This is a genomic window from Amycolatopsis sp. NPDC114484, assembly GCF_055633755.1.
Map to the genome: position 1 here is coordinate 1 of NZ_JBVKDQ010000035.1, position 54920 is coordinate 54920.

Below are 54920 nucleotides of genomic sequence, written 5' to 3' on the forward strand. Positions count from 1 at the left end.
GAGGTGCTTGTCAAGGCATCTTTCCCGCCTTGACAAGCACCTCCGCGCCGTAGTCACACTCAGCTTCGGGGTGCCCCCACGCAACACCGCAGCAATGTCGCCGCCAGGCGACGAGCCCGAGCCAAGAGACTCACCCAAGAACCCCCCGCAACCGAACAGCGAACGCCCCAGGCTGCCCCGGATACCCGCTCCCCTCCCCCAAGAACCCCCCATGATGACTCGGAAACACAGTCACCCCAGTCCCCATCCGCCCAGCAAGAGCCCGAACAGTCCGCCCAGTAAACGTATCCCCGGTCTCCTCCCCCACAGCCAAAACAACCCGAGCCCCCGAAGCCCTCAGCCCCTCCACATCCACCACATAGTCAATAACCGGCCGAGACCGAGAAGACAACAACGGATCATCCCGCCTGCCGTCATCCTCAACAGGCAACCCGAACCGAACGGGATCAGCCCCCGGCTGCGCGAAAAACTCCTCAGTAAACTCCCCAACCCAACTGGTCATAGCGATAAACGCAGCCATCCCATACCCCCACCCCCGCTCCAGATACCGCTCAGTCACCCCATCACAAGCCCGCGCGGCCCCCTCGACATCCGGCAACGCCCAAATCACCGGCGGCTCATGCGCCACCAACGTCACCACATCCCCCGGATACCCCGCCACCAACGCCAGCGCGGTGACCGCCCCACCACTGCTGCCGAACAAATCAACCGGCCCCACCCCGAGCGCCTCAATCACCGCATGCACATCCCCAGCCTGCACCTCAGGCCGATTCTCCGTACGCCCGTCAGACCGAGTACTGCGCCCAAGCCCCCGCGGGTCATAAGTAACCACCGCCCGCTCCGGAAACAGCGCCGCGAGCTCGCTGAACCCACCTGCCTCCATCGGCTGCCCGATCATCACCAACGGCCGGCTCCCCTCCGAAACCGGCTGATTGTGCACGTCGTAAACAATGTCCGCACCGTCAGTAACAAGGTGATGAGTAGACACAGCGACACTCCCCTGTCTCGCGAAACCCGTGCGAGCAGCCTACCAACGCGAGCAACCCCACAGCGTCCACAATGGACCAACGCGCCCCGCGAGCAGGATCGGCTATGCTGAGCAGGTGGCGAATTCGGCAGGCAGCAAAGGAATGCCGCGACCCGAACGGGAGCGGCTGATTCTCGACGCCGCCGTCCAGGAGTTCGGCGCCCAGGGCTACGCCCACGCCTCAGTAGCCGCCATCGCCCGCCGGGCGGAAATTTCCAAACCGCTGGTATACGGCTATTTCGAGTCCAAGGACGGCCTCTACCTGGCCTGCCTGCACCGCGGCGCGGCCCCGCTGGTCGACGCCGTCACCGAAGCCCAGACCGGCACCGGTCTGACCCGAGCCCTTGGCACCCTGGAAGCGATCTTCCGCACCCTGGAACCCCGCCGCCTGGACTGGGCCGTCCTCTGGGACCCGACGCTGCCCCCGGGCTCCGCAGTGGACGAAGCCGCCCGCTCCTACCGTCGCAAACTGTCGGCACTCGGCGCGGAAGGCACCCAAGAAGCCTTGTCCACAGCCGGTTTCGCCGATCCCGCGGACGCCTCCCTGTTCGCCCGCATCTGGTACGGCGCGGTAGCCGCCACCGTCAACTGGTGGCTGGAGCACCCGGAAGAACCCGCCGAAATCACCGCTCAACGCTGCGCGCGCATCCTTACCTCCCTGCGCGGCTGACTTCGCAATCCACCCACTCGAAGTACCCACTCCCCGACACCGGCCGCCCCCGAAACGCGCCGGAATACGTGTACGCGCCGACATACCCGCGTCCATGTCCATACCTCAATGGACTGTCCACAACCGCCTCCAACGCCACGACTTCCTCCGCCCCATCCCGCACCGTCCACCGAAACCGCTCCGGCACCCGCATCTCCCGCCCCCGCGGATCAACCTCCGGCTCGGCCCGATGCTCCACCTCGACCCGCACCTCCCGGAACACCGCCGCGTCACCGTCAAGCGTGCGCAAATACGCGAGCCGACAAGCGGTCGCCCCAGCCGCCCGAACGTCGGTCAGCAACAACTGCGTTCGATCATCGAGATTGATGATCTGATAGGTGAAGAAGTCAATCGGCAACTTGAACCGCGGCGGCAACGGCGTACGCCGAAGTGCTTGCGGCGAAACCGATCGCGCGTACTCGACAGTGCAGAGACCACCGATCTCGGTCTCACCGGTGTCGTCAGTAATCATCCCGCTGAAAGTCGCGAGCAGACTCAAATGGTCATACGCCGGATTGCGCACAAACCACGAAACCTGCGGCGTCGCGGTGATCGCCAAGTCCGCCGAGAACCCGGAGTAACGCGCATGCACCTGATACGACGGATGCGCCGCTTCGATAGCCAGATCCGAGTCCCACTCCAGCCGTGAACCGTCCTCCGCGAAGCGGCATTCGGTGTGCGAATCGTAGGCCTGATAGTGGTGATGCCCAGGCGCGGCGGTAGACGACAGGACGGTCGTGGTGCGACGAGCGTCGGAGGTCGCGAGGTAGTCGTTGTCGAAGCAGACCGCGCCGGTGCTGCCGATCAGCGTCATCGTGTTGAGGTAGCGATGCGGCCCCGGCAGTTGCGGCACGAAGATGCCGTAATGCGTCCACGCCCAGGTCCGCGAGTCCGGATGCGGCCGCAGGAGATCGGGCCGGTCGAACGGCCTCGCGGACTCTTCGATCCGCTGGTCGAAGCGGGGCAGCACCCGGTTCACCACGAACGGCGCGGCAGCGGTCAGCACGCTCATCTTTCCTCCTCAGTGCCTATTACCCTAGAGTAAGTTACTCAAGGGTCAATTCGGAAGGGAGCAGACGGATGACACGGTCCTGGTGGGGTTGGGGCGACACCGAGGAAGCGTTGACCGCCGAGGAGTCGGAGGCACTGGTCGCGCGCACGTCCGCCTTCCTGCCCGCGCATGACTTCACCGACCACGCTCCTCCCTCGCCGGACGATCTGCCGGTTCCACCGTCCCGCCTCCGCCCGCCCGCCGCGCTGGCCCGGCTGTGCTCGACCGACCGGACCGACCGGCTGTCGCACGCGCGCGGCAAGGCTTTCCGGGACGTCGTCCGGAACCTGGAAGGACGGGTCGAAGCGGTGCCGGACCTCATCGCGCGCCCGGAGTCCGAGCAGGATGTGCTCGACCTCTTGGACTGGTGTTCCACCAGCAGCACGCCGGTAATCCCCTACGGCGGCGGCAGTTCCGTCGTCGGCGGCGTCGAACCGCGGTTCCCCGCGCCCGCGGTGTCGCTGGATCTCGGCCGCCTCGACCAGGTCGTGGAGATCGACCCGACGAGCCGCGCCGCCCGAATCCAGGCCGGGGTGTACGGGCCCGCCCTGGAGGACCAGCTCCGCCCGCACGGGCTGACGCTGCGGCACTATCCCCAGTCGTTCACGCACTCCACGCTCGGCGGCTGGCTGGCGACCCGCGCCGGCGGCCACTTCGCCACGCTGGCCACGCACATCGACGACCTCACCGAGTCCCTGCGCGTCGTGACCCCGGCCGGCATCAGCGAGTCGCGACGGTTGCCCGGTTCGGGGGCCGGACCGTCGCCGGATCGGCTGTTCCTCGGCTCGGAAGGCACACTGGGCGTGATCACCGAAGCTTGGATGCGACTGCAGGAACGTCCACACTGGCAGGCGAAAGCCTCAGTGAGCTTCGCCCGCTACGCCGACGCAGTACAAGCGACCCGGGCGATCGCCCAGTCCGGCCTGTACCCGGCGAACTGCCGACTCCTCGACGCCGGCGAAGCGTTCCTCAACACCGGCGTCCAGGCGGACGGCTTGCTGCTGCTCGCGTTCGAGTCCGCCGACCATCCGGTGGACGCCTGGCTGGACCGCGCGCTCGAACTCACCTCAGACCACGGCGGCACCGTCACCGCCCGCCGCGGCGAATCCGGTTCGGCGTGGCGCTCCGCGTTCCTGCGGATGCCGTACCAGCGCGACGCGCTCGCCCGCCGGTCGATGGTGGTGGAGACCTTCGAGACCGCCTGCACCTGGGACGCGTTCGAATCCCTGCACGAGGCAGTCACGACGGCCGCGAACGCGGCGATCGCCGAGATCTGCGGCGCGGGCGTGGTGACCTGCCGGTTCACCCACGTGTACCCAGACGGTCCCGCGCCGTACTACGGCATCTACGCGACCGGCCGCTGGGGCAGCACCGTCGCGCAGTGGGACGAGCTGAAAACCGCGGTGTCCGAAGCGATTCTGTCGAGCGGCGGCACGATCACCCATCATCACTCGGTCGGCCGCGACCACCGCCCGTGGTACGACCGGCAGCGCCCGGATCCGTTCGCCGCCGCCCTGTCCGCGGCGAAGAACGCCCTCGACCCAGCTGGTGTGCTGAATCCGGGGGTCCTGATCCGGTAATCCTTACCGCCTCAGGTACCGCAACGCCCGCGCCGCCGCGTGACTGCCACACATCCCGTGCGCGCCCGGTCCCGGCGGCGTGGCCGCGGAACACACGAAGTGCCCCGGAACGCCGACGTCGTAAGGCTGCAAGGTTGTGCGCGGACCGAACACCAGCTGCCGCACGTCCTTCGCACCGGTGAGGATGTTCCCGCCGACGAAGTTCGGGTTCCCGGCAGCGAATTCCGCCGACGACGTGGCCACCGAACCGATGACGCGCTCCCGGAAGCCCGGCGCGAACCGTTCGATCTGCGCGGTGATCGCCTCGGTGGCGTCACCGGTGTAGCCATGCGGCACATGCGCGTACGCCCACACCGGATGCACATTGCCGACCGAACGGGACGGATCGGCCAGGTATTGCTGACCCAGCAAGACAAACGGCCGCTCCGGCATCCGTCCATTGTGTACTTCGCGTTCTCCCGCGGTGACTTCCGCCGCAGAACCTCCCAGGTGGACAGTCCCGGCCGACCGCGCTTCCGGCGACCGCCACGGAATTCCGTCCTGCACCGCGAAGTCTACTTTGAACGCACCGGGACCGTAGCGAAACCGCTCGTACGCCCGACGGATCCGCGGCGGCAACCGGTCGCCGAGCACCGAAGCCAGCGTGTTCGGCCCGACATCCCACACCACCACGTCCGCCCGCGGCAGCTGCGACACCGACTGCACCCGCACGCCGGTCTCGATCTTCCCGCCGAAATCGGCCACCAGCGCGGCCAACGCGTCGCTGATCGCCCGCGACCCGCCCTCGGCGACCGCCCAGCCGTGCCGGTGGCCCGCGGTGAGAATGCCGAGCCCGATCGCGGACGACAGCGGCCGGTCCAGCGGCCGGAACGCGTGCGCCGCCACGCCCAGCCACAACGCACGAGCCTGTTCGGTGCGGAAGTACCGGGCCAGGACGGTCGCCGGAGCGACCGTCGGCAGACCGAACCGGGCCAGCAGCAACGGATGTTCTGGTACTCGCAGCAGCGGGCCGAGAATGTCCTCACTCAGCGCGTCATAGTTCTGCGCTGGCGAGGAAAACAGCGTCGACCAGCGCCGTTCGTCCAGACCAAGCCCGGCGGCGGTGGCGGAGACCGAGCGCCGCAGGACACCGGCAGTGCCGTCGTCGAGCGGGTGCACGCAATCGATCTCCGGTAGCCGCCAGCGCAGGCCGTACCGCTCGAGCCCGAGGTCGGTCAGCACCGGCGAACCAACCGCCATCGGATGCGTCGCGGAGCAGTGGTCATGGAGCAGGCCGGGGACGATCGCCTCGTAGGTGCGGGTGCCGCCGCCGATTTCGTCGGCGGCCTCCAGCACCGTCACGTCGACCCCGGCGCGCGCCAGCACAGCCGCCGCAGCGAGCCCGTTGGGGCCGCTGCCGACCACGACCGCCGTGGTCATGCCAGCACGCTGCTCGTCGTCGCGGGGCTCGCGGTCCAGGTGACGGTGAGCGGAATCGGGCCGTTCGGCAGCCACGGCTGTTCGTTGACCGCGTCGGCCACCGTCCAGTGGCCGCGCTCGATCACGCCCAGCGCCGCGTCAATCACCTGGTAATGCTGCACCTTCGAGTGGATGGCCTGCGACTCGACCCACACCACGATCCATTCGCCGGGCGCGAAGCCGACCCGCTTCTGCACCGCGTTGACGAAGCTGAGGTCGTGCAAATGCCCGTCGCCGAAGTTGAAGCCGAGGATCGAGTTGCAGCCGAATTCAGCCTCGCGCACGGTCCGCGCGTCGAGGTCCGGCAGGCTCTTCGCGAGCACGGAGAACAAACCGCGACCCTGGCTGTGCATCGACCGCCAGGCAATCGTCTGCTGCATGGTGATCTCGGCGATTTCGGCGGGGTAGCCCATCGCCTGCAGCTGGTCGACCTGGTTCTTCGTCGGCCGGTGCGGCAACGTGTTCAGCTTCGCCTCAGCACCCGGCGCGAACGCCCACAGCGCCGACGCCCAGTTGCCCGCGTACTGCCGCATCGACGGCAGGAACGACACCAGATCCGGCCGCAGGTTGCCCAGAATCGGGAAGAACAGCAGGGCGGCCGCGATCACGACGGCGAGCCAGCCCGGCGTCATGTCGCCAACGCCGTACCCAGCGCTCGCGGGGAAGCCGAGGAACAGGAAGATCGCGAGGTATCCGAAGAGGATGTTCCATTCCAGCGGCACGGCCAGCGGGAACGTGGACGTGATGAACAGGTGGAAGACCACCATCAGCGCGACCCCGGCGAGCGTGACCCAGTGATTGGTAGAGAACAGCAGCACCAGCGGGGTAATGATTTCCACCGTCGTCCCGCCGACGTGCGCCATGAACGTCGCGAGCTTCGACGGCCGGAGGTCCTTCGGGAAATCGCGGTAATGCGCTCGCTTCAGCCATTTGAACGGCACGCACGGGCTGTTGGACACCATCGGCGGCACCACATTCGTGAAGTGCTTGCCGAACTTCGAGACGCCCGCACCGATCCAGACCAGGCAGATCAGCAGTTTCGCGGCGATGATCATGTTCACGAACGGCAGGAACGCGAAGAACACCAACGCGGGCAGATACTGTTCACCCCGCGCGGCAAGGAAAACTGTCTTGTCCCGCAAGCCATTCAGCACATACAGCACGATCGGCGCGATGAGCAATGCCGGACGTACCAGCCCCGAGGTGTTGCCTGGCAGAGCCGCCAAGAGCGTAGCGTCCGGGACGCCCGGCAGCACGATCGCGGTCAGCAGCGTGGCGAGAAAAGCGAGGTACAGCAGCACATCGAAGCCGCTTCGCCGGTCGCCCGCGGTGAACGGCACACGCTTCCACGGCCGCAGCCGGATCGTTCCGGGACGCGCCCAGAACAGAATCCCGCCGGTCATCGGCTTGAACTTACCCGCGATCGGCCCCCAGGAACCGGCGACGCCGACCGCTTCCAGCAGTACCGTCCACAGCACGAGCTTTTGGTAAACCACCGGTTCGTGCCACCACGCGGCGACGTCCCAGAACGGGCCGACGCCGGACGTCGCGGTCACCAACGCCACCCCGGCCAGCACGTAGAGGAAAGCCAGCTTCACCACGTAGGTGGCCGGGATCATCTTGGGCGAGCCGAATCCGAACTGGACCCAGTGCAGCGCGAGCGCCTTGGTCCGTTCGAACAGTGGCTTCCGCAGGAAGGTCTCCGGATCGACCGGGGGAAAGTCCCCTGTCTTGAACCCCATTGTTCTCCGCCTTTCTCCGGGCAGCATCGACCGGGCCCGCTGCCGCGGGCACGGATTGTTTCTTTCCAAAGAGTGGAATCAGCCCGCCGCGGCGAGTTCCCGGCGCAGCGCGGGTTTGTCGATCTTGCCGACCGGATTCCTCGGCAGCGCGGGCACGATGTCGATCCGCACCGGCACCTTCACCCGCGTCAGCCGGGCCCGGCAATGGGCAAGCAGCTCGGCCTCGCTCACGACCGCGGCCGGGTACAGCGTCACGGTCGCGACCGGCAGCTCGCCGAGCACCGGATGCGGCGCGCCGACCACCGCGGCTTCCAGCACCGCCGGGTGCGCGTGCAGTGCGTTCTCGATCTCCTTGGGGTAGAGGTTCTCCCCGCCCCGGATGATCATGTCCTTGATGCGGTCGACCAGGACGAGGTAACCGTCCTCGTCGAACCGCCCGACGTCGCCGGTGTGCAGCCAGCCGTCGACGATCGTCGCGGCGGTGGCCTCGGGCCGGTTGAGATAACCGCGCATCACGTTCGAGCCGCGGACCACGACCTCGCCAGGCCCGTCGGTCACTAGTCGCCCCTGCGGGTCCATCAACGCGACTTCCTGACCGGGCAGCGGACGCCCGACGGTGCCCGGTTTACGCGGTCCGGCCAGCGGATTCAGCGTCGAAGCACAGCTTCCCTCGGACAGTCCATAGCCCTCGACCACCACCACACCGAACCGTTGCTCGACGCGCTGGATCAGCTCGGCGGGCATCGGCGCGGCACCGCAGACCACCAGCCGCAGCGAAGAAGTGTCCGGCTGCACAGTGTCCGGGAGACCCGCCAGCCGCGCGTAAATCGCTGGTACGGCAGAGAAATACGTCGGACGGACTCGCTCGATGACGCTGAAGAAGCTTTCGGCACGGAACCTCGCGGTGATGGTCGAACGACCACCAGCGAACAGCGGCGCGAGCACGCTGACCACGATTCCGTTGACGTGGAACAGCGGCAAGATCAGCAAACTGTGGTCCGCTGGACCGAGTTCGAGCGCGTTGACGATCATTTCGGTCATCGCCCGCACGTTGCCGTGATCGAGCACCACGCCTTTCGGCTGTCCCGTGGTGCCGCTGGTGTAGATGAGCAACGCGATCGCCTGATCGTCGCCGGCCACCGGACCCTCGTCCGGCGCGGCTGTCGCCAGCTCCTCCAGCCGCGTTGTCACCAGGTCCGAATCCTCTTGCCCCACCACGACTTTCGCTTGCGCGTCCGCGATCTGGAACGAGGCCTCGCCGTCGGTCAGCTCCGGGTTCACCGGCGTGACCGCGGCACCGAGCCGCCAGGCCGCGAACAACACCACCGCGAACTCCACCCGATTCGGCAGCAGCACCGCGACGACGTCACCCGCGCCGACCCCTCGGGCCCGCAACGCGGCCGCCGCGCCGCGCACTCGCACCGCGAAACCGGCGTTGCCGAGTTCGCCGTGTTCGTCAGCGAGACAGGGCAGGTTCGGGTTCCGCCGGGCCCGTTCTTCAGGCAGCGCCGCGAGGTGCATCGTCGAAGTCCTTTCCCAGGGCGGCTTAGTGGGAAATGACGGTAAGGACGGGCAGTGACGCGGACCATAGGCCGCAGAACCGAAGGTCTCGCGCGTCGTTGTGCCCGGGTCACAATCGCCCGCACCGAGGGGGTGAACGAGGCCGCTCGCCTGTCGTCGCGGCGGACCGGTGGTTACCCTGACCGCCATGTCCGACGCCGTCGACGCCGTCGTGGCCGAGCTCGCGCACGCCATCGACGCCGACCTTCCCGCGCGCACCGCCGAGCTCACCGACTGGTTCGTCGAGGTGATCCCGGAGTTCCGGCACGACGAGACGGTCCGCAAGCTCATGATCGCCAGCACGTCGGCGAATCTGGTCGCGATCCTCGACATGCTGTCGCATTCCATCCCGCTCGAACGGATCACCATCCCGCCCGCGGCGGCCGAGTACGCGCGCCGGTTCGCCCAGCACGAGCTGTCGCTGGAGGCGTTGCTGCGCGCGTACCGGCTCGGCGAGCACCGGTTCGAGCAGTGGGCGATCGAGGCGCTGGAGCGGATGCCGGACCTCAGCACCCAGCTCGCGCTCGCCGTGCTGGCCGAGCTGTCCCGCCGTACGAACCGCTACATCGACCAGGTCATCGAGGGCCTCATCGACATCTTCGAGACCGAACGCCGGCGCTGGAGCAGCCGCACCGGAGCCGCGCGGGCCGCGCAGATCCGGCTGGTGCTCGATTCGGACACCCTCACCGAGGACGCCGCACAGCAGCTGCTCGCCTTCCCGATGCGGCAGTGGCACTGCGCGGCCGTCGCGTGGCTGCCCGCCGAGGGCGCGGGCGAACTGCAAGCCGCGGCCAGGTTGCTCCAAGAGGTGTGCGGGCGTGGTCCGGCGCTCACCATGCTGGCCGACGACCGCACGCTGTGGAGCTGGACGGTCAGCGCGGAACACGACGACATCGAGGTCGAACAACTCCGCTCCGGCGTCACCGACATCGGCGGCGGCCTGCGGCTGGCCCTGGGCGCGCCGGGCTACGGGCTGGCCGGATTCCGCGGTTCGCTGCGCGAGGCGGTGCGAGCGCGGGCCGTCGCGGAGACCGACGAGGACCAGAGCCTGAACGTGGTGCTGTTCGACGACGTCGCGATCGCCGCCCTGCTCACCGAGCAGTCCGACGACGTGTACCGCTGGATCGCGCGGGTCCTCGGAGACCTCGTCGCCGACGATCCCGGCACCGAACAGCTGCGCGAGACGCTGCGAGTCTTCCTCGACACCGACGGCAGCTACACGCACGCTGCCGCCCGGCTGCACCTGCACAAGAACACCGTTCACTACCGCGTCCGCAAGGCCGAGGAACTGTGCGGACGGCCGCTCGCCGACCATCGGCTGGAAGTGGAGGTCGCCCTGCGTGCGGCCACTTTGCTGCGCAAGCGGCTGCCGTGGAACGAACCCGGCTGATCTCGTTTGTCCATTGTGGATTCTTTTGCCTTCTCGCGATGCCGTGTTAGCCTGACGCCGTGCTGCGCCTCATGACGTCCGAGCGACTCGTAACCCAGCGCGCCGGCTGAACCAGGCTGCCGGCGCGCATGCTGGCGTACGCCGTTTTCTTTCTTCGGGACCTGGCCCCTTTCCCGCCAGACCTTCTTCCCGGAGAACGCCATGTCCTTGAGCACCTTTTCGTCCGCCCCGTACACCTCCGCTCCCGCCATGCTGGTCCGCCGCCGGATCGCGACGTACTTCGTCGGCGGCATCGACCAGATCCCCGGTCTGGTCGCCACGCTGACCCAGCACGGGAAGCTGATCCACGAACTGTCCGTCGACGTCCGCGAGGGCGTCCGGGAAAGCAGCATGGTCAGCACGGTCCTGGTCAGCCCCGATGCGCTCGACTCGCTGCTGGACGCCCTTCGTGACCTGTCGTCCGTCGTCTCCGCGGAACTGGCCTGATCCGGCCGCTCTCCCGGCCCGGCGGCAGACTGGGGTCCCCACCAGCGAAAGGGCACCCCACATGCGTTTGGCCGACAAGATCGCCCTGATCACCGGCGCTTCGAGCGGAATGGGCCGAGCGGCCGCCCTCACCTTCGCCCGCGAAGGCGCGACGGTCGTCGTCACTGACGTCGAAGACACTGACGGCGCCGCTGTGGCCGAGGAGATCCGCGCGCTCGGCGGCCAGGCCGAATACCACCGCCTGGACGTCACCGACGAGGCTTCCTGGACCGCTGCGATTGCCGACGTCCTGGACCGCCACGGAAAGCTCGACGTGCTGGTCAACAACGCCGGCATCAGCGGCACCTTCGACCCAGACCTGACCAGCACGGCCTTCTATGACCGCCTGCTGCAAGTCAACGCCCGCGGAGTGTTCCTGGGCATCAAACACGGCACCGCGGCGATGTCCGGCAGGGGCGGCGGTTCGATCGTGAACCTGACGTCGATCTCAGCCTCGATCGGCCAGGTCGGCGTGCACCTGGGATACGCCGCGTCCAAGGGCGCGATCAAAGCGATGACGACCACCGCATCGGTCCACTACGCAGGCGAGGGCATCCGAGTCAACGCGGTGGCGCCCGGCCTTCTGCCGCCCATGCGCACCTCGCGCGGCTCCACGGATCCGGTGTGGCGAGCGAAGCAGGTGGAAGGCGTCCCGATGGGGCGGACGGGGGAGGTGCAGGAGGTCGCTGACGTGATTCTGTTCCTGGCTTCCGCGGAGTCCTCTTATGTGACTGGGGTGGAGATCTTGGTGGATGGCGGGTTTACGGCGCAGTAAGGCTCTCTCGGCTCTTCGGTTCCGGGAGCTCCTGGGTTCCCCGGGGCTCCTGGGCTCCTGGGCTCCCCGGACTCCCTGGACTCCCTGGACTCCCTGGACTCCCGGACTCCCGGACTCCCGGGCTCCCGGGCTCCCGGGCTCCCGGGCTCCCGGGCTCCCGGGCTCCTGGGTTCCTGGGGCTCCCACGGAATTCGGCGAAAGCCCCACGCCCCTCGGTGCGTTGTCCAGCGCGCGTCCCGTCCGCTGTCAGCTCCTCATCCCCAGCGGACGAGCCCCTCCCGGCCCTGGGCACCCGTCCCGCCTCGGCTGCCCACCGGACATGGCATCGCGGCTCTCCGCAACCGTCCGGTTCTCGCTAACCGCATCCGCAGAGCCCTCGCAGCCAACTGCCCCGCCCACCCGACTAACCCCCTGGCCCGGCACCGCGGCCACTCATCCAGGCCCTCCGCCTCGCACCAACTCCACCCGCGCGAACCCACCGCCTCTCGCCCCGGCCCGCCATCGGGCCCAGCTGCCGTGACCCCCGCCTCTGCCTGGATCCGCCGTCGCGAACCGGCCCGCGCGGTACGTTCGGCGAGCACCACTCTCCCGGTGGCGAGACGGAGGCGAAGCCGATGGAGCTGAGGCAGGTCGAACACTTCCTCGCCGTAGTCCGGCACCGCAACTTCACCCGCGCCGCGCAAGACGTGCACGTCGTGCAATCCGCGCTCAGTGCGTCCATCCGGAAACTGGAAGCCGATCTCGGCGCGGAGCTGTTCGACCGCACCACCCGCCGAGTCACTCTTACTCCCGCGGGCGACGCCCTGCTCCCCCTGGCTCACCAAATCGCCGCGGACGTCGACTCCGCCCGCGGCGAGGTGGCGGCGGTGACCGGCCTCGCGCGCGGCCGGGTGTCGATCGGAACCATCCAGACTCTGACCGTCATCGACCTGCCCGCGAAGCTGGGCGAATTCCGCGCCCGCTACCCAGGAATCCGGCTGCGCGTCCGGGAAGGAACGATCCCCGGACTGACCGCCGCGGTGTCCGACGGCGAACTGGATCTGTCCTATGTGGGCGGTCCGCTGCCTGAGGATTTGGCCGAGTTCGCCAGCTGGCAGCAAAACTTGGTCCTGCTCACCCACCCCGGACACCGCCTGTCGACCCGCCGCCGAGTCCGGCTGGCGGAACTGGACGGTGAACCTTTCGTAGATTTCACCGGCAGCGGCCTGCAAGCCCTGGTGGACCGAGCTTTCACCGAGGCCGGAGTCCGCCGCGACCAGGTGTGCGAAGCAACGAACGTCCCCCTGCTAGTCGACCTGGTCGCGGCCGGCCTGGGCGTCACCGTGGTTCCAGAACAAGTCGCCGCGAGGTCCGGACTGCCGTTCGCCCACCTCACCCAGCCGACGCTGGCCCGCACGATCTACCTGACCGGCCGCTCGGCAAACCTCACCAACCCGGCGGCACGGGCGCTGCTGGCCCACCTCCTCGCCTGACCCCACGCACCGGCGCGAGCACCAGCGCAAACCCGACCAACCCCAACACCAGCGCGACGGTCGTCAACCCGGTCATCCCGGCGACGAACGCCAACGCGAACGCGCGCCCGCCAAAGCGCCGCAACAACCGGACGACATCGCGAGTCCCTCCGTCGACCACCTCGACCTCGGCTGCCGGACCGACGCTGACTGCCGACTCGATGCCATCCGCCAAACTGCCGCCCGCCACCGACCCGACCCTGGCGGCGAGATCGGCGCTCGCCGCGAGATCGACTCTCGCGGCCGACTTGGCACCGGGCACCGGATCGGCACGCGCCACCAAGTCAGCATCGGCCGCCGGGCTGAGGCTGACAACCGACTCGACGCCAGCCGCAGGGCTGACAGCAGGCTCGACGCCAGCCGCAGAGTCGACACTCGCTATCGGTTCGACGGCTACCGACTCCGCGCTATGCACCGGCCCAACGCTGGCCGCCTGGTCGACGTTGGCCACCGACTCGACACTCGGCACCCAAGCGGCACCGCCCGCCCGGCCGACATTCGCCACCGACTCGACACCCAGCACCGCATCGGCACCGGCCGCCCGGCCGACGCTCACCACCGACTCGACACCCAGCACCGCATCGGCACCGGCCGCCCGGCCGACACTCGCCACCGACGTGACGCCGGGCGCCGACTCGACGCTCGCCGCCAGTCTTGCGTCGGCCACGGCGCGATCACCCACCGCACCGAAGGCAACGCCGTCCCGCACACCCCGGCGATCGTCCGCGCCTCCCGCAACATCCAGGCCAGTCTCGGTGTCGGCGGACCGGTCCGCCGACACGCCACCGTCCAGGTGCCGGTCGTCGCTTCGGGCTGGATCCTCGGCTGAGTCGCCAGGCGCAGACGTCATGGGCTGAGTATTGGCTCGCGTCGACCACCCGGTCCAACACCTGTTTTCGCTGCGATTCAGCGATGAAATCGATCGCGGAGGCTCAACAGTTGCCGTCGGCTCGACGGTGCCGGGATCAGGCGAAGACCACCTCCTCGCTTCCGACGAGTTTCACGCCTGCCGTCGAGAGTTCCTCGTCCACCCGGGCACTCCCCTCCGCGGCGGGGAGTTCGTCGTCGTAGGTGGCGTGGGCGTCTTGGACCAGCGTGACCTCATGACCGCGTTTGAGGGCAGCCAAGGAGGTGGCTCGGACGCAGAAGTCGCTCTGCATTCCGGCCACGACCAGCGGTGCTGACTCCGGCAGCAGGGAATCCAACGGGGTATCGGCGAAGGAGTCGGGCGTCTGTTTGTCGACGACGTGCTCGCCCAGGCGGACCTCGTGCACCAGTTCCCAGCCGGAGGTACCGGGCACGTCTGGGTCGTCGCCGGTGCCGTTGTTCCGGATGTGTACCACCTGCGCACCCGCGGCTCTCGCCCGCTCCAGGACACGCGAGATCGCGGCGGCGACGCGGTCGGCATCGGGCACTGGAGTGGGTGGGAGAAGCATGTTGTTCTGGACGTCGACGAGAAGCAGCACGGGAACCATGCCGGAAGCATCTCAGCGGGCACCGACAAAAAAGGCGCCTCGGCGTTCGCCCACAGGGATGAACACAAGCGAGTCTCGGCAATGCCCTGATGGGCAGCTGGCAGCGTTTTTGGAGCGGATGCTTCCAGGACCCGGGCTAGGAGTCTCGCCGTTCCTGTGCGGAATCCTGCTGCTGTGCCGACGGTCGAGGGTGCGGCATCGGACGCTGCCGGGCGACCGGGTAGCGCGCCAGGGGATGCGCCTCGTCCAGTCGGTGGCGGGCGCGGCGGGGCACGTCGTCCGACGGGGAGACCCAGCGGCGCATCGAGTCGTCCGGCGGGGAGGTTGGCGGAGGCGACGGAACAGAATGACGCCGGGCGGCGCGGCGCAGGAACACCACGGCCAGCACCACGAACACCGCGGCGACGGCCACCAGGAGCCACCAAGCTTGCATTCGTCCTCCCGTCGTGGGTGGGTCGCACGCAAGGGTGCCCGTTCGGCCCGCCGACAGCGCGATGTCCACACCGCCGGGTGTCACCGGAACGGGGGGTTGTTTGCTGGATAATCGCGGAGGCGGGCAAGGGGCTGCGCAGGTCCCGGCTACCACGCCGCCAGCAGGGGCCGCACGACGACCAGGCTCGCAGCTAGCCCGAAGGAAGGACACCGCTGACTGGCTGCCGCGTCACGGAGCCGGACGGCGAGAGATACCGGGAGCGAGGGCTGGACCCGTTCCGCGCGGCGAGTTGCATCGGGGCGGGATGCAGAACCTCGCGACACGGCGAGGCAGAGCGGAGCAGGATCCCAGGCTGCCCTGCGCAGCAAAGCACGCCGGGAGCAACGCCAAGACCCTTGCCACCCAGCGCACCGCGGGCAGGGGTAAGGACCTAGTCGCCCGGCACGGGAGACCAGCAGCAACGCGAGAACCTCATCGCGCAGCAGAGCACGTCGGACTCAGCAGCAAGCCCTTCGACGCAACCTCGGCGGCGAGGCTCAGCCGGAAGCAGCGCCCAGAGCGCGCTCAAACACCGACAACCTCACCGAGGAAAGCTCCCGCACAGCCTCAAGACCCAGACTCGCTGAAGAAAATTCACCTCACGGCGAGCGGAACAATTCCTCACAACCAGACGCACCTCACCGCCCGGCAAGCAAAGCCCGCCCCGCAACCAGACGCACCCCACCGCCCGGCAAGCAAAGACCCGCCCCGCAACCAGGCACTACACGGCAGCCCACCGCACGCCCAAACCCGCCCGAAGCAATCCCCTCACCAACGCACCAAAAACCCCACCCCCGAAGCCCTCACTTCACCCCGTCCCGCAACGACGACACCCGATCCACCGCCGCGGTGAACTCCCCATCCGGCAGCGATCCGTCCGACAACCCCGCGGCCAGCGCTGACGCCGCATCATCCCCCTGGCTCACATCCCGGGCCGAGGCCAGGATCAGGTCCATCCCGGCCTTCGCCGCCAGCACCGCGCGGTTTCCCGGCCCTCCATAGGACTTCAGCGCGCCGGCCTCCAAAGCGTCCGTCACGGTCACCCCCGCGAACTTCGTACTGTTTCGGAGTTCCTGCACGGCCGACGGCGAGAGTCCGGCCGGACGGGAGGCGTCCAGGGCCGGATACACGGCCCACGAGAGCATCACCAGCTTCACCCCCGCGTCGACCACCGGGCGGTAGGGAGCCTCGTCTTTAGCGCGCAGTTCAGGCAAGGGCACGTTCAACGTTACCGGCCCGACGTCTGTGTTGCTTCCGGCCGGGACGGCGCCAAGGCCGGGGAAGTGCTTGGCCGCCGCGGCGACTCCGGTTGCCTGCTGGGCGGTGACGAAATCCCGGCCCAGCGCACCGGCCACCTGGGGATCCTGGCTGTAAGACCGGCCGTACTTGTCGATGAAATTGCCCGGTTGGCGGTAGACATCCAGAACTGGCGCGAGGTTTACGTTCATGCCCACCCCAGCGAGGTTCTGACCAGCGCCGGTGCCAGCGGCTTTGGCCGCGGCCGACGGGTCCGAAGACTGGGCAACCTGCTTCGCCGAGAGAACCGGCTCTCCGGGCAAGCGGCGGACCTTGCCGCCTTCCTGGTCGGTCATCAGCAACAACGGGCGGTGCACCGGGCTTTGCGCGTTCGCGTCCCGTAATTGTCGTACGACGCCGCTAATCTGCTGGGAACTCGAGATGTTCTCGCCGAAGAAGATCACGCCTGCCGCTTCTCCGGCGCGGATGCGTTGCAGCAGAGCATCGGGCGGGGTCAGACCGGGATAGGAGTAGATCACCCGCTGTCCGGCCAGTTGCCGCGGGGTGAGTCCGGCGGGGGTGGCGGCGACCGTGCTCATCGCGAGCACCGTCACGCCGAGAGCCAGCAATGCCTTCCGACGCTTCATGTGGCCTCCGTTCGCGCGCGGGTCGTGGGGACAACGCTAAACCCCGGCGGGCGCGTTTGCTCGGCTGACGTCGGCGAGACCAGCGTCGGCTAAAGGGTCCTAAATGGACTTCAGACCCAGTAAGCGACCCGGGCTCGGTAATTGCGCAGCACCAGCAACGCCAGCGACCAGCCGACCACGGTCACCACACCCGCGACGAGCCAGTGCGTCCAGCTCTGCTGCTGCCCGACCAGCGGCGCGCGCACGATCTCGACGAAGTGGTACACCGGGTTGAGCTGCAGCAAATTCACCGCGACAGACCCGAATCCTTCGCGCGAGCCCTGGTTCATCGCGCGCACCTGGTCCATCGACCACATGATCGGCGTCGCGTAGAAGAGCATCGTGATGAAGCTCTGGATCACCGGCGGGATGTCGCGGAACCGCGTGGACACCACCCCGAACAGCAGCACCACCCACGCGCCGTTCAGCAAGACCAGCATCAGCGCGGGCACCGCGAGCAGCATTCCCCAGCCGAGCCCGGGGTGCAGGAGCGCGCCCGCCTTGTCCACCAAGCGGTACGGCTGCGAGAGCTTCCCGAAGAAGATCGCCAGCACCACCACGTACACGACGAGGTTGTGCGCCAGGTACAACGCCTGCCGCCACACCGTGCGCAGCGCGTACACCGACACCGGCGCCGGCAGCTGTTTGATCATCCCTTCGTTCGCGATGAACGTTTCCGAACCCTCAACGATGCAGCCGTTCATGAAGTTCCACAGGATGAGCCCGGTGGTGATGCTCGGCAGCAAGGTCGAGATGGAGGTGCCGAACAACGCGGAGTTCACCACGCCCAGCGCGAGCGCGGTGACCGCCATCCCGACAGTGATCCACAACGGGCCCAGCGACGAACGGCGGTAGCGCTGTTTGATGTCCTGCCACGCGAGCAACGCCCACAGCTCCCGGGCACGCAGCCCGGCCTGCAGGTCGGCAAAGGCGCGGCGCCAGCTTTTCGGTTCCGCGTCGATCGCGGGCGGAGCGGTCATGACAGCGAACCTAGCCGCGATCGCCGTTCCCGGCCAACACGCGACTACGGTGTGCCGGGTGAGCTTTTTCCTGTCCCGCGTCCTTTCCGCGCTCCGCGACGGCGGCGACACCGTGCTGTTCCACCACGACGACACCACAATGACGTACCGGGCGGCAGCACAGCTGCTGTCCCGGCTGTACAGTGGACTCGCCGAGGTACGCGGCATGGTGGCGATCGACGCCGCCAACCGGCCGGAAGTGGTGCTCACTCAGCTTGCCGCGCAGTTGCGAGGGCTGGAAGTCGTGCTGATCGCCGCGTCCGCGAGCCGTCCGGCACGGGCGGCGACGCTGGCGGCCACCGGGGCGAGCTTGCTCACCGACGCCGAACTCGACACGCTCGCCGTCGCGCGTCCGTCCACTCCGGACACTCTGCCGGATCGCGTCACGGCGATCTTCCCCAGCGGCGGCACCACCGGAACTCCGAAACTGATCCGGCACAGCGGAATCTACGACGGCGTGGCGCACATCTTCCAGCCGGACGGCACCAAGACCGCCCTCGTCACCGCCCCGCTCACGCATATGACTGGCAACGCCGCCGTCCTCGGTGCGCTCTGCTGCGGCAACACTGTTGTGCTGCACCGAGAGTTCGACGCCGAAACACTTCTCGCCGACGTGGAACGCCATCGCGTCACAACGCTTTCCCTTACTCCTCCGCGACTCGCCGCAGTACTCGAACATCCGGATCTGTCCACAACGGACGTATCCATCGTGCAGCAGCTATCCCTCGGGGCCGCACCGTTACCGCCCCGCCGGTTGGCCGAGGCGCTCAAGGTCTTCGGCCCGGTCGTCGGACAGGGTTACGGGCTCACCGAAGCACCGATGATCGCCAGCATCTCCGCGGACGAAGTCATTGCCCGGCCGGAACTTCTCGGCTCCGTCGGCCGCATCGTGCCAGGCATGGAGGCTCGGATCGAGAACGGCGAAGTACTCGTGCGCGGACTGTCCATGATGGACGGCTACCACGGACAACCGCTGATCGGCGACGGCTGGCTGCGCACCGGCGACCTCGGCCGTTTCGACCAGGACGGCTACCTCTATCTGGAGGACCGGATCGACGACGTCATCGTGACCGGCGAGCACGGCACGAAGGTCTCTTCGACCACAGTGGAGCACGCACTCCTCAGCCATCCCAAGGTGAAAGCCGCCGCAGTCGTCCCCGCGGCCGGGCCGGACGGAGCCCTTCTGCACGCCGTGGTGGTCGCCGCCAACACAACCGCTGACGAACTACGCGACCAGGTCCGCGAAGAACTCGGCGGCGAGCATTTCGTACCGTCCACTGTGGAGTTCCGCGACGAGCTACCACTGACTCCTGTGGGCAAAGTGGACAAACAACGACTCAAGCGCTGACCGACGGACCCAGCAGCCGTTCCCGGTGATACTCCTCGTGCAGGTCTCGCCGCCGCGCGTGCAGCAGTTGCGCCAACGTCACCTTGCCGAGCACGCGCGAGGGATCATGCCGGTCGACCACCAACGCCTGCGTCGTATGCCCGAGCGCAAGTTCGTTCGCGACGTCGCGCAAAGTATCGTCCGCATACACAATGACATCTGCCGACATCTGCACATCCGGTTGGTGCGTCATCACTTCATGCACGAAGAACGTCTCAAGTGGATCAGTGGTGTACTCGCGAGTGAGGTGCAGCCGACGCCGCGCGATCTTCTCGGTGAGCACGGAACGCTTGAGCAGCAACACCGAAAGCGCGTACGCCGAGAACGACGCGACGACGAGCGGAGGCAGATAACTCCACGCGTGGGTCAGTTCCAAAGTGAACACAATGCCGGACAGCGGCGACCTCATCACCCCGCCGACCACCGCGGCCAGCCCGCACGTCGCCCAGAATCCGGGCGCCACCTGAGGAAGCAAGCCTCCTTCCGCGGCACCCAACGCCGCACCGATCATGAACACCGGTGCACGCCGCCGGACGTCCCTGATCCCAGTGACAGCGCCTTGACGACCAGAATTCCGACGATCAGCGACGCGGTCGCGTGGCCGGTGAGCAGCGTGTCGATCACGTCGTAGCCGACGCCGAGGGCGTGCGGTTCGATCAGGCCGCCGATGCCGATCACGAGGCCGTCCGCGGCGGGGCCGGGGCTGGACCCGGTGAACGGGACCCCGAAAACCGGTCCGGTGCCGAGCAGGAAACCGCGGCACACCGTCGCGACCGACACCCCGGCGACCACCGGCACGAGACTGCGCGGCCGCCATCGAAGAGCAGCAATTCGACCGCGAGCAGGACAGACGCGAGCGGCGCGTTGAACGTCGCCGTCATCCCGCCCGCGGCACCGGCGACGAGCAGCGTCTTGCGTTCGTCCGCGGACAGTTTCAGCAGCTGCGCGAGGATCGAGCCGACCGCGCCGCCGGTCATGATGATCGGCCCCTCGGCACCGAACGGGCCGCCGGTACCAATGCTGACCGCCGCTGAAACCGGCTTCAGCACCGCGACGCGCGGGGCCACCCTGCTACCCCCGGTGAGGATCGCTTCGATCGCCTCCGGCATGCCGTGGCCGCGGATTCTTCTCCGAGCCTTAGCGCGCCATCAGGCCGATCACGAGCCCGCCGACGACCGGTGCGAGCAGGACGAGCCACCACGGGTGGTGCTGCGCGCCCGGCGCGACGAGATCCGTGGCGACGCGCTGGTAGAAGACCAGGTTGGTGATCAGGCCGATGAGCTTGAGCAGCGCGAACGCCGCCACCGCCGCCGCGCCGCCCACCGGCAGCGCGATCGCGGTGATCAGCAGCATCCGCGGATTGACCGTGAAGTCGCCGAGGTGCGCGGCCCGCGCCGGGATCTTCACAGCCGACCCGGCCCGGCCGTGGGCACGCCGGGTGCCGATTCCGCCGCCGCGACCAGGTCGCGAACGGCCGTCGAGACCGCCTGGTTCCGCGCGGCCGGAACTTCCGCCAGCAGCTCGGACAGCGCGCGGTGGCGTCGATCCAGGACCCCCGCGACGACCTCGCGCCCGGCAGCGGTGACCTCGATCGTCACCACCGTGCGGCGGTGTTCGTCCTCGCCGCGCACGACGTACCCGTGCGCCTCGAGCTTGTCGGCCAGCCGCGTGACGGAGGAGGCGTTGACTCCCATCGCGTCGGCGAGCCGCGAACACGGCACACGGCACACGGCACAGGCTGTCGAGCACCACGAGCAGTCGCACCTGCGAGAAGGTGACGCCGCGCGGGGCGGCGTGCGCGCTGTCCCAGGCCACGGCCACGAGCACGCGAGTCAGCCGCTCAAGATCGGCCACGTCGTCCGGCAAACCTTGCCTAGTGCAAAAGTTGCTATAGGCAAGGCTCTGGGTCGCGGGTGGGCTCGGTCACGGGGCCTTTCCCGGGCTCGCCCTTTTTGTCGGTGATCTTGGCTAGGGTGGGGTTCGGCGACGCGGAGGTGAGCCGGTGGAGAACCACCCACTCCGGGGCAACCCCGGGGAGCAGCACGACACGTACCCACAGCGCCCCGCGCAGCGGCGGCACGCTCCGCGTGCAAGACAGCGCGGATGAACGGAGAACGAGTCGCCTCCGCGTCGCTCCTCGAACCGATGCCGGTGTGGCGCTGGCCGGTCGCCCGGTGGACGACGTTCGACGAGTGCGCCGCCGCCCTCGACCTCACCCCCGGCGAACTGGCCTGGTTCGCCGACGAACGCGGCTGGCACCGGCGGTCCCGGCCGGTGCTGCGGCACTACAGCTACCGCTGGATCCCGACGTCCACCGGCGGCGCGCGGCTGATCGAACGGCCGAAGCCCCGGCTGGCCGAGGTGCAACGCCGAGTCCGCAGGCACGTGCTCGACGCGCTGCCGGTCCACGAGGCCGCGCACGGTTTCCGTCGCGGCCGCTCGATTCACACCTGCGCCCGCCCGCACGCCGGGCAGGACCTGGTGGTGCGGCTCGATCTGGCCGGATTCTTCCCGACGGTCTCCGCGTCCCGGGTGCGATCGCTGCTCGATCTGGCCGGGTATCCGCCGGCAACCGCCGCCGCGATCGCCGGGATCCTCACCACCCGCACCCCGGTCGACGTCCTGCGTACCGCGCCCGCGCGATCGGCCATGCTGAGCCACCTTGCCAGCACGCACCTCCCGCAAGGGGCTCCGTCGTCGCCGTCAGTAGCGAACGCCGTCACCAATCGCTTGGATCGGCGGCTCTCCGGCCTCGCCGCGGTACTGGGCGCGAACTACACCCGCTACGCCGACGACCTCGCCTTCTCCGGCGACGCGAGCCTGCCGTTGCACCGCCTGCTGCCCGGCGTCCGGCGGATCGTGACCGACGAGGGCTTCCGTCTGCGCGACGACAAGACGTCAGTGAAACCGGCCTACCGGCAGCAACGCGTCGCGGGCTTGGTGGTGAACGCCGCGCCGGCCGTCGCCCGCTCCGAGTACGACGAGCTGCGGGCCGTGCTGCACAACTGCGCCCGAACCGGCCCCGCACCGCAGAACCGCGGCGGACACCCGGATTTCCGGGCGCACCTGCTGGGCCGGATCGCGTGGATCAGCGCCACGAACGAGACCCGCGGCGCGAAATTGCGCGCGCTGTTCGCCCGGATCGACTGGTCGTGAACGGCGGTTCAGACGGATAACAGGCTGAGATTCCGCTCCATCTCGGCCCACCATCCGGCGGCCGGAACATCCCGCGGCTGAATCAACGAGGCTTTGACCAGAATGTCGGGCCGGTTTTCTCGCCAAGCGTAGGAAAAAAGCTCGTCGTAATGCGCCCGCGGAAGCCATCCCTGTTCCCGGCCCGCTTCCAATCGCATGAGCTGCCGAGCAAGATCCACGCTGCTTCGCTCACAACTGCGAAACGCGTTCGAAAATCGTTGCACGGCTACCGCGTCGCCCCGCCGAAACGCCTGGCAGGCAAGGAAAAGCGCCGTCACGGCGAGGACATCCGACCGATGCACCCCACCCTCCGCCGCCAGATGTTCCGCCAGCTGAAAACTGCGCTTCCGCCGTCCGCGGCGCACCATTTCCGCCAGCGCTCGCTGCTGCCGAGTGAGGTATTCGTCTTCCCGCAGGTACTGCACAGCGTTTCCTCCCCTGCGCCCGGTCCCGACCCAGGCCGCTTCCCCGGTACAGGATGCTCCACCAGGGTGACAGATACGTCGGCGACACTCAGCCGTTCGGCCCAAAATATCACCCAGGGGCATCGACAGTACCCGACCGCGCAAGCTCGGGAATTCTTGTGGCGCTTGAGGATCGGGGACTTCGGCGGGGGTTGCGGGAGGTTGTGGCGCGGGTCGGTTTCCGCACTGGTTTCATGGCTTGGATTGGGTTGCCGGTGCGAATGGGGTGAGTTGCTGCGGAATCCGCATTGCCGGGCAAGTGGCCTCAGTGGACACCCCGGGGTTCGGAGGGGGCGGCGGTCGCGAATCGCTTTCATGCCAAGGGGTTGTTCCCCCAAACGGAGCGAGCCTCCGGGCGGTTCGCGCTTCGGCTGCCTTGAGCGGGGCGGGATTTGAGTTTAATTTCCGGCGGTGATTTCACCCGTTCGGCCCAATCGGGAGCGTGGGATCGGGGCGGGGAGGCTGCTCTGGGGCGAGTGGTGAAGCGGGTCGGGGGCGGATCGAACGGTCGTCGCTTTCCGCTCGTGGCTGGGGGCTCCTGCGGGGATTCGGCTTGGCGTCAGACGGGCCCGCGCGGAGTGGAACTCTGCCTGAGGGCAGGGGGGATCCGGCCCGGCGGGGGCGGAACCCAGGCTGAGGGCAAGGGCGAGATCCAGCCTGACGGGTGGAACTCTGCCTGAGGGCGAGGGCGGGATCCGGCCCGGAGAAGGGGCGGAACTCTGGCTGGGGCGAGGGCGCAATCCGGTCTGACGGGGATGGCCGCGGGTCTCCGGACCGAATCGGCTGGCCGTGCCGTCAAGCCACATCCCGTTCTCCACGGCGAACTGCGCGGTGGTGCCACCGAGGGTCCCGGCCTTGTCAGACCCGAAACTCCTTCACCGCGCACCGACCTGCGTGGCCGCCCGTCGGGTTCCGCAGTTCGCCAGAGTTCGCAACCTCTGAAGTTGGTGCCGGGTGAGAGGTTTCAGCATTGGCGGGCCGGTGAGGTTCAGCTGGTCGACGGGCTGGTTGGTGCCCGAGCCAGGGATTCCGGCGCTGGCAGGCCATGAAGCCCAGCGCGTCGATGGGGCTTGGCTAGTGCCTGGCCAGGAATCCCGGCGTTGGCAAGCCGTGAAGCCCAGCGGGCCGGTGGGACTGACTGATGCCTGGCCAGGAATCCCGACGTTGGCAAGCCGTGAAGCTCAGCAGGGCGGCGGGGCCTGCTGAGCCTAGTCAGGAATTCGGTGCTGGCAGGCCGTCAAGCCTGGTGGGGCGGCGGGACTGACTGGTGCCGGGTCAAGGATTCGGCGCTGGCAGGCCGTCAAGCTTGGTGGGGCGGCGGGGCTGACTGGTGTCTGGCCAGGGACTCGGCGCTGACAAGCCGTGAAGCTCAGCGGGTCGACGAAGCTGGTTAGTGCGGGTCAGGGATTCCACGCTGGCAGACCGGTGAAGCCCGACGCGGCAACGAGGCCGTTGGCGCGGGGGCAGCCCCACCACCCCACCAGGCTCCCCCAGCCAACCAAAGCCGAACCCCGCTCACCCCACACCAAACAGCCCAGCCGCCCCCCCGCAGCCGAGCCGTTCAGCTCAATACCGTTCAGCCGCGACCGACCCGGCCCTCCCCAGGGCCAGGCTGGCGCGGAAGCTGACTAAACCCGCAGCCGGTCCGCATTCCGGTCGCGGGCGTGTTCTTCCCCCGAACAGCCTCGAAAACACCTCGAAACACCCAGCCAACCCCGGACGGATCCGGAGTGCCTCAGGCGACCTCGGTCCGGCTGCCGCCCGGGGCGTGGAGCCCCAGCATGTCCAGCAGCAGGGCGCATTCCTGCGCGTCCTTGGCCCGGGACGCGACGGCCAGCGCCGCCTTGCGGCGGCGTTCCTCCTGCCGGGCCGCGTCCGTGTCGTCCACGAGGTCTGGCGCCGGGTGCAATCCGGTGGTCAGGTCTCGCATGGTGGCTCCTCCCCGATCGGCGTCGGCGCGGGTTTTCCGCGCTCGCTGCACACCCCTTCAACGGCCGAGCCGCACCGGATGTTCCGATGATTCCGATCACGTCGGCCAGCCAGGCCAGGATGGCACACAACGAGAGTCGCCGGGGCGAGGCCGGGAAAAGGGGCGTGCGCAGGGCGGAAGCGGCCAGAGTCCTAAGTGGACACAACGCAAAAGCGCCCATTCGGGTGGCGTGAGTGGCCTCACCCGGCTGGGCGAGCCACTATCCACGCTGTGCATCCCGACCGGCGCCCAGTGCGCACCGCTCTCGTCGGGATGACTGTGCTCGTCCTCGGCGTCCTTACCGCACTGCGGGCACCGAATCTGCCGTTCATCGGCGACGGCACCGCATATGCCGCCGAGTTCAGCGAAGCCGCGGGGCTCGCGACCGGCAACGACGTCCGGATCGCCGGGGTGAAAATCGGCCGGGTGGCTGAGGTTTCCCTCGATGGCGCGTCCGTCCGGGTGTCGTTCCGGGTGTCCGGGGCGTGGCTCGGCGACCGGACATCGGCCGCGATCCGGATCAAAACCTTGCTCGGCCAGAAGTATCTCGCGCTCGATCCGGCCGGGTCCGGGTCGCTCGATCCGGAGACCCCGATCCCGCGCGACCGGACCACGGTTCCGTATGACGTGCTGCCCGCGTTCCGGCAGCTGGCCACCACCGTCGACGCCATCGACACCGACCAGTTGTCGCGCAGCTTCCGCGCCATTTCCGATACCTTCGCGCACACCCCGGCTGACGTCCGCGCGACGCTGACCGGACTGTCGCGGCTGTCCGACTCTCTTTCCACCCGCGACGCGAAACTGGCTCATCTTTTAACGCAAGCGCGCACGATTTCCGCCACGCTCGCCGACCGTGACGCTCAGCTGACCCGGCTGCTCACCGACGGCAACCAGTTGCTGGCCGAGGTGCGGAAACGCGAGTCGGCCATTCGGTCGCTGCTCGGCGGAGCCCGTCAGTTAGGCGTCGAAGTATCCGGGCTCGTCGCCGACAACGACCGCGAACTCGGCCCGGTGCTCACTCAGCTCGACCGGCTCACCGCGCTGCTCGAACGAAACCGCGCGTCCCTCGCCGAAGGAATCCGGAAAATGGCCCCGCTCGTCCGCTTCGCCGCGAATCTCACCGGCAACGGGCGCTGGATCGACGGTTACCTGTGCGGTCTGATCCTTCCCGCGATCGGACCGGTCAACGAGCACGGCTGCTTCAGTCCATGAGCCCCGGGCCGCCGGTGATCCGCACAGTGACCTGGTTGTCGTTGTAGGTATAGGCCTCGTAAGTGAACTCGACGCCGGTCTTCTCGACGTGCTCGGTCCACGCGCGGTACTCGTGCCGTTTCCAGCCGGGGAAGTTGAAGAACTCGTCGAAGTGCACGATGCTGCCGACCCGCAGCCGCGGTCCGACGTTGTCCAGCACGGTCTTCGCGGAGCTGTAGAGATCGCCGTCGACGTGCAGGAAATCAACCGGCCCCGGGTGCTTCTCCAGGAATCCGGGCAGGCTGTCGGAGAACAGGCCGACGACCAGTTCGGCTCCCGGCACGTCCGGCAGGTCGTCGCGGGCGAAGGCACCGGCGGGCATGCCGTTGAGCCACGCCTCGGGCAGGCCGTCGAACGAATCGAAGCCGTACACCTCGGTCGCCCCGCGCGCGGCGGTGATGGTGCGCAGCGTGTTGCCGGACGCGACGCCGAACTCCAGCGCCATCCCGCCGGTCGGCGCGAGGGAAAGCGCGTACTGCAGCGTTTCCTTCGGGCTGCCGAAATGCTGCGCCCCGATCAGGCTTTCGCGCGCGAAGACGTTGCTCTCCAGCGCCGCGTCCTGGTCGCCGGCGTACACGATGTCGCGTCGGCTGCGGATTTCGAACTCGACCACGCGGTCCAGCAGCCGATCCCCCTGCCGGACCACCTCGGAGCGCAATTCCTCCCGCGTCCGCTCCAGCTCCGCGCGCAGTTCGGCGAGCTGGCCGGTGTGCGGATCGTGCAACCGGGCCGCGGCCCGGCGCAGCACCAGGCCGGCCTTCCGGCGCAGCGCAGGGCCCAAAGTCCTTGTCGTCAGCCGATCTTGGCTATCCTGGTTCATTCCGGGACGATAGCCGACAACCGGACGCCGCCCCGAACTGCCCGGTTTACCCGGGAGTAGCCGACCGCCGGACCACCGCGGATCCCTGCGCGGCCGCGCACAGCGTCGAGTTCCCCTCTCCGTCCACTGTGTACAGATCGCAGCGGCAGGTGGCCCGCGAACGACTCGCTTGGACGATCGTCGCTTCCGCGCGCAGCAGCACGCCGTCGGCAGGCACGAGGTAGTCGATGGAGAAACCGCTCGTGAGCAGTCGCGGGCCGAGCACTGTTCCGGCGGCGAAGGTGAGCGCGTTGTCCGCGGCGTAGGCGAGAACGCCGCCGTGGAGGTAGCCGTTCTGCTGCCGGAGATCGTCGCGGACGTCCAGCGCCAGCACCGCGCGACCGTCGCCGAACTCCTCGACTCGCGCGCCGAGCAGGACGCTGAACGGTTGCGCGGCGAGCCCGGCGCGCGCGAACTCTAGGTCCATTTCCAGCCTCACTTCAGTAGTGAAGTACTTCAGTAGTGAAGTGAGGATGGCGGCGCTGGGAGAACACTGTCAAGATCCCCGCATGGCCGCCGACGAACGTCTTTTCTTCCTGCTCCAGAGCGCGGCGCACCGGCTGCGCGTCGAGGGCGACCGGCGCTGCCTCGCCGCGGGCGGCGTGACGACCGCGCAGCTCGGCGCGCTGCTCGCGGTGCACGATCGGCCGGGGCTCACCCAGCGCGAGCTGGCCGCGGAGCTGGGGCAGCGCGAGTCCGCGATCACCGCGATGACCGCGCGGTTGATCGAGGCGGGGCTGATCGCCCGGCAGCAGCATCCCGAACAGCACCGGGCGCTGGTGCTGGACCTGACCTCGGAGGGAACCGCGACACTCGCCCGGCTGCGGCCGGTGATCGAGTCGTTCAACGGGGAGCTGCGCGCGCTGCTCGGCGACGCGTTCGGGCCGACCAGCGAGGCGCTGCGGCAGCTGGCGGGCTGGCCAGGCTGAGCCGACCGATACAGCGACCGGCGCACGCCTCGCGAGCCCTCCCCCTGGCCAGCGGGCCCCATCCGCGATGCGGTTGTCCGTGAGGGCCACCTTCACGGACCCTGATTCCCGCAGGGTTCCCTCACGGATGGCTGCGAGGCGTGAGGGGAATCCTGACGGACTCTGATTCCGTCAGGGTTCCCCTCACGGACAGCCCGCCGAGCGGGAGCGGGCGCGATCGCAAGCGTTAGGGGCCCGCCCGGGTGCCGGGCCGACCGAGGACCGGCTAGCTTCAACAGAGATGTCATCCACCAAACCCGCCCCCGCCGCCTTCCGGCAACGTGCGGGCCGCACCATGTCCGGCGTGGCGATCATGACAGCCCGGCTCTGGTGGGCCTGGCAGACGGTCCGATCCGCAGGCGTTGCCTACCTCTCGGCTCAGCGTTCGGAGCCGTCCCCGCCCTGTTCCGCGAGGAACCGCTCGAACTGCGAGCCCAGTTCGTCCGCCGTCGGCATGTGTTCCTGCGATTCGGCGAGCAGGCTGTGCCCGGACGCTTCGGTGAACGTGTCGTACTGACGCTCCAGCGCGCGCACCACGTCGGCGGATTCGTCGGAGTCCGCGACCTGGCGGTCGATTTCCGCCTTGGCCACCTCGGCCGCGGTGCGCAGTTCGCCGTCGGGCAGGCGCAGGCTGGTGGCCTTGCCGATGGAGTCGAGGATCGTCAGCGCGGCGGCCGGGTACGTCGATTGCGCCAGGTAATGCGGCACGTGTGCGGCGAAGCCCATCGCGTCGTGGCCCCATTCGCCGAAGCGGTACTCCAGCAGCGCGGCGATGCTGCCCGGGACCTGCATACGGTTGGGCAGCGGCTGGTGCTCGCCGACCAGGTGCTCGCGGGTCGCGTGCGCGGTGACGCCGAGCGGGCGCGTGTGCGGGGTGCCCATCGGAATGCCGTGGTAGCCCACAGTCAGCCGCACGCCCCAGCGCTCCACCAACTGCCGCACGGCGGCTGCGAACAGCTCCCATTCGCGGTCCGGCTCCGGACCGGACAGCAGCAGGAACGGGATGCCGTCGTCGTCGTGCAGCAGGCGCACGACCAGCTCGGGGGCCTCGTATTCCTCCCAGTGGTCGACCGCGTAGATCATCGACGGGCGGCGCGACCGGTAGTCGATCAGCCGGTCGACGTCGAACCGCGCGATGACCCGGTTCTCGACCTCGCCGGCGAGGTGGTCGGTGACCAGCCGCCCGGCCGAGCCCGCGTCCATGAACCCCTCGAAGAAGTGCAGGAGCACGGCTCCGTCCAGGTCGGGGACGTCCGAGTCCACCTCGTACAGTTCCTCGGGATCGAGTCCCACCGGATCCTCCTGCTGCTCGCTTGCACGGACGTACGCGGTACAACGCGGCCCGGCTGCGAATCCATCCCGCGCGCGGCGAAAATAGTAACGCCCCGCACTCATTGGCCACCCGGATCGGGGCATCGTGACACTTGTCGTGGGCACCGGGGGATCCGGTCAGGCACTCTAAGCAGGTGAACACCGAGGAATCCACCACTCTTCAACTGCGGCTGCGTCCGCCCGAGCACCGGGTGAGCCGCCGGGCGATCGGCCATTGGGCGGCGTCGGCGGGGGCCGGCTGGCTGGTCGTGCTCGCGGTGCAGGCGGTGGTGGTCGCGACCGCGGACGACCCGCCGTCGTGGCTCACGGTGACTCTTCTGCTCTCCTGCGTGCTGGCCCCGCTGCACCTGCTGGTCATGCCGCAGTGGCGCTACCGCGTGCACCGCTGGGAAGTCACCGGCGAGGCCGTCTACACCCAGTCCGGCTGGCTGAAGCAGGAATGGCGGATCGCGCCGATCTCGCGGATCCAGACGGTGGACGTCGAACGCGGTCCGCTGGAGCAGCTCTTCGGGCTGGCCCGGCTCACCGTCACGACCGCGTCCGCCGCCGGGCCGCTGCGCATCTCCGGGCTCGACCGGGAGGTCGCGGTCGTGCTCGCCGACGAGCTGACCCGCACCACCCAGGCCGTTCGCGGGGACGCGACGTGAACACCACCGCACCCTCCCCGCCGGTCGCCGCCGAAGGCACCGGCGACGCGCCCTGGCACCGCCTCGACCGCCGGATGTTGTTGATCCGCCCGGTTCTCGACCTGGTCAAGTCGCTTCCAGTACTCGTTGGCGCACTGGTGCTCGGCCACGGAAACTACTGGCAGTGGTTCGGTCTCGTGGCCACCGCGGTGACGATCGGCGTCGGCATTTCGCACTGCCTCACCTCGCGCTACCGTGTCACCGCGTCCCAGATCGAATGGCACACCGGGTTGCTGCTGCGCAAGCAACGCGCGATTCCCCTCGATCGAATCCGTACCGTGGACGTGCTTTCGGAACCGAAACATCGGCTTTTCTCGCTGTCCGCAGTACGAATCGGTACTGGACGCCACGATCACGGAAAAGGTCCGAGCAAGGACCAATTGGTGCTCGACGCGGTCACCCGCGCCGAAGCCCAGCGGCTGCGGACCCTGTTGCTGCACCGGAAACCGGCCGAATCCGAGGCGCCGCAACCGCCGGAGTCGCTCGTCGCCGAGGTCGACAAACGCTGGGTGCGGTACGCGCCGTTCACGCTGTCCGGGCTCGCCGTGGTCGCCGCGATCCTCGGCACCGTCTATCACTTCGCGCACGAACTGCACTTCGATCCGACGAGTTTCGGACCGGTCCGCGACCTCACCGCACGCGCGCTCGAACAACCGGTGTGGCTGACCGTGGTGCTCGCGGCGGCCGGGCTGTTCGTCTTGGTGTCGGTGCTGTCGGTCGGCGGATACGTGTTGTCGTTCTGGAATTTCCGGCTCACTCGCGAACCGGGCGGCACGCTGCACATCCGGCGCGGGCTGATCACGACGCGGTCGGTGTCGATCGAGGAAGACCGGTTGCGCGGCGTCGAGATCAAGGAACCGTTGCCGCTGCGGATGGTCGGCGGCGCGAAATGCGTCGCGGTCGCGGCCGGACTGCGCGAGGGCAAGGGCGCGGACCGCGGCGGCGGTCTGCTGCTGCCGCCGGCTCCGGCCGCGAAAGCCCGGGAGATCGCCGGCGAGGTGCTCGGCGAGGACTTCGCGAACGTCCCCCTCGTGCGGCATTCCCGGCGCGCGCTGACCCGCCGGATCACTCGCGCCGTCTTCGCCGTGCTGGCGCTGTCGGCCGCGCTGTTCGCGCTGGCCCGGCTCGATGTACTGCCGGAATGGCCGTGGCAGGCCGCGCTCGTGCTGCTGCCGTTCGCCGTCCTGGTCGGCTTCGACCGGTACCGCTCGCTCGGCCACGCGATCACCGGCCGGTTCCTGGTGACCCGTTCCGGGTCGCTGGCCAGGGCGACGGTCGCTGTCCGGAGTGACCGGCTCACCGGCATCGTCGTGCAGCGGTCGCTGTTTCAGCGCCGGGCCGGGCTCGTGACCGTCATCGCGCCGGTCGCCGCCGGACGCGGGCATTACCGCGTGCTGGACGTCGAAGAGGGCACCGGGCTCGCGCTCGCCGACACCGCCGTGCCCGGCCTTCTCACCCCGTTTCTGACCGTCCCGGAAAAAGGGTGATCTGTGGTAATTTACCAACGCGCTCGTGACTGAATTCGGTGCTCCCACGGAGAGGTTTCAGGATGTCTGAACCCGGACTCCGTCGCACGGCCGGCGCCAGCAGTTCCCGGAAAGTGCTCCAGCTGCTGCTGTCGTTCACCGAACAGCGCTGGGAGGCCAGCGTCGCGGAACTCGCCGAGGCGATCGGCAGCCCGGTCGCCACCACCTACCGTTACGTGCAACTGCTGAAAGAACTGCAGCTGCTCGAGGAATCGCGGTCCGGGCGCTATCACGTCACCAGCCGCGTCATGCCACTCGCGCGCGCCGCCCGGCTCGCGAACGACCTGGCGCGGCTCGCGCGGCCGACGATGGAGGAGGCCGCGCGCGAACTCGGCGAGACCATCCTGCTGTTCCAGCACTTCGGCGAGTTCGCGGTGTGCAGCGACCGGGTGGAATGCGACCGCGCGATGCGGTTCACGTTCCAGCCGGGGCATTCCATCCCGCTCGGTGTCAGCGCCACCGGGAAGATGCTGCTCGCCCTCTTGCCCGACGGCGAACGCGAGCGCCAGATCGCGCGGATCGCGCGCGAACACGGCACCGAGGTGCGCGACGGCCTCAAGCACGTGCTGGCCAACCGCTACGCGCAGAGCTGGGGCGAGATCGAGGACGGCGTGTGGTGCTGCTCGGTGCCGGTCGACGCGGACCGGCTCCGGCCGAGCGTGCTGAGCCTCGTCGGCCCTGCCACCCGCGTCGGCGACGCGGAACGCGAACGGGCGATCACGGCGTTGCGCGAGTACGCCGACCAGATCGGAAAGGCGATTTCCGAATACTCGGTGTAGCCGTAAAATCGGCCCGGTGATCCGTCTCGCGGCCCCGGCCGACCTCCCCGCGCTTCCCGACCTCGAACGTGCCGCCGGAGAGCCGTTCCGGGCCGTCGGCATGGCCGAGATCGCCGACGACGCGCCGCCCTCGGTCGAGGACCTCGCGGTGTTCCAGTCCGCGGGCCGGTGCTGGGTCTGGGACGACGGCGGGACGATCGCGGCGTACGTGCTCGCCGAGGAGGTCGACGGTTTCGGCCACGTGGAACAGGTTTCGCTGCTGCCGAGCCACGCGCGCCGCGGCTTGGGGCGGGCGCTGATCGAGACGGTCGGCGCGTGGGCCGCGGAGCGGGGGCTGCCCGGGCTGACGCTGACGACGTTCGCGGACGTGCCGTGGAACGCGCCTTACTACGAGCGGCTCGGGTTCCGCGTGCTGGCCGACGAGGAGCAGGGCCCGGCGCTGCGGGAGATCCGGCGGACGGAGATCGCGCGGGGGCTGGACCGGTGGACTCGGGTGGCCATGGTGCGGGCTGGCTGAGAGCTGCCGAGATTCCCCTTGGGGCTTAAGGGTTTCGCGGTCATTCAGGCTGACGCCAGGATCATCCGGGCCGGTGTCAACGCGAAGCCCAGCAGGTTCAACCCGCGCCACGGCGAGCACGGTCTCGCCGCGGCAGGCCTCCCACTGGTCCTGGTCGAAGCCCGCGACGCCGCGTCCCAGCTTCCGCCGCCTCAGGTAGTGCTCGGCCGTGGCGAACGTCCGGCCGTCCACCGTGAAGGGCCACGGCCACCACAGGCTCAGACAGCCGCGCCCGGCGCTCCCGTCGCTCTTCGGCCGGTGCCCCTAGAAGAACAGGAACTTGACTCGCCCCAAGGCCTTGACCGCCCGGAACCGGCCCGGGTCGCTCGGGAGGGGGACCTGGATTGCCCTGCGAATCGAACACGTGTTCTACTGGTCGGGCCGGCCCCGGAGGGGGAAGCTCCGCGGGCCGGCACCCAGGCAGAACCCGTCCCCTCGACCGATCCCAGGAGGCAATGTGGCGGTCAAGATCACCCATCTCGCCAGTGGTCAGCAAGTCCGCTTCGCGAACGCGGACGGCGCCCGCCGCTATGCCGAAATCATGGGCGGCGGAGTGGACAAATGGCGCTTCACGATCGTCCCCGGGGACAGCGGGGCTCCCGGCATGCCGGCGGCGGTCGTCAACGTGCCGGTGTGGCGGACCGTCGCCCGGTGAACCGTTGACGCCGCGTGATCGGCCCGGCGCGAAATCGCCGTGCCGATCACCGGGACAACGTCACCTGCTGTTTGTTGCTTACTGGCCACGCCTTGTGCTCCACTGTCGATCACCCACTGCTGTAAGTCCCGCGACGCGGGACCGCCGCTTGTCAGCAGCGACCACCTCGGCACGGCCTGCACCCGTGCCAGACGGACAGAAGGAGCGGCTCCTTGCTTGCGCACCAGCGTGGAACACATCGGCGTGGAAAAATCCGAGTCACTGTCGCGTTGTCGGTCCTCGCGCTCGCGGTCGGGGCCGGTGCGGCCCACGCGGCGCCGGCGGCCACCCCGAAAGCCACGGCGTGGCCCGGCGGGGCGAAGGTGGCCATCGCCGACGACTCCGGGGTTTTCGGCAGCAACCTCAGCGGCGTCTCCTACGAATCGCCCACCGTGCTGTGGGCGGTGAAGAACGGCCCGAGCACCCTGTACCGGCTCGTCCAGGACGGGGGCAAATGGCGGCCCGACACCGCCAACGGCTGGGCCAAGGGCAAGTCCACGCACTACTCCGACGGCAGCGGCGACCCGGACGCCGAAGGGGTCGTCTTCACCCCGGACGGCGTCTTCACCTCGACCGAGCGCGACAACGACAACGGCGACACGAGCAAGCCCGCCGTGCTCCGGTACGCGACCTCCGGGTCGGGCAAATCCCTGAACGCGACCGGGGAATGGGACCTCACCTCGGACCTGCCGTCGGTCGAGCCGAACAAAGGGCTCGAGGCCATCGCCTGGGTGCCGGACTCGGCGCTCACCGCGCACAAATTCCGGGACGAGCACACGAAAGCCGCCTACGACCCGGCGAGCTACCCGAACCACGGGACCGGCCTGTACTTCGTCGGGCTCGAGGCCAACGGGAAGGTCTACGCGTACGCGCTCGACCAGTCCGGCACCAAATACACCCGCGTCGCCACCATCGACAGCGGGTTCCCGGCGGTGATGGACCTCGAGTACGAACCGTCGACCGGCCACCTGTGGGCCGAATGCGACAACACCTGCAAGGGCCGCACCACCACGCTCGACGTCGACTCCAAGGGCGCGTTCGCGGTCACCGCGCAGTACGACCGCCCGTCCGGGATGTCGAACTACAACAACGAGGGCTTCGCGATCTCGCCGACGTGTGCGAACGGAAGCAAGCAGGTCGTGTGGTCCGACGACGACAACGACGACAACCACGCGTTGCGCACCGGAACGCTCGCCTGTAAGTAGTCCTTTGTAGACAGACAACCGCGGCGGCACCGGAACCTCGGCGCCGCCGCGGTGTCGTCAGTTCTTCAGCAACCGGTCCAGCGCCCGCGGAACGGCCGCCGCCAGCAGGTCCAGTTCGGCCTCTTCGGCCACCAGCGGCGGCGACACCGCCATCCCCTTGCCGAGCGAGCGCACGATCACGCCCTCCTCGAGCAGGAACTTGTGCAACCGGCCGGGCGCGCCCGGGTCCGCCGACAGCAGATCCGGCGCGAGTTCCACCGCGGCCAGGAATCCCAGCCCCGCCCGGACTTCCGCCACCGCCGGATGTCCGACCGCGCCGGAAAGCGCGTCCGCGAGCGGCTTCTCCAGCGCCTTGCCGCGCGGGATGATGTCGTCGCGCTCGTAGATGTCCAGCGTCGCGTTCGCCGCCGCGCAGGCGACCGGGTGACCGGCGTACGTCGCGCCGTGGCGAAGGATCGGAGCGCCGGGGCGGCCGGTGAAGAACGGCTCCGCCACGTGCGGCGCGACCAGCAGCACGCCCAGCGGGATCGTCCCGCTCGTCACGCCTTTCGCCGTGGTCACCAAGTCCGGCTGCACCGACCAGCGGTCGATGCCGTACCAGGTGCCGAGCCGGCCCCACGCGCAGATCACGCAGTCCGCGACGAACAGCACCTCGTGCTTGCGGCAGATCGCCGCCACTTCCTCGATGTAACCGTCCGGCGGCAGCAGCACGCCGCCCGCGCCGATGACCGGTTCGCAGAAGAACGCGGCCACCCGCTCCGGCCCCACGCGAAGGATTTCCTCCTCCAGCGCCGCCGCGTTGTCATACGGCACCTGCGAGAAATCCGCGGCCGGCGGGCCCCAGCCCTCCGCGTTCGCCGGGATCCCGGCCGCAGCGGTGCCGAATCCGTGCGTGCCGTGGTAGCCCTGGGTCCGGCTGATGACGTGGGTCTTGTCCGGGCGTCCAGTGTGGACGAAGTAGGACCGCGCGATCTTCACCGCGGTGTCCACCATGTCGCCGCCGCCCGAGCCGAGGAACACCTTCGACCCCGGCACCGGTGCCAGCTCGGACAGCCTCGACGCCAGCTTCAGCGCCGGCTCGTTCGCGACGCCGCCGAACAGGTTGTACGCGTCGAGCTTCTCCAGCTGCTCGGTGACCGCGCGGGTGATCTCGGGGCGGCCGTGGCCGAGGTTCGAGTACCACAGCGACGCGGAGGCGTCGAAGTAACGACGGCCCGCGTCGTCCCAGACATAGGACCCCTCGCCGCGGGTCACCACGAACCGGTTCCCGTCGACCGCGCCCATGTCCGCGAACGGGTGCCACAGCGGGTTCGGCTGCTGGTCCGGCATTGCTCCTCCTCGGGTCGGCTCAACCGGCCGGCGCCGCGGGGAGCGGCGACCGGCCGCCGCCGCCCTTTCTACCCGCCCGGCCGGGGATCGGCGAACCGCGACCCCTCGACGCGCGCCATCGCGGAACTCCGCAGTCCGGGATCCCGATGGCGATGTCCCCGGCCGGGCAGACCGGACGCGGGCCGCCGCGCCGGGCGGCGGCACGCCAGCTCGCCCTTGTACAGCTCGGCGGTGCGGACCAGATCGGCGTAAGCCTCGACGTGGATCCGGTTGATCGCGTCGTGCGCGTCTCGGGCGGCCGCGTCGAGCCACGCGCAGTAGTCGCTTCGGGTCTGGGTCCGCATCGCGCGCCCCCGCTCAGACGTTTTCGACGGTGGTTGCCTGTGTGTTCGCGGGCGCGGAACTCAGTGACGCGCCCTTCCGGTCCTTGACGAAGAAGCTTGTGACCAGGCCGATCACGGTCATCACGGCGAGGTAGCCGCCGACCGCGTAGACCGTTCCGGTGCTCGTCTGCAGCGATTCGGCGATGGTCGGCGCGAACGCCCCGCCGAGCACCGCGCCGATCGCATACGAGATCGCCGCGCCGCTGTAGCGGACCGTCGTCGGATACATCTCCGCGTACAGCGCCGATTGCGGGCCGTAGGTGAGCCCGAGCCCGGCCGAGAACAACACCAGCGCGAGCACGAGCAGCCCGACGCTTCCCGTGTTGACCAGCGCGAAGAACGGGAACATCCAGACCAGCTGCAGCACGAACCCGATCTGGTAGGTGCGCACCCGCCCGATCCGGTCGGCGAGCCAGCCTCCGGCGAGCGTGCTCAGCAGCCAGGCGACGGCGGAGATCATCACCGCGATCAGCACCGTCGAACGGTCGAGATGCAGTGATTTGGTCGCGTACGACTGCACGTATCCGCCGGTGGTCATGTAACCGACGGCGTTGTTGGCGGCGAACAGCAGCGCGCCCGCGACGACCAGCTTCCAGTGGTGCCGGAACAACTGCACCAGCGGCATGCTCGACCGCGCCTTCTTCTCGCGGACCTCCTCGAACACCGGGCTCTCCGCGACCCGGGACCGGATCATCAGACCGGCGACGATCAGCACCACGCTCAGCAGGAACGGGATCCGCCAGCCCCACGCCAGGAACTGCTCCGGCGTCGTCAGCGCGGTGACCAGCGCGAGGACGCCATTGGCCAGCAGCAGCCCAATCGGCACGCCGATCTGCGGGAACGCGCCGTACAGCCCGCGCCGCTCGGCGGGCGCGTGCTCGACCGCGAGCAGGGCCGCGCCGCCCCATTCGCCGCCCGCCGAAAGCCCCTGCACGATGCGCAGCAGCACCAGGATGATCGGTGCCCACACGCCGATCGACGCGGTGTTCGGCACCAGGCCGATCAGCACCGTCGAGATCCCCATCAGCAGCAGGGTGAGGATCAGCATCGCGCGCCTGCCGAGCCGGTCGCCGAGATGCCCGGCGATCACCGCGCCGACCGGGCGGAAGAAGAAGCTGATGCCGACCGTCGCGAACGACACGATCAGCGCGTCCTTGCCGAGCACCGCGAAATACTGCGTCGCGAAGACCAGTCCGGCGCAGATCGCGTAGATGAAGAAGTCGAACCATTCGATAGTCGTGCCGACCATGGCCGCCAGTACGACGCGGCGATGCTCCCTGCTGATCCCGGTCGTGCGCGGCATCGCGCCTCCCCTGCTGCTGACGGTGCTCCAGACCGTGCCAGATCGTATATAATCAGTCGCCGCCCCGACAAGGCTCAATGCGGTAACTGAACTGGACTTTTGCCCGGATGGCCCAGCAAGCGCGGCGAGCGCTCGTCGTTCGCTCAGCGCATTGTCTGGATTGAATGTATATTATTTAGCGCGGCGAACGGACCGGTTACCGTGGCCTGGACACCCCGCCCCGGCGGGCTGTGAAGGGGAGGCGACAGGGATGTCCACAACACACGAGCAGGCCGGCGGGCTCAGCAAGAGCCAGCACACGTACCAGGTGCTGAAGTCCCGGATCACCGCGGGCGCGTACCCGGCGGGCCATCGGCTGGTCCTCGGCTCGCTGGCCAAGGAATTCGACGTGAGCACGGTCCCGGTGCGGGAAGCGGTGCGGCTGCTGCAGGCCGAGGGGCTGGTGCACTTCGAGCGCAACGTCGGCGCGACCGTCGCGGCGATCGACCCGGTCGGGTACGAGCACACGATGCAAATGCTCGCGATCGTGGAGAGCGCGGCCACCGCGCTCGCCGCGCCGCACCTGAGCGCCGACGACCTCGCCGAGGCCGGCGAACTCAACGACCGGATGCGCGCCGGTCTCGGCCAGCTCGAACCGGTCGAGTTCACCCGGCTCAACCACGAGTTCCACGAGGTCCTCTACACCCGCTGCCCCAACCCCAGCCTGGTAGACCTGGTCAAGAAGGGCTGGGCCCGGCTCGCCACCATCCGCGATTCGACGTTCTCGTTCGTGCCCGCCCGCGCGCTCGCCTCGGTCGCCGAACACGACCAGCTGCTCGACCTGATCCGTTCCGGTTCCGGTGCCGAATGGATCGAGCACTGCGCGCGGGCGCACCGGTCAGCGACGCTGGACGCGTTCCTCAGCTGGGAAGCCGACTCGCACCACAGCTGAGGTTCACGCGGTCATACGCGCGAGGATCGTCGCGAAATCCTGCTGCGGAATGGGAAACAAGCCACGGCGGAACGGCAAACCCCAATGAGCGGGGTCGGTGACGAACGACAGCTGGTCTACTAGCGGCTTCGCGTCCACGCGCTGGCAAGCGTGAAAGGAAGCCGCGAGCCGCCATGGCTGGAAATCGTCGCTCACGTAGGCTTGGTAGGGCTTATCGCCGGTGATGGTGGCCCAAGCGGTGAATTGCCGGACGGGTTTGCCTCCCCGCAAGCTCGTGCGCGGCGAGTAGAAAATCATCTCGTCGCCGGGACGCGGCTGGCGAAGACGGTTGCCCGCACCGTGGTCCGCCTGCGTGAAGCCGCCTTCGGCGGCGGCTTCGACGTGGTCCAGAGTGACGGTGTTGATCCAGAACCGCTGGCCGGGAGACGTGTTCACTTTGCCGTCAGCCCTTCGACCAGATCGGTCGTCGGCCTGCCGAGGAGCCGGGAAAGATCATTACCGACGCGGGCGAAAACCCCAGCGGCAATGGTCTGGTCGAGACCGACCAAGAAGCTGGCCAGCTCGCCGTCCATTCCCGTTTCGAGGAGCATTTCCCGCAATTCCTCGGGAGCGACCGGCCGATAAACGACCTCTCGCTCCAGCACGACCGACATCGCTTCGGCAATGTCGGCGTAAGTGAAGTTCGTGTCGCCGGAGAGGCTGTACGTGGCATTGTCGTGCCCGTCGGTGGTGACCACGACGGCCAACGCCTCGGCCAGGTCTTTCCGGCTGGCTGCCGCGACGACGGCATCGCCGGTCGCGGCGGCGAGGACTCCGGTGAAGCGAGGACCGGCCAGCGACTGGACATAGTTCTCGATATACCAGGTGTTCCGCAGAATCGTGTACGTCAGGCCGGAAGCGACAAGAGCGTTCTCGGTCGCCCGGTGGTCCGAGTTGATCTCGAACCGGTCGTCGTCGGCCCGGACTCCGCTGGTGTAGTAAACGTGCCGGACCTTCGCGTTCTTCGCGGCTTCGATGACGGATTGGTGCTGGGCAAGGCGATTCGGGTCGCGGCCCGAGATCAGCACGAGGTCCGAGTGCCCGGCGACCAGTTCCGCGACGCGGGCCGAATCCGACAGGTCGACGGCAGCGGCGCGGAACCCGGCGGAAGCGAGTTCTTCAAGCCGCGCTTGGTTCCGGCCGGCCGCGGTGATCGTTTCGGGACTCGTGCCCCGCGAGACCAGCGCGTCCAGGACGTGCTGGCCGAGCGCTCCGGTAGCCCCGAAAACCAGGGTGCTCGCCTCAGCCACGGTCGTGCAGGGTGACGTGGTAGCCGTCGGGGTCGGCGAAGGTGAACGTCCGGCCGAAGGGGCCGTCGATCGGCGCGGAGACGATGGGGTGCCCGTCGGCGGCCAGAGCGTCGTGAATGGCCTGGACGTCGGTGGCGAGCAGCCAGATCGCGGCGCCGATGCCGGGGTGGGCGGCGGAGGCGAGATCGGTGCCGGGAACGACGTCGCGGAGCGCGAACGCGATCGGCTTCGTCTCGAAGACGACGGCGTGCGGAGGTCCGGCGGGCGAGCGGACGAGGCCGAGGTATCGCTCGTAGAACGCCTGCGAAGCGTCCAGGTCACGAGCCTGGAGCGAGAGGAAATCGGGGCCGATGGCGGGCAAGGCACTGCTCCTTTTCGTCGTGTCAGGTTTCTGACACGAGCCACTGTATGTCAGAATCCTGACATGAGTCAAGACGGCGGCGGAGTCGACCTGGACAAGTCACTGGGCTACCTGCTGAAAGAGACCTCGAGCGCGCTGCGCGCGGCCATGGAGGAGGTGCTGCGCCCGCTCGGGATGACGGTGACGCACTACTCCTGCCTAGAGCTGCTGGCGCAACGGCCGGGCCTGTCGAACTCCGAGCTGGCGCGGGGCGCGTTCGTGACCCGGCAGTCGATGAACGTGCTGCTCCAAGCCCTGGAGCGAGACGGCTACGTGACCCGGCCCGCGGAGGCGCCCGTCGGGAAGGCCCTTCCCGCCCGGCTCACGCCTCGCGGACGGCGGAGCCTGGAGAAGGCGAGCGCCGCGGTCCGGTCCGTCGAGGTCAGGATGCTGGACGGGCTGAGCGAGACCGAACAGTCGGACGCGTTCCGGATCCTGCGGAGCATGGTCCGCTCCCTGCGAGACGGCGCGCAATGCTGAGTCCGTGAGGGGAACCCTGAGGGAATCTGATTCCCTCAGGGTTCCCCTCACGGACCTCTGCGGAAGTGAAGCTTGTGGCTCAGCCGCGCGGTTTCCGGTACCACCGCGGCGAAGTGTTGAGCGGCGGCTTGAGCTTCGCGCGCACCACCAGCACATTCGGCTCGTCCGATTCCACGAATTCGCTCAGCAGCCGGCGAAACGCCCGGCCGAAGCCGGACACCCGGTCCGCGTGCACGCCGAACGAGCGGGCCAGCCCGACGAAATCCGGGCTGTCCCAGTCGACTCCGCGGCGCGGCAGGCCTTCCTGGTCCTGGTCGAAGCGCAGCATGCCGTAGCCGCCGTCGTCCACCACCACGACCGTCACCGGCAGTTGTTCCTCGGCGAGCGTCGCCAAATCCCCTACCGCGTAAAGGAAACCGCCGTCGCCGGTGACGCAGAGGACGCGACCGCCGCCTGCCGCCTCGGCCGCCGCGCCCGCGCCGAGCGACGCCGGGAAGCCGTAGCCGAGCGTGCCCCAGCCCATCGGATACGCCAGCCGCCGCGGCGCGCGGACCCGGTGGAAGCCGCCGATCCAGTATCCGGCGACGCACATGTCCGTGACGATCGTCCCGTCCGCGGGGAGCACTTCCTCCAAAGTGGACAGAAAGTCGGCGGCCTGCGGTTCCTCGTCGCGGATGCGCCTGCGCACGCGGCGGCCGATGCCGGCCAGCCGCGCGGTCAGCTCGTCCAGGCCGGACCGCTGGTCCGGGTGCAGGGATTCGACGACGCGGCGCGCGTCGCCGACCAGGGTGACGTCCGGCCGGTAGTTCTTCGCCGCGTCGCCCGCGTCGACGTTGATCGCGATCAGCTTCGGCGGCGCGGGCATCTGCCAGTTCTGCGTCATCAGGCCGTCGAAGTCGGTGCCGATCGCGAGCACCACGTCGGCCTCGTCCCACAGCTGCCCGACCTCCGGCGCGTGCACCGGATTCGGGGCCAGACAAGGATGATCGAGCGGAAGCAGACCGCGCGCGCCGAAGGTGGTGAGCACCGGCGCGGCCAGCCGTTCAGCGAGATTTCCGATCGCTTCGCCCGCTTCGGAGCGCAACGCGCCGCCGCCCGCCCAGATGAGCGGACGGCGCGCGGACGCCAGCAGTTCGGCCGCGCGAGGCAGGTCCGGCAGGTCGAGCACGCGTTCGGCGGGCGGCGCGGGCGGTTCGCGCGGCGGCGTGGTTTCGCGGAGGAAATCGGTCGGAATGCCCAAATACACCGGACCGCTTTGCGGCATCAGCGCGAGCCGGGCGGCGCGGTGCAAGGTCGTGCCGATCTGATCCGCGCGGTGCACGGTGAAGCCTGCCTTGGTGACCGGCGCGAACATCGCCTGCTGATCGGAAGTTTCGTGCAACACCCCGCGCACGACACCCGGACGGCGCAGCGTCGACGGGATGTCCGTCGCGATCACGAGCACCGGGGCCGCGGACGCCATCGCTTCGCCGACCGCACCGAGCGTGTTCGCCGCGCCGGGGCCGGTGGTCACGAGCGCGACGCCGAGTTTTCCCGTCCTGCGGGCATAACCGTCGGCGGCGTATCCCGCGGTCTGTTCGTGCCGGACGTTGACGAGCCGGATCCCGGTGTCCGCCAACGCCTCCCACAGCGGCAGGTTGTGTACTCCAGGCAGGCCGAACACCACCTCGGTCCCGAGAGCCGTGAGCGCGTCCCCCAGCTGCTGAGCTCCAGTCCGTCCTGCCACGCCAGCGATGGTATCCGTCCCCCGTAAGCAGCTGCAGACACGTCACCGGACAGGGTTTGTCATCGCCTTGTCCCCCACCTGGCCGCGAGAGCTGAGGCGCCGCCTTTTTCGTGCGTACACTCCGGGGGCCGGGGACGCCGAGGTCCCCATGGCGGCGGAAAGGGGTGGCGCAATGCCGTTGATGCCGGTGACCGACTCGATGTTCCTCATGGTCGAGACGCGCGAACACCCGATGCACGTGGGCGGGCTCCAGCTGTTCCGCAAACCCGAGGGCGCGGGCGAGGACTATCTGCGCGACCTCCGCCGCGGCCTGCTGGAATCGGACAACATGCGCAGCGTGTTCCGGATGCGGCCGAGCCGTCCCGTGAACACCGTCGGGCACGTGCGCTGGTCGCGCGACACCGATCTGGAGCTCGACTACCACTTCCGGCATTCGGCGCTGCCGCAGCCGGGCCGGGTCCGCGAACTGCTCGAACTCACCTCGCGCTGGCACAGCACGCTGCTCGACCGGCACCGGCCGCTGTGGGAAACGCACCTCATCGAAGGACTGCGCGACGGCCGGTTCGCGATCTACTCGAAGATCCACCACTCGCTGATGGACGGCGTCTCAGCGCTGCGGCACCTGCAGGGAACGCTGTCGGACGACCCGGCCGACCTGGACTGCCCGCCGCCGTGGGGTTCGCGCGACAAGCCCGCCGCGAACCACAACGGCCGCGCCCCGGCGTCGCCGTTCGCCCTGGTGGGCAAGACGTTCGAGCAGGTCGCGGGTATCGCGCCGGCCGCGGCGAAGGTGGCGCGCGAGGCGTTCCGCGAGCACCGGCTCACGCTGCCGATGCAGGCCCCGAAGACGATGCTGAACGTGCCGATCGGCGGCGCGCGCCGGTTCGCCGCGCAGTCCTGGCCGCTCGAGCGGGTGCGCGAGGTCGCGACCGCCGCGGGTGTGTCCCGCAACGACGTCGTGCTCGCGATGTGCTCCGGCGCGCTGCGCGATTACCTGATCGAACAGAGCGCGCTGCCGGACGCGCCGCTGGTCGCGATGGTCCCGGTGTCGCTGCGCCGCCGCGACACTGGCGACGCGACCGGCAACAACATCGGCGCGCTGCTGTGCAACCTGGCCACCGACCAGACCGACCCGGCGCAGCGGCTGGCCGCGATCTCCGAATCGATGTCGAACGGCAAGAAGCTGTTCTCGCAGCTGTCACCGCTGCAGACGCTGCTGCTGTCCGGGATCAACGTGGCCCAGCTGGGCGCGTCGCCGATCCCCGGCGTCGTCGGCAACACGCGCCCGCCCTTCAATCTGGTGATCTCGAACGTCCCCGGCCCGCGCAAGCAGATGTACTGGAACGGCGCGGCGCTCGACGGCATCTACCCGGCGTCGGTGCTGCTCGACGGGCAGGCCCTGAACATCACGCTGACCAGCAACGGGGACAATCTCGACTTCGGGGTCACCGGGTGCCGGCGCAGCGTTCCGCACCTGCAGCGGATCCTGACGCATCTGGATACGGCGCTCGCGGAGCTGGAATTCGCGACGCGGGTGTAGCCGGGTCAGTCGATGCCTTCCGGGCTGGCTCCGCCGACCGGGACGGCTGGCGCGACGATGCGGTCGATCTCGGCGAGGTCCGACGGGGTGAGCTGAACGTCGGTCGCGCTGTTCTCGATGCTGGCTGGGCGGCGGGCACCGACGATGGCGACGTCGACCTTCGCCAGCGTCCACGCGATGGCCAGCTGGCTCACCGTCGCGCCTCTGTCCTTGGCGAAAGCGACGAGCTGGTCGACGATCTTCAGGTTGTGCCGCAACGAGTCCCCGCGGAAAGCGGACGAACGCGACCGCCAGTCCGACGGGTCGAACGCCGTTTCGGCGGTGAGCGAGCCGGTGAGCAGACCGCTGCCGAGCGCACTGCAGGCGAGCACGCCGAGGTGGTGCTCGCGGGCGTACGGGAGCGGATCGGTCTCCGCGCCGCGCCGGAAGAGGTGGTAGGGCACCTGCACGGTTTCCACCGTCTCGTGCACTGCGCTGAGCTGCGCGGAGTCGTAGTTCGACACTCCGACGTGGCGGATCTTGCCCGCGTCCACGAACTCCCGCAGCGTCCCGGCGACCTCGGCGGCCGGAGTCCGCGGGTCGGGCCAATGGATCTGGCAGAGGTCAAGATGGCCGACGCCGAGCGCGCGCAGGCTCTCGTCCACTCCTTGCGTGAGCCATTCACGGCGTGAATCGCGGATGCGTTCGGAACCGGGGTTCGTCCCGCCTTTGGTGGCGATGACGACGCTGTCGCGGCGATGGTCCAGTTCGCTGCACAACGCTTTGCCCAGGAGTGCTTCGGCGGTGCCGTAAGCCCGCGCGGTGTCGAAGAGAGTGATGCCGAGTTCGTGCGCGCGCCGGATCGCCGCGATCGCGGTGTCCTCGTCGAAGCTGCCCCGCTGACCGCCGAACCCGCCGGTGCCGAAGGCGATCCGGGACGCTTCGAGGCCGCTGCGGCCAAGGGTCGTCGTCCGCATGAATCGAGCAGAGCACTCCTTGCTCGACCTTGCCGAGCAGTCCCAGTTGCTGATTATTCGGTTGACAACTGGAGGAAGCTCGCGGGGTGAGCCTCCTGGAGCCGTTGCGGCACCGCAATTTCCGCGCCCTCGCCGCCGGGCGGACGCTCGGCACCTTCGGCAACTCGGTCGCTCCGGTCGCGCTCGCGTTCGCGGTGCTGGACCGCACCGGGTCGGCGGTCGATCTCGGACTGGTCGTCGGGGCCCGGTCGCTGGCGAACGTGCTGCTGCTGCTTTTCGGCGGGGTGCTCGCGGACCGGCTGCCGCGCGCGGTGATCCTGCAGGGCACCGAGATCGCGGCCGGGCTCAGCCAGGCGCTGATCGCCGCGAGTGTCCTTTGTGGATTCAGCTCGGTCCCGTTCCTGATCTCGCTGAGCGTGGTCAACGGGGCGGTCGCGGCGATGTCGCTTCCCGCTTCGGCGGCGATCACTCCGCAAACCGTGCCGCGGGAGCTGCTGGCGCCGGCGAACGCCTTGCTGCGGCTGCTGGTCAACGGCGGGCGCATCGCCGGGGCCGGGGCCGCCGGGGTCGCGGTGGCGGCGGCCGGATCCGGCTGGGCGCTGGCGGTGAACGCGCTGCTGTTCTTCGGTGCCGCGCTCGCCTATCACGCCGTCCGGCTGCCCCGCACTGAGCGGGTTTCCGGCTCCCGGCCGATCGCCGACCTGATCGCCGGGTGGCACGAGTTCCGGTCCCGCACCTGGGTGTGGGCGGTGGTCGCGCAGTTCGCCTTCGTCAACGCCGCCGGGCTCGGCACGCTCGTGGTCATCGGACCGGTCGCCGCGGACGAGACGTTCGGGCGTTCCGGATGGGGGCTGGCGCTGGCGATGCAGACGGCGGGCGCGCTGCTCGGCGGGATCGTCGCCGCGCATTGGCGGCCGCGGCGCGCGTTGTTCGTCGGGGTGCTGCTGGTCATGGTGGAGGCGCTGCCGGTGCTGACGCTCGGCTGGTGGCCGTCGCTCGTCCCGCTGCTGATCGCGATGCTGCTGGCCGGGCTGGCGATGGAGCAGTTCTCCGTCGCGTGGGACGTTTCGCTGCAGGAACACATCCCGCCCGACCGGCTCGCCCGCGTGTACTCCTACGACATGCTGGGTTCGCTCGCCGCGATGCCGCTCGGGCAGATCGCGGCGGGTCCCCTCGTGCAGCACTTCGGCCGCGAGACGGTGCTCGTCACGTGCGGGGTGCTGATCCTCGTTTCGACCGGACTGGCGTTGTGCAGCCGGGAGATCCGGCAGCTTACGAACCAGCCGGCGGCTTCGGCCGCACCGACAGGAAGTTGACCGCGCTCGCGCTGAACACCAGCTCGTCGTCGCCGTTGAACAGCTCCATCCGGGTGCGCACGAGACCACGGTCCGGCTTCGACTTCGACAGCCGCGCCTCGGTGACGGTCGCCCGCATCCGCAGCCGGTCTCCCGGCCGCACCGGACGCGGCCAGCGCAGCTCGTCGACGCCCGGGCTGCCGAGGCTCGCGACCGACGACAGGTAGTGGTCGGCGAACATCCGCATCATCAGGCTCGACGTGTGCCAGCCGCTCGCGATCAGCCCGCCGAACGGGCCCTCCTTCGCCGCCGCCGGGTCGACGTGAAAGCTCTGCGGGTCGTACTTCTCGGCGAACTCGACGATCTCCGCTTCGCTGACTGTCGTGTCGCCGAACTCGTACACCGATCCCTCGGGGTAGTCCTCGAACCAGCGGTCGTCGATCGGCGCGGTGAACTCGGTCATACCCGACACCCTGCCACGGGCCGCGCGGGAATCACGGCGCGGCCCAGGGCCGGACCTCCTCCAGCAGCTTCGCCACCGCCAGCACCAGGTCGTCCGAATGCCGCGGGCCGACGATCTGCAGGCCCACCGGAAGGCCCGATTCGGTGCGCCCGGCCGGCACGCTGATCGCCGGCTGCTGCGTCATGTTGAACGGGTAGGTGAACGGCGTCCACTCCGGCCATTCGCTCATCCCGCTGCCCGGCGGCACGTCGTGGCCCGCCTCGAACGGCGGGATCGGGACGGTCGGCGTGAGCAGCACGTCGCAGCGGGTGTGGAACTCGCCCATCCGGATGCCGAGCGCGGCGCGTTCCGCGGTGGCGTCGAGGTAATCGCCCGCGGAGTAGGTGTGGCCCCGTTCCCACACGCGGCGCAGGCCCGGATCGACCCGCGGCTCGCTGCCCGGCGGGAACGCGTCGAGCGACTTCGCCGCGCCCGCCGACCACAGCACGTCGAAGGCGTCCTTCGGGTCGGCGAACCCGGGGTCGGCCTGTTCCACCTGCAACCCGGCGTCGGCGAGCGACTGCACCGCCGACTGGACGATCGCCGCGATCTCCGGGTCCACGTCGACAAAACCGAGCGTGGGCGAGAACGCGGCGATCAGCCCGCGCACGTCGCGCCGCACCGCCTCGCGGTACGCGCTGATCGGCGGCGCGAGCCCGGTCGGGTCGCGGTGGTCCGGCAGCGCGAGGACGTCCAGCAGCAGCGCCGTGTCGTCCACGCAGCGAGCCATCGGCCCGGCGTGCGCGAGCGGGCCGAACGGGCTCGCCGGGAACAGCGGGATCCGGCCGTGGGTCGGTTTCATGCCGACGATCCCGCAGAACGACGCGGGGATCCGCACCGAACCGCCGCCGTCGGTGCCGACGGACAGCTCGCCCATCGCCGCCGCGACCGCCGCCGCGCTGCCGCCGCTGGACCCGCCCGCCGTCATCCGCGGGTTCACCGGATTGCGCGTGATGCCCGCCAGCGCGCTGTCGGTGACGCCCTTCCAGGCGATCTCCGGCGTGGTCGTCTTGCCCAGCACGACCAGGCCCGCCTCGCGCATCCGCGCCATCACCGGGCTGTCGACGTCCCACGGCTGATCGACCGGGATGCTCGTGGAACCGCGCAGCGTCGGCCAGCCCTGGGTGAGGAAGATGTCCTTGATCGACGCGGGAACCCCGTCGAGCGCGCCGATCGGGTTCCCGTCGCGCCACCGGGCCTCGGCCGCTTTCGCCTGGTCGAGCGCGCGCTCGGCGTCGACGAGGCAGAAGGCGTTGATCTCGCCGTCGCGGTCCTCGATGTTCTGCAGGGCGCTCTTCGTCGCTTCGACCGGCGACAGCTCGCCAGTGGCGTAGGCGGCGACGAGTTCGCTGGCGGTCAGTTCCCGGTCGCCCATCCGGCGCCTCCCTGCGTTTCGGACGGCACGTAGCCGAGCCGTTTGTCCACGACGTTCCACAGCGGTTCCCCGGCGACCCAGCGCCGGAAGTTCCCCGCGAACACCTCGACCAGGGTCCGCCGCCAGCCGATGAAATCGCCCGACATGTGCGGGGACAGCAGGACGTCCGGCATGGTCCACAGTGGACTTTCGGCGGGCAGCGGCTCGGTTTCGAAGACGTCGAGCGCGGCCCCGGCGATCTCCCCCGCCCGCAAGGCCGCGATCAGATCCGAGGTGACCACCAGTTCGCCGCGGCCCACGTTCACGAACCGCGCGGACGGTTTCATCGCGGCGAACGCGGCGGCGTCGAACATGCCCTTGGTCTGATCGGTGAGCGGCGCGACCGCGACGACGTAGTCGAACTCGGGCAGATACCGCGTCAGCTCGGCGGATTCGCGCACGACGCCGAAATCCGGATCCCCGACCCGGGCGCGGCGGCCCGCCCCGGACACGCGCATCCCGGCCGCGCGCAGCATCCGCGCGATGGCCCGCCCGATCGGTCCGGTGCCCACCACCAGCACCTCCCGTCCGGCGATCCGCTCGCTCTCGCGGTGCTTCCACGTGCCGGCGCGCTGCAGGTCGAGCGAACGCGCGAAGTCCTTGGCGAACGACAGCACGACGCCGAGCACGTACTCCGCGATGGCGTCGTCGAACACCCCGCGCGAGTTCGTGAGCACGACGTCGCTTTCGCGCAGCCCCGGGAACAGCACCGGGTCGACGCCGGCGCTCGCGATGTGCAGCCACCGCAACCGGTCCGCCGCGGGCCAGGCCCCCGGAACGGCATCGGAAAGGAAATCGTAGACAAAAAGCGCGTCGGCTCCGGCCAGCGCACCGGCGAGGCCGCGCTCGTCGGTGTAACGAACTACCGCCGCGTCTTCGATAGCGGCCATGTCCGGTGGTTGGTCTGCCCCGCAGAGCACTGCCAGTACGGGGGTTTCCGGAGCGATCACGATTGACACGGTAAAAGTGGCTCGTATGATTGTCAACAATCCGAGGACCACCCCCGGAGCACCGGACGGGCATCGGCACAGGCGTATTCCGGAGGCTGAACCTTGGATCTGGACTTCCTCGCGTTCGAGGGCCCGCTAGCCCAGCGCGGCATCGGCGTGATCGCGCCGTTCGACCTCGCGCTCGAGCGCGAACTGTGGCGCTGGGTGCCGATGGAGGTGTCGCTGCATCTCGCCCGCACCCCGTACGAACCGGTCCCGGTGAGCATGGAGATGGCCCAGCTGGTGAGCGACAGCCGCCACCTCGCCACGGCCACGCGCGACGTGCTGCACGTGGAGCCCGAGGTGGTCGCCTACCTGTGCACCTCGGGCAGCTTCGTGAACGGCATCGACTACGAACGCTCCCTCACCAAGGCGATCTGCGACGCGGGCGCGCCGGACGCGGTCACCACCTCCGGCGCTCTCGTCGAGGTGCTGCACCAGCTCGACCTGCGCCGGGTCTCGGTGCTGACGCCCTACGACGCCGACCTCACCGGCAAACTCCACGATTTCCTCGCCGAGGTCGGCGTGGACACGGTGTCCAGCGACCACCTCGGGCTGGGCGGCGGCATCTGGAAGGTCAGCTACCGCACCATCGCCGAGCGGATCCTGGCCGCGGACCACCGCGAGGCCGAGGCGATCTTCGTCAGCTGCACCAACCTCCCCACGTTCGACCTGATCGAACCGCTGGAGAAGGCGCTCGGCAAACCCGTGCTGACCGCCAACCAGCTGACCATGTGGGCCTGCCTGCGCCGGATGCGGCTGCCCGTCGTGGGCCCCGGCCAATGGCTGCGGGAGGTGTCTTGATCCGTCCCGCTAATATTGTCGACAATTTGCGCATCCCGGAGGTTTCGTGACCACGATCGGCTTCATCTACCCCGACCACGCGGCCGAGGACGACTACCCGCTCGCGGAACAGCTTCTCGGCGGCCCCGAAGGCGACATCAGCCTGCCGGTCGCGCACATCTACGGCACCGACCTGCACGCCGTGCCGGAGCTGCTCGACCTCGGCAGCGAAGCCCGGCTCGCCGAAGGCGCCCGGCTGCTCGCGAAGCACGAGCCGGAAGCCGTCGTGTGGGCTTGCACGTCCGGCAGCTTCGTATACGGCTGGGACGGCGCGCGCGACCAGGCCGACCAGCTCGCCAAGGCCGCCGGAGTGCCGGCTTCGAGCACGTCGTTCGCCTTCGTGCACGCGGCGAAAGCCCTTGGCGTGCAACGAGTAGCGGTGGCCGCGAGCTACCCCGACGACGTCGCGCGGCTGTTCGTGGACTTCCTCGCCGCCGGAGGGGTGGAGGTGCTCTCGATGTCGAGCGCCGACATCGACACCGCCGCCGAGGTGGGCCAGCTCGCGCCCGAGGCCGTAGTCGATCTGGCGATAAGCCACGACCACCCGGACGCCGACGCGGTTTTGGTGCCCGACACCGCGATGCGCACGCTCGGCGAGATCACCGCGATCGAGGAGAAGCTCGGCAAGCCGGTGCTGACCGCCAACCAGGTGACCGTGTGGGAAGGCCTGCGGCTGACCGGCACGAGCAGGCTGGTGCGTTCGCTGGGCGCGTTGTTCCGGACGAGGGGCTGACCCGTGGTCGCACTGCCTGACATAGAACCGGTGAGCCGGGAATCGACCGCCGCGGTGATCGCGCGCCAGCTGCGCGACGCGATCATGACCGGCGCGCTGCCGCCCGGCACCCAGCTCGGCGAAACCGACCTGGCCGCCCGCTTCCAGGTCTCGCGCGGCCCGCTGCGGGAGGCGATGCAGCACCTCGTGTCCGAGGGCCTGCTGCGCAGCGAACGGCACCGCGGCCTGTTCGTGATCGACCTCGAACCGGCGGACGTGTTCGACATCTATCTCGCCCGTTCCGCGGTGGAAAGAGCCGCCCTGCTGTGCGCGTTCCGCGGCGACCGCGAGGCGGTGGCCGCCACGCTGGAGCAGAACGTGGCCGACATGGCGGCAGCCGCGGACGACCCGGCCGCGTTGTCGGAGGCGGACCTGCGGTTCCACGAGGCGCTGATCAACGCGTCCGGCAGCAAACGGCTGATGCGCATGGCCCGGACGTTGCTGATCGAGACGCGGATGTGCCTGACGTTGCTGCAGAGCACGTATCAGGGGGTCGAGGATCGGCTGGAGGAGCACACGCGGATCATCGAAGCCCTGCGCTCGGGCGACGAGGAGACGGCGCTGCACTTGCTGGACGCGCACATGGAGGACGCGATCAGCCGGTTGCTTCCCGGGCGGAGTTTGAAGGACGGGGTCGCGGCGGCTGGGTGAGGCTGGGTGCTCGACCTCCGCGTCGGAGCCAGCCGCCGGGGAATCGCGATCGCGTGCCGGAGGAATGCGATCGACCAACCGGCCCGGGCCGCGATCCATGACCCGCGGGGCGGGAGATTCGCCCCGCGCGGCACCCGGTAGCGACATCGGCTTCAGCACGATCACGGTGCCGGACAGCGCGATCGGCCATCCGGCCCGGGTCGCGCATCCAGGCTGTCGAAGGCTCACCACCCCAGCATCTCCGCCATCGTGCCGCCCAGGACGCGGTCTCTCAGTTCTCCGGGCGGGGTCACGCGTTCGATCGTCGTGCGGGACAGGACCGGGTCGCCGTACGGCGCGTCCGAGCCGAACATCGTGCGGTCCGGGAGTTCGGCGATCGCCAGCCGGACCGCGAAGACGATGCTCGCCGTTGACAGTTCCAGGTAGACGTTCGGCGTTTCGCGGGCCAGGTCGATCGCGGTGAGCCAATGCGCGCCGCCCAGTTGGCTGATCACCAGCGGCACAGCCGGGTAGCGGCGGGCCAGGGCCGCCAGGGTGGACAGATCTCCTTCGGTGGTCGGGGCGGAGCCGTGCACTACGACCGGGAGTCCATTGTGGTCGGTGGCGGCCCGCAGGACTGGCTCGATCCGGGCGCCCGCGCCCGGAGGCGGCGTCAGTTCGCCGATTCCGTGGAAGCCTCGGGCGACCACCTCGACGTCCGCGGCGACTTGGTCTTCCGGCTGGTCCAGGCGGACCGAGCGGAAACCCAGGAAGCGGTCGGGGTGCGCGGCCAAGGCAGCGTCGAGTCCTTGCCAGGCGGACTGGTAGCCGTCGCCGGACTGGCCGCTGAGCGCGGCGTCCAGCACGCTCATTTCCCGGCGGAACGAAGCCAGATCGGTGGCTCGTTCGGGGTGCGGCCTGGTCGCGAACAGCACGGCGCGGTCGGCTCCGGCTTCGTCCAGCAGGGCGAGATGCTGGTGCACGGGGTCGTGAACGTGGCTGTGGGCATCGATGATCAACGAGGACTCCCGGGTCGGGTCGGGCGCGCGGAATGCGGCCGCCGGGACCAGTGTTGAACGTTGACACCATGCCAAGGTCAAGCTCAGCGGAGGGGCGATGCGGATCGGGCAGCTGGCCGAGCGCACCGGAACCAGCGAACGGCTCCTGCGGTACTACGAACGCGTCGGGCTGCTGACGGCGGACCGGCGGCCCAACGGCTACCGCGACTACGCTCCCGCCGCCGAGCAGACCGTGCGGCAGATTCGCGCGTTGCTGGCGGCCGGGTTGCCGACCAGTCTGATCAAGCGAATGCTGCCGTGCGCCGACGCGGACGGTTCGTTGCGACCGTGTCCAGGAGTGCTGGGTGCGCTGCGCACTCAACTCGCCCAACTCGACCGCCGGGCGGAGGACATCGCCCAGGCCCGGCGGACGCTTCGCGAAGCGATCGCCGTTACGGAACGCGCCGCCTAACCGCACCCTCGCCTTGCCCGATGCCCGGACAGGCACCCGAAATCCGAACCATGCTCCGCACCTGGCCTAGGGCGACCTGCTCCCCTCCGCGCCTTTCCCCGTGCGTTGCCCCGGTGGCGGCGGGAACCGCGCGGTGGTCCGCTTCTCGCGCGAGTACTGGCGTAATACCGGCAGGCCGAACGCCATCCGACCGGGTTCGGCGGCTCGACCCCCTACCGCGTTCTCGGAATAGGAAGCGCCCTCCCAGAACAGGAGGTCCCTTTCTCCGGACTCGTCTCCCGCCCGGCCGATCCGTACCGCGCTCACTTTGCCACAGGCCACGAAGCCGGAGCCGAAAGTGCCGCCGGTCAAGGTGAGCAACAGCAACGGTACGGCTGAGCTGTCATTGAGGTCGCCGTGGCTCGGCACCGGCGCGATCGTAAGACCTCCGGTGAAGCGAGTGTCGAGTTCCAACCGCTCCACCGCGGTGAACAGAATCTCCACCTGCTTCTCATAACTGCGCAGCCACAACAATTTGTGCCCGATGACGTACCGGATCGGCACGAAATCGCCGTCAGCGGAGAAGGGAAGCCCACCCATGGTCTCCACTATGCCAGGAACAACCGGCCCTGCTGCCGGTCCGAAAGCACCCGAGGCGAGGTGGCTCAGCTCGGCGAGGACTCGAGCGTGATCCAGTACCTCCGCACCGGCCCGTGATCGGTCTGGCGCACTTCCTCCAGCACCCCGCCCGCGCGTTCGATCGTCTTGGCGGACGCCAAGTTCTCCCCCACGCACACCAAGAGCACCCGAGACAAGCCCCGGGCCTCGGTCAGCATCTGGCTCAGCGCCCAGGAAGCGAGACCGCGGCCACGCGCGGACGGTCGGATGCCGAAGCCGATGTGCCCGGCCCACCGCACATACTCCGCCGGGCCGGAGCGCAGGGCTATTCCGCCGAGCACCTGTCCGTCCTCGACCAGCCAGCGGTAGACGGTGCAGTCCCGCAGCAAAGAGTCCACCCAGGCGGCGAAGCCAGCTGGCGAATCGACCTCGTCCGAGGCCGACAGGCCGAAGCCGTCTTCGTGCAGGCCTGGGCCCCATTCGGCGTGCGCTTCCAACCAGGCGCGATGCAACCGTACGGTGGGGGCCAGGAGCTCGGGCATGATCCGATTCTACCGGGCCAAAGTGGCGCAAACCGTGATGCGGAAAGAAAAACTCAGGCATGGCGCACCCCCAGCACGGGCTGTCCGCCGAGGCCGGAGTTGTACTGCGGCGACCACGGGAACCGGCCCTCGGAATCGGCGTAGACCAGTTGCATGGCTTCGATTCCCGTGCCATAACAGCAAACCGCGATATGCAGGTGCGTCGCGGGGGCGCTGAGCTCCACGACTTCCAGCTTCGGCAACCGGGGCAGCAGCCACTGCTCGCCGGGCTCAGGCGGGCCGGTGTGCAGCGAATGTTCGGCCGCGGTGTTGAGCACGTACACCGCTTCGTGCAACGACAATCCGGTGACCACCAGCTCCGGCAGGCCTTGCACGGTCAGGCCCGCGGTGTACGCCCAGGGCGGCCGGGAACCTGGTCCCAGCACGCCCTGGACGCACCATC

59 protein-coding genes (1 of these 59 running past the window's edge) are annotated in these 54920 nt (G+C 69.1%); 24 read left to right on the forward strand and 35 right to left on the reverse strand.

Annotation, left to right across the window (positions count from 1 at the left end):
- Positions 1-130: 130 nt before the first annotated feature.
- Positions 131-898, reverse strand: coding sequence for an alpha/beta fold hydrolase (locus ACZ7SW_RS42305; RefSeq protein ID WP_470236063.1), 768 nt, complete (start codon positions 896-898; stop codon positions 131-133).
- A gap of 205 nt (positions 899-1103) precedes the next feature.
- Between ACZ7SW_RS42305 and ACZ7SW_RS42310 the strand changes: the two genes are divergently transcribed.
- Positions 1104-1697, forward strand: coding sequence for a TetR/AcrR family transcriptional regulator (locus ACZ7SW_RS42310; RefSeq protein WP_470236003.1), 594 nt, complete (start codon positions 1104-1106; stop codon positions 1695-1697).
- Here ACZ7SW_RS42310 and ACZ7SW_RS42315 read toward each other — a convergent pair.
- Complete coding sequence (locus ACZ7SW_RS42315) at positions 1678-2748, reverse strand: DUF6670 family protein (protein ID WP_470236004.1); 1071 nt, start codon at positions 2746-2748, stop codon at positions 1678-1680. The genes ACZ7SW_RS42310 and ACZ7SW_RS42315 overlap by 20 nt on opposite strands.
- Positions 2749-2816: 68 nt before the next feature.
- Between ACZ7SW_RS42315 and ACZ7SW_RS42320 the strand changes: the two genes are divergently transcribed.
- Positions 2817-4367 carry an FAD-binding oxidoreductase gene (locus tag ACZ7SW_RS42320; RefSeq protein WP_470236005.1) on the forward strand — a complete coding sequence of 517 codons (1551 nt, stop codon included), beginning with the start codon at positions 2817-2819 and terminating at the stop codon, positions 4365-4367.
- Positions 4368-4370: 3 nt separating this feature from the next.
- Here the strand turns inward: ACZ7SW_RS42320 and ACZ7SW_RS42325 are convergent, their stop codons facing one another.
- The 3 genes from ACZ7SW_RS42325 to ACZ7SW_RS42335 all read right to left on the reverse strand — a co-directional run bounded on the left by ACZ7SW_RS42325 (position 4371) and on the right by ACZ7SW_RS42335 (position 9088).
- Positions 4371-5786: a phytoene desaturase family protein gene (locus ACZ7SW_RS42325; protein ID WP_470236006.1), complete on the reverse strand. Its 1416-nt coding sequence runs from the start codon at positions 5784-5786 to the stop codon at positions 4371-4373.
- Positions 5783-7567, reverse strand: coding sequence for a DUF3556 domain-containing protein (locus ACZ7SW_RS42330; protein WP_470236007.1), 1785 nt, complete (start codon positions 7565-7567; stop codon positions 5783-5785). Before ACZ7SW_RS42330 ends, ACZ7SW_RS42325 begins: the two co-directional genes overlap by 4 nt.
- Before the next feature lie 78 nt (positions 7568-7645).
- Positions 7646-9088, reverse strand: a complete 1443-nt coding sequence (locus ACZ7SW_RS42335; protein ID WP_470236008.1) for a class I adenylate-forming enzyme family protein — start codon at positions 9086-9088, stop codon at positions 7646-7648.
- Between the two features lie 187 nt (positions 9089-9275).
- Between ACZ7SW_RS42335 and ACZ7SW_RS42340 the strand changes: the two genes are divergently transcribed.
- The 4 genes from ACZ7SW_RS42340 to ACZ7SW_RS42355 all read left to right on the forward strand — a co-directional run bounded on the left by ACZ7SW_RS42340 (position 9276) and on the right by ACZ7SW_RS42355 (position 13289).
- Positions 9276-10517, forward strand: a complete 1242-nt coding sequence (locus tag ACZ7SW_RS42340; protein WP_470236009.1) for a PucR family transcriptional regulator — start codon at positions 9276-9278, stop codon at positions 10515-10517.
- 201 nt (positions 10518-10718) lie between these two features.
- Positions 10719-11003: a hypothetical protein gene (locus tag ACZ7SW_RS42345; protein ID WP_344271141.1), complete on the forward strand. Its 285-nt coding sequence runs from the start codon at positions 10719-10721 to the stop codon at positions 11001-11003.
- Between the two features lie 61 nt (positions 11004-11064).
- A complete protein-coding gene (locus tag ACZ7SW_RS42350; protein ID WP_470236010.1) occupies positions 11065-11817 on the forward strand; it encodes an SDR family NAD(P)-dependent oxidoreductase in 753 nt (250 codons plus the stop codon).
- Between the two features lie 614 nt (positions 11818-12431).
- Entirely contained in the window at positions 12432-13289 is an 858-nt protein-coding gene (locus ACZ7SW_RS42355) for a LysR family transcriptional regulator (RefSeq protein WP_470236011.1), read from the forward strand.
- Here ACZ7SW_RS42355 and ACZ7SW_RS42360 read toward each other — a convergent pair.
- From ACZ7SW_RS42360 to wzm, 5 genes are all read right to left on the reverse strand, one after another.
- On the reverse strand, positions 13243-14109 hold the full coding sequence (locus ACZ7SW_RS42360) for a hypothetical protein (RefSeq protein WP_470236012.1): 867 nt from the start codon (positions 14107-14109) through the stop codon (positions 13243-13245). The genes ACZ7SW_RS42355 and ACZ7SW_RS42360 overlap by 47 nt on opposite strands.
- Positions 14110-14293: 184 nt before the next feature.
- Positions 14294-14803, reverse strand: a complete 510-nt coding sequence (locus ACZ7SW_RS42365) for an isochorismatase family protein (protein WP_470236013.1) — start codon at positions 14801-14803, stop codon at positions 14294-14296.
- A gap of 136 nt (positions 14804-14939) precedes the next feature.
- Positions 14940-15236, reverse strand: a complete 297-nt coding sequence (locus ACZ7SW_RS42370; RefSeq protein WP_470236014.1) for a hypothetical protein — start codon at positions 15234-15236, stop codon at positions 14940-14942.
- Positions 15237-16078: 842 nt separating this feature from the next.
- Positions 16079-17158, reverse strand: a complete 1080-nt coding sequence (locus tag ACZ7SW_RS42375) for a glycoside hydrolase family 3 N-terminal domain-containing protein (protein WP_470236015.1) — start codon at positions 17156-17158, stop codon at positions 16079-16081.
- 110 nt (positions 17159-17268) lie between these two features.
- Positions 17269-18177, reverse strand: coding sequence for a galactan export ABC transporter permease subunit Wzm/RfbD (wzm, locus tag ACZ7SW_RS42380; RefSeq protein ID WP_470236016.1), 909 nt, complete (start codon positions 18175-18177; stop codon positions 17269-17271).
- Between the two features lie 58 nt (positions 18178-18235).
- Here wzm and ACZ7SW_RS42385 point away from each other — a divergent pair, with 58 nt between their 5' ends.
- Entirely contained in the window at positions 18236-19564 is a 1329-nt protein-coding gene (locus tag ACZ7SW_RS42385) for a class I adenylate-forming enzyme family protein (RefSeq protein WP_470236064.1), read from the forward strand.
- Here the strand turns inward: ACZ7SW_RS42385 and ACZ7SW_RS42390 are convergent.
- Genes ACZ7SW_RS42390 through ACZ7SW_RS42410 form a run of 5 tightly spaced genes read right to left on the reverse strand, consistent with a single transcriptional unit; the run spans position 19554 to position 21324 of the window.
- Complete coding sequence (locus ACZ7SW_RS42390) at positions 19554-20078, reverse strand: chloride channel protein (protein ID WP_470236017.1); 525 nt, start codon at positions 20076-20078, stop codon at positions 19554-19556. The two genes, ACZ7SW_RS42385 and ACZ7SW_RS42390, sit on opposite strands and share 11 nt — an antisense overlap.
- A 32-nt stretch (positions 20079-20110) precedes the next feature.
- Complete coding sequence (locus tag ACZ7SW_RS42395; protein ID WP_470236018.1) at positions 20111-20281, reverse strand: hypothetical protein; 171 nt, start codon at positions 20279-20281, stop codon at positions 20111-20113.
- A complete protein-coding gene (locus ACZ7SW_RS42400) occupies positions 20278-20712 on the reverse strand; it encodes a chloride channel protein (RefSeq protein ID WP_470236019.1) in 435 nt (144 codons plus the stop codon). Before ACZ7SW_RS42400 ends, ACZ7SW_RS42395 begins: the two co-directional genes overlap by 4 nt.
- Before the next feature lie 28 nt (positions 20713-20740).
- Positions 20741-21010 (reverse strand): hypothetical protein, encoded by a 270-nt coding sequence (locus ACZ7SW_RS42405; RefSeq protein WP_470236020.1) that lies wholly within the window; start codon positions 21008-21010, stop codon positions 20741-20743.
- Positions 21007-21324, reverse strand: coding sequence for a MarR family winged helix-turn-helix transcriptional regulator (locus tag ACZ7SW_RS42410; protein ID WP_470236021.1), 318 nt, complete (start codon positions 21322-21324; stop codon positions 21007-21009). Before ACZ7SW_RS42410 ends, ACZ7SW_RS42405 begins: the two co-directional genes overlap by 4 nt.
- Positions 21325-21706: 382 nt before the next feature.
- On the opposite strand from ACZ7SW_RS42410, the gene ACZ7SW_RS42415 reads away from it, so the two are divergent.
- The gene (locus ACZ7SW_RS42415) at positions 21707-22759 is read left to right on the forward strand and encodes a reverse transcriptase family protein (protein ID WP_470236022.1); all 1053 of its coding nucleotides are present in this window, start codon (positions 21707-21709) and stop codon (positions 22757-22759) included.
- A gap of 8 nt (positions 22760-22767) precedes the next feature.
- Here ACZ7SW_RS42415 and ACZ7SW_RS42420 read toward each other — a convergent pair whose 3' ends face one another.
- Both ACZ7SW_RS42420 and ACZ7SW_RS42425 read right to left on the reverse strand, forming a co-directional pair.
- The gene (locus tag ACZ7SW_RS42420) at positions 22768-23223 is read right to left on the reverse strand and encodes a hypothetical protein (protein WP_470236023.1); all 456 of its coding nucleotides are present in this window, start codon (positions 23221-23223) and stop codon (positions 22768-22770) included.
- A gap of 1774 nt (positions 23224-24997) precedes the next feature.
- Complete coding sequence (locus ACZ7SW_RS42425) at positions 24998-25192, reverse strand: hypothetical protein (protein WP_037715467.1); 195 nt, start codon at positions 25190-25192, stop codon at positions 24998-25000.
- Positions 25193-25504: 312 nt separating this feature from the next.
- Between ACZ7SW_RS42425 and ACZ7SW_RS42430 the strand changes: the two genes are divergently transcribed.
- The gene (locus tag ACZ7SW_RS42430) at positions 25505-26443 is read left to right on the forward strand and encodes an MCE family protein (protein ID WP_470236065.1); all 939 of its coding nucleotides are present in this window, start codon (positions 25505-25507) and stop codon (positions 26441-26443) included.
- On the opposite strand, the gene ACZ7SW_RS42435 is transcribed toward ACZ7SW_RS42430, so the two are convergent.
- Positions 26433-27302: a class I SAM-dependent methyltransferase gene (locus ACZ7SW_RS42435; RefSeq protein ID WP_470236024.1), complete on the reverse strand. Its 870-nt coding sequence runs from the start codon at positions 27300-27302 to the stop codon at positions 26433-26435. The genes ACZ7SW_RS42430 and ACZ7SW_RS42435 overlap by 11 nt on opposite strands.
- Positions 27303-27348: 46 nt before the next feature.
- Entirely contained in the window at positions 27349-27768 is a 420-nt protein-coding gene (locus tag ACZ7SW_RS42440; protein WP_470236025.1) for a PaaI family thioesterase, read from the reverse strand.
- An 82-nt stretch (positions 27769-27850) separates the two neighbouring features.
- Between ACZ7SW_RS42440 and ACZ7SW_RS42445 the strand changes: the two genes are divergently transcribed.
- Positions 27851-28270: a MarR family winged helix-turn-helix transcriptional regulator gene (locus ACZ7SW_RS42445; RefSeq protein ID WP_470236026.1), complete on the forward strand. Its 420-nt coding sequence runs from the start codon at positions 27851-27853 to the stop codon at positions 28268-28270.
- A gap of 417 nt (positions 28271-28687) precedes the next feature.
- Here ACZ7SW_RS42445 and ACZ7SW_RS42450 read toward each other — a convergent pair whose 3' ends face one another.
- A complete protein-coding gene (locus tag ACZ7SW_RS42450) occupies positions 28688-29602 on the reverse strand; it encodes a proteasome assembly chaperone family protein (RefSeq protein WP_470236027.1) in 915 nt (304 codons plus the stop codon).
- Positions 29603-29775: 173 nt separating this feature from the next.
- Between ACZ7SW_RS42450 and ACZ7SW_RS42455 the strand changes: the two genes are divergently transcribed.
- From ACZ7SW_RS42455 to ACZ7SW_RS42480, 6 genes are all read left to right on the forward strand, one after another.
- Positions 29776-30288: a PH domain-containing protein gene (locus ACZ7SW_RS42455; RefSeq protein WP_470236028.1), complete on the forward strand. Its 513-nt coding sequence runs from the start codon at positions 29776-29778 to the stop codon at positions 30286-30288.
- 74 nt (positions 30289-30362) lie between these two features.
- Positions 30363-31814 carry a PH domain-containing protein gene (locus tag ACZ7SW_RS42460; protein ID WP_470236066.1) on the forward strand — a complete coding sequence of 484 codons (1452 nt, stop codon included), beginning with the start codon at positions 30363-30365 and terminating at the stop codon, positions 31812-31814.
- Positions 31815-31876: 62 nt separating this feature from the next.
- Positions 31877-32632, forward strand: coding sequence for an IclR family transcriptional regulator (locus ACZ7SW_RS42465; RefSeq protein WP_470236029.1), 756 nt, complete (start codon positions 31877-31879; stop codon positions 32630-32632).
- Positions 32633-32648: 16 nt separating this feature from the next.
- On the forward strand, positions 32649-33149 hold the full coding sequence (locus ACZ7SW_RS42470; RefSeq protein WP_470236030.1) for a GNAT family N-acetyltransferase: 501 nt from the start codon (positions 32649-32651) through the stop codon (positions 33147-33149).
- A gap of 496 nt (positions 33150-33645) precedes the next feature.
- Positions 33646-33843: a hypothetical protein gene (locus tag ACZ7SW_RS42475; protein ID WP_037715481.1), complete on the forward strand. Its 198-nt coding sequence runs from the start codon at positions 33646-33648 to the stop codon at positions 33841-33843.
- Between the two features lie 269 nt (positions 33844-34112).
- Complete coding sequence (locus tag ACZ7SW_RS42480) at positions 34113-35087, forward strand: esterase-like activity of phytase family protein (protein ID WP_470236031.1); 975 nt, start codon at positions 34113-34115, stop codon at positions 35085-35087.
- 57 nt (positions 35088-35144) lie between these two features.
- Here ACZ7SW_RS42480 and ACZ7SW_RS42485 read toward each other — a convergent pair whose 3' ends face one another.
- The 3 genes from ACZ7SW_RS42485 to ACZ7SW_RS42495 form a co-directional block, all read right to left on the reverse strand.
- Entirely contained in the window at positions 35145-36416 is a 1272-nt protein-coding gene (locus ACZ7SW_RS42485) for an aminotransferase family protein (RefSeq protein WP_470236032.1), read from the reverse strand.
- A 68-nt stretch (positions 36417-36484) separates the two neighbouring features.
- A complete protein-coding gene (locus tag ACZ7SW_RS42490; RefSeq protein ID WP_470236033.1) occupies positions 36485-36760 on the reverse strand; it encodes a hypothetical protein in 276 nt (91 codons plus the stop codon).
- Positions 36761-36773: 13 nt separating this feature from the next.
- The gene (locus tag ACZ7SW_RS42495; protein WP_470236034.1) at positions 36774-38102 is read right to left on the reverse strand and encodes an MFS transporter; all 1329 of its coding nucleotides are present in this window, start codon (positions 38100-38102) and stop codon (positions 36774-36776) included.
- 250 nt (positions 38103-38352) lie between these two features.
- Here ACZ7SW_RS42495 and ACZ7SW_RS42500 point away from each other — a divergent pair, with 250 nt between their 5' ends.
- A complete protein-coding gene (locus tag ACZ7SW_RS42500; RefSeq protein WP_470236035.1) occupies positions 38353-39033 on the forward strand; it encodes a GntR family transcriptional regulator in 681 nt (226 codons plus the stop codon).
- Between the two features lie 3 nt (positions 39034-39036).
- Here the strand turns inward: ACZ7SW_RS42500 and ACZ7SW_RS42505 are convergent, their stop codons facing one another.
- Genes ACZ7SW_RS42505 through ACZ7SW_RS42515 form a run of 3 tightly spaced genes read right to left on the reverse strand, consistent with a single transcriptional unit; the run spans position 39037 to position 40683 of the window.
- Positions 39037-39468 (reverse strand): EVE domain-containing protein, encoded by a 432-nt coding sequence (locus ACZ7SW_RS42505; protein ID WP_470236036.1) that lies wholly within the window; start codon positions 39466-39468, stop codon positions 39037-39039.
- Positions 39465-40322, reverse strand: coding sequence for an NAD(P)H-binding protein (locus tag ACZ7SW_RS42510; protein ID WP_470236037.1), 858 nt, complete (start codon positions 40320-40322; stop codon positions 39465-39467). The genes ACZ7SW_RS42505 and ACZ7SW_RS42510 overlap by 4 nt, the downstream gene beginning before the upstream one ends.
- Positions 40315-40683 carry a VOC family protein gene (locus tag ACZ7SW_RS42515; protein WP_470236038.1) on the reverse strand — a complete coding sequence of 123 codons (369 nt, stop codon included), beginning with the start codon at positions 40681-40683 and terminating at the stop codon, positions 40315-40317. Before ACZ7SW_RS42515 ends, ACZ7SW_RS42510 begins: the two co-directional genes overlap by 8 nt.
- Before the next feature lie 63 nt (positions 40684-40746).
- Here ACZ7SW_RS42515 and ACZ7SW_RS42520 point away from each other — a divergent pair, with 63 nt between their 5' ends.
- Positions 40747-41202 (forward strand): MarR family winged helix-turn-helix transcriptional regulator, encoded by a 456-nt coding sequence (locus ACZ7SW_RS42520; RefSeq protein WP_470236039.1) that lies wholly within the window; start codon positions 40747-40749, stop codon positions 41200-41202.
- Positions 41203-41281: 79 nt separating this feature from the next.
- Here ACZ7SW_RS42520 and ACZ7SW_RS42525 read toward each other — a convergent pair whose 3' ends face one another.
- On the reverse strand, positions 41282-42928 hold the full coding sequence (locus tag ACZ7SW_RS42525) for a thiamine pyrophosphate-binding protein (RefSeq protein ID WP_470236040.1): 1647 nt from the start codon (positions 42926-42928) through the stop codon (positions 41282-41284).
- Between the two features lie 172 nt (positions 42929-43100).
- On the opposite strand from ACZ7SW_RS42525, the gene ACZ7SW_RS42530 reads away from it, so the two are divergent.
- On the forward strand, positions 43101-44468 hold the full coding sequence (locus tag ACZ7SW_RS42530; protein WP_470236041.1) for a WS/DGAT/MGAT family O-acyltransferase: 1368 nt from the start codon (positions 43101-43103) through the stop codon (positions 44466-44468).
- A 5-nt stretch (positions 44469-44473) separates the two neighbouring features.
- Here ACZ7SW_RS42530 and ACZ7SW_RS42535 read toward each other — a convergent pair whose 3' ends face one another.
- Positions 44474-45424 (reverse strand): aldo/keto reductase, encoded by a 951-nt coding sequence (locus tag ACZ7SW_RS42535; protein ID WP_470236042.1) that lies wholly within the window; start codon positions 45422-45424, stop codon positions 44474-44476.
- 86 nt (positions 45425-45510) lie between these two features.
- Here ACZ7SW_RS42535 and ACZ7SW_RS42540 point away from each other — a divergent pair, with 86 nt between their 5' ends.
- Entirely contained in the window at positions 45511-46740 is a 1230-nt protein-coding gene (locus ACZ7SW_RS42540; protein WP_470236043.1) for an MFS transporter, read from the forward strand.
- On the opposite strand, the gene ACZ7SW_RS42545 is transcribed toward ACZ7SW_RS42540, so the two are convergent.
- Genes ACZ7SW_RS42545 through ACZ7SW_RS42555 form a run of 3 tightly spaced genes read right to left on the reverse strand, consistent with a single transcriptional unit; the run spans position 46697 to position 49525 of the window.
- Positions 46697-47182, reverse strand: coding sequence for a MaoC family dehydratase (locus ACZ7SW_RS42545; protein WP_470236044.1), 486 nt, complete (start codon positions 47180-47182; stop codon positions 46697-46699). The genes ACZ7SW_RS42540 and ACZ7SW_RS42545 overlap by 44 nt on opposite strands.
- 31 nt (positions 47183-47213) lie before the next feature.
- Positions 47214-48596, reverse strand: a complete 1383-nt coding sequence (locus ACZ7SW_RS42550; protein ID WP_470236045.1) for an amidase — start codon at positions 48594-48596, stop codon at positions 47214-47216.
- Positions 48578-49525, reverse strand: coding sequence for a D-2-hydroxyacid dehydrogenase (locus tag ACZ7SW_RS42555; RefSeq protein WP_470236067.1), 948 nt, complete (start codon positions 49523-49525; stop codon positions 48578-48580). Before ACZ7SW_RS42555 ends, ACZ7SW_RS42550 begins: the two co-directional genes overlap by 19 nt.
- A gap of 162 nt (positions 49526-49687) precedes the next feature.
- On the opposite strand from ACZ7SW_RS42555, the gene ACZ7SW_RS42560 reads away from it, so the two are divergent.
- The 3 genes from ACZ7SW_RS42560 to ACZ7SW_RS42570 are packed head-to-tail and all read left to right on the forward strand — an operon-like array spanning position 49688 to position 51890.
- Positions 49688-50428 carry a maleate cis-trans isomerase family protein gene (locus ACZ7SW_RS42560; protein ID WP_470236046.1) on the forward strand — a complete coding sequence of 247 codons (741 nt, stop codon included), beginning with the start codon at positions 49688-49690 and terminating at the stop codon, positions 50426-50428.
- Positions 50429-50474: 46 nt separating this feature from the next.
- On the forward strand, positions 50475-51200 hold the full coding sequence (locus ACZ7SW_RS42565; RefSeq protein WP_470236047.1) for a maleate cis-trans isomerase family protein: 726 nt from the start codon (positions 50475-50477) through the stop codon (positions 51198-51200).
- Positions 51201-51203: 3 nt separating this feature from the next.
- Positions 51204-51890, forward strand: coding sequence for a GntR family transcriptional regulator (locus ACZ7SW_RS42570; RefSeq protein WP_470236048.1), 687 nt, complete (start codon positions 51204-51206; stop codon positions 51888-51890).
- A 224-nt stretch (positions 51891-52114) separates the two neighbouring features.
- On the opposite strand, the gene ACZ7SW_RS42575 is transcribed toward ACZ7SW_RS42570, so the two are convergent.
- Positions 52115-52888: an amidohydrolase family protein gene (locus tag ACZ7SW_RS42575; RefSeq protein WP_470236049.1), complete on the reverse strand. Its 774-nt coding sequence runs from the start codon at positions 52886-52888 to the stop codon at positions 52115-52117.
- Positions 52889-52985: 97 nt separating this feature from the next.
- On the opposite strand from ACZ7SW_RS42575, the gene ACZ7SW_RS42580 reads away from it, so the two are divergent.
- On the forward strand, positions 52986-53339 hold the full coding sequence (locus ACZ7SW_RS42580) for a MerR family transcriptional regulator (RefSeq protein WP_470236050.1): 354 nt from the start codon (positions 52986-52988) through the stop codon (positions 53337-53339).
- A 66-nt stretch (positions 53340-53405) separates the two neighbouring features.
- Here ACZ7SW_RS42580 and ACZ7SW_RS42585 read toward each other — a convergent pair whose 3' ends face one another.
- The 3 genes from ACZ7SW_RS42585 to ACZ7SW_RS42595 form a co-directional block, all read right to left on the reverse strand.
- Complete coding sequence (locus ACZ7SW_RS42585; RefSeq protein ID WP_470236051.1) at positions 53406-53918, reverse strand: hypothetical protein; 513 nt, start codon at positions 53916-53918, stop codon at positions 53406-53408.
- 65 nt (positions 53919-53983) lie between these two features.
- Complete coding sequence (locus ACZ7SW_RS42590; protein ID WP_470236052.1) at positions 53984-54478, reverse strand: GNAT family N-acetyltransferase; 495 nt, start codon at positions 54476-54478, stop codon at positions 53984-53986.
- Positions 54479-54531: 53 nt separating this feature from the next.
- On the reverse strand, positions 54532-54920 hold the 3' portion of the coding sequence (locus ACZ7SW_RS42595) for a DUF4262 domain-containing protein (RefSeq protein WP_470236053.1). Its footprint extends 79 nt past the window's final position; only the last 389 of its 468 coding nucleotides appear in the window; the start codon falls outside the window, past its right edge — the gene reads right to left on this strand; the stop codon is at positions 54532-54534.

Bases quoted from the DNA above. Each gene is read 5' to 3' on its own strand.
- ACZ7SW_RS42415 (WP_470236022.1), top strand. From the start codon at position 21,707: ATGAACGGAGAACGAGTCGCCTCCGCGTCGCTCCTCGAACCGATGCCG.
- ACZ7SW_RS42340 (WP_470236009.1), top strand. From the start codon at position 9,276: ATGTCCGACGCCGTCGACGCCGTCGTGGCCGAGCTCGCGCACGCCATC.
- ACZ7SW_RS42425 (WP_037715467.1), bottom strand. From the start codon at position 25,192: ATGCGAGACCTGACCACCGGATTGCACCCGGCGCCAGACCTCGTGGAC.
- ACZ7SW_RS42485 (WP_470236032.1), bottom strand. From the start codon at position 36,416: ATGCCGGACCAGCAGCCGAACCCGCTGTGGCACCCGTTCGCGGACATG.
- ACZ7SW_RS42545 (WP_470236044.1), bottom strand. From the start codon at position 47,182: ATGACCGAGTTCACCGCGCCGATCGACGACCGCTGGTTCGAGGACTAC.
- ACZ7SW_RS42465 (WP_470236029.1), top strand. From the start codon at position 31,877: ATGTCTGAACCCGGACTCCGTCGCACGGCCGGCGCCAGCAGTTCCCGG.
- ACZ7SW_RS42330 (WP_470236007.1), bottom strand. From the start codon at position 7,567: ATGGGGTTCAAGACAGGGGACTTTCCCCCGGTCGATCCGGAGACCTTC.
- ACZ7SW_RS42435 (WP_470236024.1), bottom strand. From the start codon at position 27,302: ATGAACCAGGATAGCCAAGATCGGCTGACGACAAGGACTTTGGGCCCT.
- ACZ7SW_RS42320 (WP_470236005.1), top strand. From the start codon at position 2,817: ATGACACGGTCCTGGTGGGGTTGGGGCGACACCGAGGAAGCGTTGACC.
- ACZ7SW_RS42355 (WP_470236011.1), top strand. From the start codon at position 12,432: ATGGAGCTGAGGCAGGTCGAACACTTCCTCGCCGTAGTCCGGCACCGC.
- ACZ7SW_RS42345 (WP_344271141.1), top strand. From the start codon at position 10,719: ATGTCCTTGAGCACCTTTTCGTCCGCCCCGTACACCTCCGCTCCCGCC.
- wzm (WP_470236016.1), bottom strand. From the start codon at position 18,177: ATGACCGCTCCGCCCGCGATCGACGCGGAACCGAAAAGCTGGCGCCGC.
- ACZ7SW_RS42530 (WP_470236041.1), top strand. From the start codon at position 43,101: ATGCCGTTGATGCCGGTGACCGACTCGATGTTCCTCATGGTCGAGACG.
- ACZ7SW_RS42555 (WP_470236067.1), bottom strand. From the start codon at position 49,525: ATGGCCGCTATCGAAGACGCGGCGGTAGTTCGTTACACCGACGAGCGC.
- ACZ7SW_RS42520 (WP_470236039.1), top strand. From the start codon at position 40,747: ATGAGTCAAGACGGCGGCGGAGTCGACCTGGACAAGTCACTGGGCTAC.
- ACZ7SW_RS42535 (WP_470236042.1), bottom strand. From the start codon at position 45,424: ATGCGGACGACGACCCTTGGCCGCAGCGGCCTCGAAGCGTCCCGGATC.
- ACZ7SW_RS42580 (WP_470236050.1), top strand. From the start codon at position 52,986: ATGCGGATCGGGCAGCTGGCCGAGCGCACCGGAACCAGCGAACGGCTC.
- ACZ7SW_RS42495 (WP_470236034.1), bottom strand. From the start codon at position 38,102: ATGCCGCGCACGACCGGGATCAGCAGGGAGCATCGCCGCGTCGTACTG.
- ACZ7SW_RS42585 (WP_470236051.1), bottom strand. From the start codon at position 53,918: ATGGGTGGGCTTCCCTTCTCCGCTGACGGCGATTTCGTGCCGATCCGG.
- ACZ7SW_RS42490 (WP_470236033.1), bottom strand. From the start codon at position 36,760: ATGCGGACCCAGACCCGAAGCGACTACTGCGCGTGGCTCGACGCGGCC.
- ACZ7SW_RS42400 (WP_470236019.1), bottom strand. From the start codon at position 20,712: ATGCCGGAGGCGATCGAAGCGATCCTCACCGGGGGTAGCAGGGTGGCC.
- ACZ7SW_RS42460 (WP_470236066.1), top strand. From the start codon at position 30,363: ATGTTGTTGATCCGCCCGGTTCTCGACCTGGTCAAGTCGCTTCCAGTA.
- ACZ7SW_RS42590 (WP_470236052.1), bottom strand. From the start codon at position 54,478: ATGCCCGAGCTCCTGGCCCCCACCGTACGGTTGCATCGCGCCTGGTTG.
- ACZ7SW_RS42375 (WP_470236015.1), bottom strand. From the start codon at position 17,158: ATGAAGCGTCGGAAGGCATTGCTGGCTCTCGGCGTGACGGTGCTCGCG.
- ACZ7SW_RS42440 (WP_470236025.1), bottom strand. From the start codon at position 27,768: ATGGACCTAGAGTTCGCGCGCGCCGGGCTCGCCGCGCAACCGTTCAGC.
- ACZ7SW_RS42315 (WP_470236004.1), bottom strand. From the start codon at position 2,748: ATGAGCGTGCTGACCGCTGCCGCGCCGTTCGTGGTGAACCGGGTGCTG.
- ACZ7SW_RS42370 (WP_470236014.1), bottom strand. From the start codon at position 15,236: ATGCAAGCTTGGTGGCTCCTGGTGGCCGTCGCCGCGGTGTTCGTGGTG.
- ACZ7SW_RS42350 (WP_470236010.1), top strand. From the start codon at position 11,065: ATGCGTTTGGCCGACAAGATCGCCCTGATCACCGGCGCTTCGAGCGGA.
- ACZ7SW_RS42325 (WP_470236006.1), bottom strand. From the start codon at position 5,786: ATGACCACGGCGGTCGTGGTCGGCAGCGGCCCCAACGGGCTCGCTGCG.
- ACZ7SW_RS42500 (WP_470236035.1), top strand. From the start codon at position 38,353: ATGTCCACAACACACGAGCAGGCCGGCGGGCTCAGCAAGAGCCAGCAC.
- ACZ7SW_RS42335 (WP_470236008.1), bottom strand. From the start codon at position 9,088: ATGCACCTCGCGGCGCTGCCTGAAGAACGGGCCCGGCGGAACCCGAAC.
- ACZ7SW_RS42365 (WP_470236013.1), bottom strand. From the start codon at position 14,803: ATGGTTCCCGTGCTGCTTCTCGTCGACGTCCAGAACAACATGCTTCTC.
- ACZ7SW_RS42445 (WP_470236026.1), top strand. From the start codon at position 27,851: ATGGCCGCCGACGAACGTCTTTTCTTCCTGCTCCAGAGCGCGGCGCAC.
- ACZ7SW_RS42550 (WP_470236045.1), bottom strand. From the start codon at position 48,596: ATGGGCGACCGGGAACTGACCGCCAGCGAACTCGTCGCCGCCTACGCC.
- ACZ7SW_RS42305 (WP_470236063.1), bottom strand. From the start codon at position 898: ATGATCGGGCAGCCGATGGAGGCAGGTGGGTTCAGCGAGCTCGCGGCG.
- ACZ7SW_RS42430 (WP_470236065.1), top strand. From the start codon at position 25,505: ATGACTGTGCTCGTCCTCGGCGTCCTTACCGCACTGCGGGCACCGAAT.